The sequence below is a fragment of the Iodobacter fluviatilis genome (assembly GCF_900451195.1).
Lineage (GTDB): Bacteria > Pseudomonadota > Gammaproteobacteria > Burkholderiales > Chitinibacteraceae > Iodobacter > Iodobacter fluviatilis.
This window is the reverse complement of the sequence record NZ_UGHR01000001.1, coordinates 2,647,805-2,703,111: the sequence shown is the minus strand read 5'-3', so window position 1 is coordinate 2,703,111 and position 55,307 is coordinate 2,647,805. Positions and strand designations below refer to the sequence as shown.

Below are 55,307 nucleotides of genomic sequence, written 5' to 3'. Positions count from 1 at the left end.
GAGTTCCCCCCTTTAATAAAGGGGGGGGCTAAGATCAAAACCACTTAAGTGAACGGCATTAGGGATGAGTAGGGGATTTAAGCCGGGCCAGCTCAAACATCCGGCGTAATTCATCTAGCACCACGGGCAGGGTATCAAAACCCTCGCCCAGCAAAAAATGTCCGCCATTTTTTACGATTAAAAACTGCGCATCCAATTGCTGGCTTAGCGATTCGGTGAGGGCGAAAGGAATAGTGGCATCATTATCTGCGGCAATCACAGAGCGCTGCTTAATCAGCTGGCGTAAGTGCGCAGTATTTAAAGGCTGCGCCGTAAACTCATCCAGCTGGGGCAAAAGCGGCACGGCACCGGCAAACCCCGCCACTAGCACCACGCCGCCAATGGTTTGATCCATCCGCTCTAAATGCCGCAGCACCGTAATGCAGCCCAGACTATGCCCCACAAAATAAACATCCTCATCATGCACCGCCACACTTTGCTCAATTTTAGTCAGCCAAGCGTTTAAATTAGGCTGGCTGGAGTTTGGCAGCGCCAAAATATGGCAAGCCACACCAAGCGTTGCCAGCTGATCTTGCAGCCAAGGAAACCAGTGGTTGGAAGGCGCGGCATCATAGCCGTGGATGATGTAGAGGGTGGGCATGGGGGGCAATCCTGTCTGTTTAATTTCATATTTTACGCAGCAAAGATCTTAAACCACTGGTGTCTTGGGGAGAACAGCGCTTGGGTTTATGTTTCATTAAAAAAAACGAAGCAGCCGGATCACAAAAAGGAGTGCAAAAAAAGGGCCAGTATGTTTTTGCAATAAATAAACCGCCAGAGGTCGTGTGAATAGCCGGGCGGTTTATTTGATATGGCCAGCGATATCTATTTTTGGGTAATGCCAGAGAAGTAGAATGAAGTCATGTCGATGATTTGTTGCTGTACTTTGCAGCCCAGTCCTTCACGGGCGGCATTGGTCAGCAGACCATTATCGCCATCGCCGGTCCATACAAAGAGGCCACCCAGACCTTTCTCTTTCACATACTGCGCTTTGGCCCGGACTGACCGTGGCGTATCCAGTGACATAAACACCTGACTGCTGCTGTTAAAGAGGAAATCTGCATCAGCAATTGTGTCGGTATACAGCTGAAAACCATTGCGGCCACTTTGCTGCTCAAAGTCGATATAGTTGCGCACAATGTCCGGCCATTCAGTGGAGCCAGATTCAAAGCTGCCAACCGTACTGTTTTTGCTTTGATTATCGTAATTGCCCTGCAGTGGCGATACCGATGTGATCCCGGCCCCTTTGGCATTGCGGGTATAGGCGGCATAACCTAGGAAAATTTTCTTGGGATTAACGCCTAAGCCCAGCAAGTATTCGACCGCGCGTGCGGCTGAGTTCTGGCTGGGGGTGTCGCTTTGCAGGTTTGCCTGATGACCTAAGCCCTCGGCCCACGGGGAGCCAAAGAAGTCATAGCTCATCATATTTAGCCCTTCTACCCCAGCGGCAATTAGTTCAGGAATATTGGCGTGCTGCATTTTTTCAGGCTCAGCATTCACGGCAATGCTGATATGAATGTCGGGCATCGCCATTTTAAGTTCGCGGACCAATTGGGCAAAATTGGGCGCATCTTCCGGGCCATAGCTATTGCCATTGCCTGTGCAGCCCGGAAATTCCCAATCAAGATCCAGATCGGTAAATATCGGGAAGGTGTCGACGATATGCTTCAGGCTCTGTACCAGGCGCGCGCGCAATTTAGGATCTGCCGCGATAAAGTGAAATGCCTGACTCATAGTCCAGCCACCTAGGCTGAGCGATACGCGCAAATCGGGCTTGCTTTGCTTGAGCTGGACTAAGCCACCCAGTACACCTTGCGCTTTGGCTGGATTAAAGAATGGGACTGGATCATTACTAATCCAGCCATTAAAGCCACAATTAATATAAGACAGTACATCGCCCCAGGCATCGGTAAAGGTGGCCCTGCCTTTTTGATTAGGCAGGTCGGCTTCGCTGCTGGCAATACCGAAATCTTGCGCAGCGGCATTAATTTTTTCCGCTTTTTCGCCAGTGTCACCAATAATGCCGGCAAAACCAATAATGATTTTGTCAAAAGGGCCGACATCTTGTAAGCGCATCAGATCTATGCCACGACCACCTTCTTTAAAATCGCTGCTTGTTTCATAGCGAGAATCATACTGCGACCAATCCGTGTAATAGCAGGCAACTTGAAACTCATTGCTCTGATATTTGTTGAACACATTTTTAACAACGCGGCCCGGTGTGTATGAAAAGTTGCTGTCTTCCTTGCTTGGGTCAAAATGATTGACTGCATAGGTTTTCTCCGCTGCCCCCAGCGCTAAAATCTGCCCGTCGACAAGGGTGCCTGGATCGGAAGAGTAGATTAAAGCGCTACCTGATTCTTGTGACATTTCTGTAGTGTTTTTAGCTGTGGTAGTTTCCATGGTCATTGCTCCGAATGGCTGGGGTGTTAGATGGTTGTTATGCGAATTTTTTTGCCGTTTTAAAAAATACTGAACTTAAGGTTTACGGAGGGATTAGGCGGTATTTTAATTAGAGCTAACAAATGCACAACGGATTGATATTAAATAACAGATATATTCTTCTGCTATTATATTCAGTATTCGTATTTTCTATAAAATACGTATTAATTTTTAAAAATTGCAGCTAAATTCTGACCTTGCTGTATGACTTGCTGAGCTTCAGGTTGATTGGAGCGGCGAGCTCTGTTGTAGCCATATCTAATCGCAGCTACAATTCCATCTATAGCCAAACCAGCAACAACGTTAACTACAAATGCTTCGTAATCAATGCCGAGTTTTTCTGTTTTCTCTAGATTTTCAGTTCTTTTTTATTGGCATTAATTTCCTCCACCATTCTTTTTGTGACGCCTGGATCGCTTCTAATTTCTTTTGCTGTTTTCTCTGCTAGAGATGGGTTGTTTTTGCAGGTAATAAAAACTTTCTTTGCTTCGTTAGGCATGATTATTTACTCTTATAAAAAAATAGGGTTGTTAAATGTATTGGCCTTCTTTTGGTAAGGCCGATTTTGATCCGGCGACAAATGCCGCCGGATTTTCATTCTTTATGTATGGTGTGATTGGTTATCGTAATTAATGATACGAATGGTGATAATTACAATTTATTTGTAGAGTGAATTATTTGTAATCCACGCTCCATTGGTTGTTAATATCCAGGGTCACTACGGCTGAATAAACATTGGCGGGATAATCAATTTCAAATGAATCAGAAATTTCTTCCAGATCCAGCACTTCACCCACTTCATAGCTGCCAAAGGTGATCCAGTATTTAGGATGAGGTGTAAATGCGAGATGGATATTGGGTTGTGCTTCTACAGCCAAAGCAGGCTGACCAGAGATACCTACCCCAACCGATGCCTTGCGTAAAGGTACGCTCGAGCTTTGTTTAACGATAAGTGAGCCGGCCGGAGCTGCGCTTGATTTATTGGTAAAGGTATAGCCGTGCTCGTCGTAAGTCAGTAACACCGCATTTTCGCCGTTCGGATCCACAGCCCATGTTTGGGACGCTTCGAAAGTGGCACCTGGTTTAAGATCACCGTTTTCTGACCAAACAAGACTGTAATCAATATTCCAATCAAAATTTAATCGGGTCGTTGGGTGAGATGGCTTAGTCAGCCATGCCAGGGACATCACATTAGGTACGCCAATATCAGGCGCTGTGGTGTAAACGCAAGCGGTGGCAGAGTTGCTGGAATTGTTTTGAAACGAAAGAGTATAAGCAGTCATGTTATGTTCCTTAGGGTTTAAATAAATTAAAGTTGGGTTATGCTTTTTTTGTGTCTGATTCTTTAATTCTCCTTGGTTTTAAAATTAATACTAAAGGATTTTTAAGTGCTGATATTTGAAATGATTGTTAATAGTTATCCATTGGTATTTCAATATTCTGGCCGTATTCAGGTGTTGGTGTTGTATTGGCGACTCTGAGTTTTCTTTTTATTGCACATTCATTGCATGTCCAGCTTATTGCGGGTATAAATTGAAAAATAGGCTGATTGTTATGCGTGCTGATCAGCAGGTTTGTAAAAAAAGTGCCTGAATAACCTTTGTCGTCAGATGAATATGTTTTCGCCTTTTTCACGCTGATATATGCTGATTCTTTTTTCCCGTTTGTGCTTAGTTCAATGTGATTGTCGTTTGCGGTGCATATAATATTTGTGTGTGTCTCACGCAGTTTTTCTGAAAATTCACGGGTAAATAAAATGGTGTTGTTGTTTATTTCATCTGCGAATTCTTTTACTTTTTTATCAGATTGAATGTTTTTTGATATGAAAGTTACTTTGAACCCGTGCCGTATTTTTTTGTGTGCTGATTTTATTGGGTTCATTTTGTATTGCCCTGTTGTAAATAAGACGATGCATGATGTTTTTTTGTGAATAAATTTATGGGTTATTTTTTATGATGCGTAAAGAAAGTGTGAATCGTGCGCTGTTGTTCAAATACATACCTTGTTTTGGGTGCGTATTTATTGCTGGTCGAAAAATAAAAATCGCTTTCTTGCAATGATCTCTAAGCCATCGTTGCTGAAATATAATGTCCAGCCTCTTGCTTTTAAGTGTTTAAGCTCAATGAGTGCTTCGCTCAGTGACTCATAATTAATTCTCAATTCAATCATGATTAATTCTTTTGTGTTTATTAGCGAGTATGCAAGATTTTTGAATGTGTTTAATACAGTGTAAGTCAATTGAGCGCAGAATGAATTTAATCGGGTAGGTCAAGAAATGCGGAGGTGTGTGCTTCGTGCTCGTATTGTTCTGCGCCGGGATAGACTTTATTGCCGGTATGATCACTTTGAATGGCGATATTTACGTAGGTCCAAAGTGCGGGCTTTAATAAATTGCGAGCCAGCTGAGCGCGTTTGCGTGCTAGTTCCTCACTGATTTTCAATAGCTGAGCTATTTCTCTGAAAGGCATTTCTTCTACAAAACGGTAATAGGCCACGTCATGTAAATTTTCAGGCAAGGTTTGGAATACTTCTTGTATTTGTTTGAGCAATTCGTCCCCAAGTGCCTGATATTCAGGAGAAACAGGTCTGTAATGGTCTGTTTCTTTATGATGCAATTGAAGCCGCAGGTTTTCTGCATTTAGCCAGCGCTGCTGATCAATAAACTTACTTTTGGTGACTTGACGCAGCCAGCCACCAAGGTGGCGGATTTGCGACAATTTAAAGGGAGATTCTGTATAAATATGAAGAAGGACAAGGCTGTATAAATCTTTACTGTTTTCCGTATTGCCTGAGCAAAAACGATTGCACAGATGCTGAAGAAAATGATGATAGCGGGTAATAAACTCTTCAAATGCACCTTCATTGTGACTGGCAAGGGCGATGATCAGCTCTTGTTCGGATGCATTGCTCCAGCGTTGCTGCAGTTGGCTCAGTTTTGTCCCCATATTGCGCCTCTGTGGTATGTGTTAATGGCTTCCTGTCTGACTTATTTGGTTTTGATAAGACTTGAGACAGGTTTGGGTAAGAGGACGATGCAAAATGCTTTAATGTGAAAACAAATGAATTTTGTTACGGGGCAAGAATGCGCAGGAAAGTGGGAGCGTATTTTTTGAAGGCGGGCCAAGTGGGCATGGAGGAGTAGTCTGATGTGTAATAAACATCCTGACAAAAATGCAGCAGATGCCATGACGGCCATGATGTAAATATCAAATGCAGGGGGGTATGTAGTTTGTTCAGGGCTGCGGATCGCCGCTTTATTGGTGTAAAGCAGTAAGCTGCGTGTGATTTATGTGTGGCAGGAGCAATATCAGGCAGTAAAACTTAGCCTGAAATTGGTTCACTGAACATGGATGATCATTTTTACGATGAGGAGGGATATTTCATAAAAGACAATGACAGAGGATTTAAGCTGGAGCACAAGCTATTTAACGGCTTGTGCACAGGTATTGAACAGGCACACGCAATTTGCGTAGAGATGATTTATATCTGCCCGCAGCCACTGTGGTAGCTGGATTTAATCTCTATTTAGCAAGGCAGAGAGTGGCATATTGAACGTGTCGGGTATATGTTTTTAGTTTAGATTACAGCCCCTTCATTCCCTCGCCTTTTAGCCCCACTAGCAAAGCTTTCCCATCTGGCATCACTCTAAATTCCCCATATCGGGCTTGTGCCCAGCGGCGGGCTTCGCTTTCTTTAAAAAACCATGCGTCGGTAACGAGTACCCAGTGGCCGTTTTTGGGGCTGAGTTCGATTTTGAATTCGTCTGCGGCTAGCGGCTCGCCATGGTCGATACGCTGGGCGCTGCCGATGTTTTGGCTGTCTCTTTTCATAATGAGAAAAGGGCGGGATGGATGGCTTATGTCGCTAACTGACGGTGTATCAAAGGGAATTTGAAAATTAAGCTGCATAAAATCACCTTGCATCAGGGAGCGTGGGTCGGCCGGGGCGAGTGGGATATACAGCGGCTGGCCGTGCGCGATGAGGTTTTCTTTTTGCCAGATGCCTATATTAGCGATGAGCAAAACACAGGCGGCAGTGAGTGCGATGCCTATTTTCTGGCGTGGGTTTTGGGCAGGTGCTATTGAGGCGGATGCCGGCGCTAAAGCTCGCCACGCTAGGGCACCCAGTAGGCTGCCTGCCAGCATAAATAACAACGCTTTGTTGGTCAGTGTCCAATCCAGCTGATAGTAAAACGCGCCAATTATCCATGCGCCAGCTAGGCCTGCGCTGCTGGCGGATCGCCAGCGCCCGGCTATCAGACTGATCGACAGAGCCAGCAATACCGCACCCAGCGCGGGCATCAGCCAAGACAGCGCCGCTAAAATTAAGGCCGCGACAGCGTAGCTGCGCAGTAATGGCCAGTTGCGCCCCAGTAACAGCGCAGCTGCTAGAGCAAAGAGGGATGAGCTCAGGGCGAATAAGCTGTGGCTTGTTGCAGAATGTGGTGCTGCTTCATGCATGATTTCAGCAAAAACGCTATTACTCAGGCTGGCGCCAGCAAGGAAGGTCATGCCCGAGCTAAAGGCCAGCCCGGCAAGAATCACCAGTAGCCAGCCGGTAAAAAAGGATTCAAATGCGGCGGCGATGAGCGCTTTTCCCCCGTCGTTGAATATTTTGTATTGCACGGCGCTGGCAAGCAGCCACAGCAAAAGCATGGAGTGTAGCGCCAGCCATAGCCCGGAATAGGCATCGCTATGGCCATTTTTAATCCAGATCAGCATTGCGCAGCCGGTGAGCGCGGCCGAGGCTGCACCCAGTAAAACACGCAGCCAGGGCCTGGGAATGGCCCATGTCAGCCCGCCTGCCAGCAATGCCAGCATGGTGCACGCCAAGGCACTGGGTAAATGGGTGAACAGACCATAAGCAATAAGAGCTGGCCCCACCATCAGGGCGGGGATGGCGAGTTGCTCCACAAATAAAGGAATATCTTGGCCGCGTAGCAGCAGGATGGCGGCCGCCAAAACCAGTATCCCCACAAAATACGGCCCTGCCACGCTATGAATAAGGGTGTCGCCCAGCATCATGCCAATCACAATCAGTAAAGGAATGGCGGCCAGCCATGCCCCCAACGCCGTGAGCAGCACCACGGGCCATGGCCTGCTCTCTGGTGTTTCAATCTGGGCATCGGCGGGTAAAAGACCAGCGGCAATGGCTTTTTGTACAAGTGGCTGGTTCATAGTGTGTTTGCCTGGCGTCTGGACAGGCGCAGTAAAGTGCTGACGGTGAAGGCGAGTAAGACCGCTGCGGCAAGGCCAATCAGTAAAATCTGGCCGATGAAGTTGTCGTTGTTATGTCCGTTAAACAGTAAGCGGGTCAGGCCGGATATCAGCAGAATATTCAAGCACAGGCCAATGATGCTTAAGCCGTAAATATCGAAGGTGGCTGGCTGAGCCATTGCCGCCGTGGCCAGAGCAAAAAGCAGCAGCCCTGAAAAATACAGCAGCAAAACATCATCAGCGAGCAGTGCGGTAAATGCGCTGCTGCAGATCATGACACTGCACAGTGTCATCGAGGTGCGAAACGCCCAGTGGCCTGTGCCTTTTAAGTAAGGCAGTTTGGGGCTAAGCATCAAAGTCATCAGCAGTGCTGCACTCCAGCCCAGTAAGAAAACCTGGGTGTCGGCCTGCTCAAGGCGCCAGCGGTGGCCAGTATGCGCGTGTATCCATAATGAAATTCCTGTGCTGACGATGAGCGCCCATGGCGTCCACAGTGCATCGCTTTGGGTGCTCAAGCATAGCGGCAGGGTGAGGGCGGCCCAGATTGCAAACAGCTGCCACGGGTCTGCGCCGGTTTGATAAGCCTGCCCAAAGTAAGCAAAAAGACCGCCAACAGATAGGAATGCTAACAGGCAAAGGGGAATACGGGCTTTGGCCAGCACAATGGCGGCTGTGCAAAGTAAAACGCACAGCGCTTGCAGCAGCACAAAATGCCCGGCCCGCCCCAGCGTATCCCAGTTGGCGGCAATCCAGAAAACCAGCCCCAGCCCAAACAGCGCCGCAGCAGCTACGGCCAGAATTTTGGGCAGGCGGCTGGCGATGGCTATCGCTTCAGGGGCGGCTAGTTGCTGTAATTGCTGTGTGGTGGCGGCATCTAGCTGGTATTTTGCCGCCAGTGCGTAGAGGCTAAGGCGCTGATCCATAATGCATTCCTTGGGTGTGGTATTAAGCCACGGCGTAGAGGTGCTGAAACAGAGTGTTTAATATACTGCCTGTATTTTTGTGACTAGGAACAATAAACTTTGCCATCTTGCCAAAATAGGCTTCAGGTACAAGTTGCTGTTCAATAGAGTGATATTCGCTGCGCTCCACGTAGTCATCCCACAGGATGATTGCACCGGGTTGGAGCTGCAGCAGCGAGTACAAAAAACAGGGCACTCTGAAACGCCCATCGATTAAAACCAGATCAACATCACGGGCAAAACGCCAAGGCTTGCTGTAGTAATCGGGCCACTGGCTTTGCATTTGCGTGTTTTCAGGAAAGCCCCACTCCATGGTTTTGCCAATGGGCGCATGCAGCAGCTCAATCTGGCTAGGGGATTGCAGCGGGGCGATCTGCGTGCCTACCTTTGCTGCCCATTCTTGGCTTGAATCAATGGCTACAATGCGCTGCACACCCAGCTGTGCAGCCAGAATGGTGCTGCCGCCCATGCCGTATTCCAAATAGCTTTGGGCGCTTGTGAGTGCGGCAGTCAGCGCTTCTTTCTCTGCTTGTGGCATATGGGGCAGCAGTGCGGCATGGGGGGTCACTCTGACCATACTGCAAATTCACTGCCGTTTGGATCACTAAACTGAAAGCGCCTGCCACCAGGGAAGGAAAATATCGGCTTAATGATGCTGCCACCCTCAGCCAGCACTGCCGCTAGGCTGGCTTCCAGATTGCTGCTGTATAAAACAATTAAAGGCGCGCCAGTCTGGCTGGAAATGCTTAAATCTGCCAGATAAAACCCGCCATCAATACCCTCATCAGAAAAAGCGCAATACTCAGGGCCGTAATCTGTAAAAGCCCAGCCAAACACCGTGCTGAAAAATGCTTTGCTCTTGTTTAAATCTTTGGAAGGCATTTCAATATAATTAATTTTATGGTGCTGATGCATGGCGTGGCTCCGCATAAAAGGAATGCTTAATTGGGGATAAGGCCAAATTGAATTTCAATTTGGTTCTGGCTTGATTGCGGCGATTCCCATAAATGATAAACCTCACGGCTTTCGCCGCTGAAAGCGCGCCCGGATTGTTTGATTTCTGCAATTAAAGGCGCATAGCCCTCATTAAATAAATCAGCCAGCGGCCCCTGATAATGGCGGACGGCACAATCAATCGGGGCTAAAGTTTTGCAGGCAAAAGCCCCTGTATTAGCCTGCGGGTGGCAAACCGGAAAACAAATATCCAGTGTAAATAAGCTGTGCGCATCCTGCGGCACCTGGTAATACACAAAAATACATGGGCCATTGAAGCCCAGCTGATTACGCTCAATTTCGGCAATCAATAAAGGCGTTTGTTCAGCGGCAAAAACGCCAACATCAGCAAGGCAAAGTTGTTTGCTGGTGAAAATAACAGGAATACCATGGGTTTGTTTGGTTTCCATAAAGCCTCCTTTCGTGTGATGTATTAAATCGCAATTTGCCGCGTATTTATAATAAAGACTGAATCTGTGTTGCCGGATTGCCACTGGCTTTCCATGCATGCCATTGGCGCTGCAGGCGGTATATTTTTTGCGCAAGAATGGGCTCGCTGACATATTGGCTGATTTTGTTTTTGCTCAGCATTTCCTGCGCCCAAGCACTGACATCCTCAGGGTGTAAGGCCCATGCCTGATGAATGTCCGAAAGCTGCCAAAGCCAGTAGGGTGATAAATGGCCATGTACGTGTAATAGGCCGGGATGAATATCCGCTCCTAATTGTTCTAGCTGTTTTTTCCAGATGCCCTGCACATGGATATTGGCAAATTCGCTACTGATTCCGGCGCTGCGTTGTTTTAAATGCTGACGGTAGCGCACTAAAGGAATGCCCATATTGGCAAGCTGCCCGTGCTGGCTAAGACGAATCACAAAATCCCAATCCTGCGCCATATCCATTTTTTCTGTGTACTGAATATTGCTTTTAAGCCATAGCGCACGGTTAATCATCATGGCGGGCTGAGCCATGGCGCAATAAAACAAATTATCCACGCAGATATCATGGTGATGCAGCGGAAAAAGGCGCAGTGATTCTTCTGAGCACTGCTCATTAAAAACCAGCATATCCCCGCTGACTGCGATCACATCCGGGTGCCCGGCCAGAAAACGAGCAGAGTGGGCAAAGCGTTCCGGCAGGCTGATGTCGTCTGCATCATGCAGGGCGATGTAATCCCCTTGTGCTGCGGCCATGCCCAGATTGCGGGCACAGGATACGCCTCGATTAAGTGCTAATTGAATGGTGAGAAGATGCAGCCATGGGGCTGCCTGAGCAAACAGGCTGATTTCTTCCTGATAATCGTGCTGGCTGCCATCGTTAATTAAAATCACTTCAATATCAGCAAAGCATGAAAAATCAGCCGTCACAATCCCCTTTAGCATGTCAGAAAAATGCTGTTTATTTGGGTTCATAAACGGGATAACAATACTCAGCTTCATGTCGGGGGCCTGAATGCGCGCTGATTGCTGGCAAGGATAGACATGATTTTTCTCCAGCCCGCTTCCGATTCCGGGCTTTGGGCAAAGGCCTGCTGCAGTAATTCGCGCTGGCTGCTGGAAAGCTGCTCTTCTAATGCCTGGCCCGATTCACTCAGGGCAAGACTTTTTACACGCGCATCATGGCGGGCGGTGCTGGCAATGACCAAGCCCTTGGCTTGCAACTCTCTTAATGGCCGGTTCAGAGCCTGCTTGGAAATGCCCAGACGTGCTAGCAGTGTATTCACTGACAGCCCCTGATCCCGCGCCACAAAATATAAAATCCGGTGGTGCACTCTTGCCAGCTGCAAAGGGGTGAGCATTTCGTCCGGCAGGGATGTAAATGTGCGGTAGCCATAAAACAAGCTTTCCAGATCCGCGTTGAGTGTGTGGTGTTGGTTCATTATTCAGTATCGTGTGAAGTACATATGTAAAAATCTCTCCGCTGTGGGCTGTCTTGCCGGGATGCTTTTGCTTATGTACTAGCGCGCATGCGCAAGTTACGTATTGACGGATGGCTGAGCATACGGCATAAATAGGTCATATCTATTGACCTGTCTGGTGAGTCCTATGTTTGCTGAGCGTATTGACCGTCTTACTTCTTCTCTGGTCAGAGACATTTTAGCTGCCGCATCACGGCCAGGTGTGATTTCTTTTGCTGGCGGCTTACCTGCCAGCGAAGTTTTATTCAGGGCTTCACCTCAGGTGTTGGGGCAATTGCCTGACGATATCTGGCAGTACGGGCAAACAGAGGGCGAGCCTGCGCTCCGGGAGCAAGTGGCCATCCGGGCGAGGGCGCTGGGCATAGCCTGCAAGGCCGAGCAGGTTCTGATTGTAAATGGCTCGCAACAGGGTATCGATTTAGTCAGTAAATTAATGGTAGAAGAAGGCACGCGCGTGCTGACTGAATCGCCGACCTATCTGGCTGCGCTGCAGGTGTTCCGGCTGATGGGCGCTCATTTTGTGACGGCAGCACAAGACGAAGAAGGGCTGCTGCCGCAGGCTGTGGCTGGGGCGGATGCACGCCTTGCGTACCTTGTGCCTACTTTTCAGAATCCAACTGGCTTGTGTTATTCGCAGGCAAGGCGCAAGGCGCTGGCTGGGGCATTTGATACACAATCCATGGTGGTGTTTGAAGATGATCCTTACCGTGATCTTTCTTTTGATGGCCCCGCACCTGCACCCATTGTTTCTCATTTAAAACAGGCTCGCTGGATTTATCAGGGGTCTTTTTCTAAAACGCTGGCGCCCGGTTTACGCCTTGGCTATCTGATTGTGCATCCTGATTTGATTCAGGCGATGACACGATTAAAACAAGCGGCAGATTTACACAGTAATCGCTTAAGTCAGGCGATTGTGACGCAGCTGCTTCAGGATGGCTCGTTGGATCAGCATGTGGCGAATATTCTGCCGCTCTATCGTGAAAAAAGAGATGTGATGCAGGCCGCGCTGCTGCAGCATTTGGGCGATAAAGCCAGCTGGGCGCTGCCATCAGGTGGGCTGTTTTTCTGGCTGACGCTCAAAAACGAGCAGGATGTGATGCAGCTGATGCAAGAGGCGCTGACTGCTGGCCTTGCCATTATGCCGGGCTCAGCTTTTGATCCTGTGCCTCACCCGTCGAGCACGATCAGGCTGAATTTCAGCCATTCAAGCTTTGAGCAGATTCAGCAAGGTATTGCATTGCTTGGCTCGTTGATTAAGTAGGTTTCCTGTAAGCAGATCAAGTGCTTTTTAGTGAGGTGGTCGGCAGGTTTGTGCGGCACAGGAAGCAAGAAACGGCATTCAATACTAGTGTGTAATAGGATGAGTGTTTTTTGCGTCAACGTCTGTGGAGTAAATCAGCATGAAACTGGCTTTCTTTCTGGCCCTTAGTCTGTTTTCTGTGACCTGCTTTGCTCTGGATGTGCCGAACGGCAAGGTAGTGCTTGCTGTTTCTGGCGCATTGAGTCAGCAAAATAGTGGTAAAAATGCCGAATTTAGTATGGACATGCTGACAAAGCTTCCGCAGCATAGTTTTGTCAGCAAAACACCATGGTATGAAAAGCCGGTTAAATTTACCGGGCCTCTTTTAAGGGATGTACTGGCGGCGGCCGGCGCCAAAGGCGTGCAGATTTCTGCGTTGGCCCTTGATGATTACCGCGTTGAAATTCCTTTTCAGGACGCCATTAAATATCCCATTATTATTGCCCGGCTTTTAGATGATAAGCCGATGGCGGTGAGGGATAAGGGGCCATTGTTTATTGTTTATCCTTTTGATCAGTATAAAGAATTACATCAGGATATTTATTACACCCGATCGGTTTGGCAGCTCTCTAAAATAATCGTCCAGTAAAGGGGCCGGTATGAAGCGGAGCAAACGGCTGCTTTTTTTTATTGTAAGCAGCTTGATTGCGGTTTATGCGGCCATTGCTGCCGTTCAGTTTTCTCAGTTTCAAAGTTTAAATAATTCAATTGGCCGGGCAAATGACAACGCGATGTGGGCGTTGATTCAATTAAATGTGGATTATCAGCGCCTTTATTCTGCATTTGATATACATCTGATGAATGAAGAGAAAGTCAGTATTGATGATCTGGCTTTTCGTTATGAATTATTTGTAAGCCGTATTATTAGTTGCCAAGTGGGCCAGTCAAAAATATTGATGAATAAACAGCCCGTTTATACCAGTACGATGAAGGCTTTAAATGTATTTACCGCCGAGGCGGATCATTATCTGGGCGTTGCACCTGATCGTGTTTTAGATGCGGCTAGCAAGCAAATTTTGTATAAAAAGTTGTTTGCTCTGGAGTGGCAGATTAGAGAGCTGGGTGTTAAAGCCTCTGTCGCCGCAGCGGAGCTGGCTGATGCCCGTCGCACAGAAGTCACGCGCCAAGTGCTGGTGGCCAGTGGCCTGACGGGGTTTCAGTGCGTGCTGACCTTGCTTTTGGCTTTGGCCATGCTCAGGCAGGAAAAACAACGCGCCGCGGCGCAGGCAGAGGCATTAAGCAGCCAGAAAGAGCTGGTTGAGGTATTAAAGCGAAATGAAGAAGTCTTAGAAGGCCGCGTATCAGAGCGCACCCAGGCGCTGGCGCTGCTGAATCATTCTTTGCAGGTGCAAAAAATAGAGCTGGAAGAAGCACGGATTCAATCGGATCAGGCTTCCCGGATGAAATCAGATTTTTTGGCCAATATGAGCCATGAAATCCGCACGCCAATGAATGCCGTGATTGGTATGTCTTATCTGGTGCTTAAATCAAATCTGACTTTTAAGCAAAGGGATTATATTGAAAAAATTCAAAAATCAGGCCAGCATCTTTTAGGTATTATCAATGATATTTTGGATTTTTCTAAAATTGAATCAGGGCATTTAAAAATTGAAATGCTCGATTTTAATATCGATAAATTGCTTGAAGACCTCGCTGACTTGCTGCTTGAAAAAGTAAATACAAAGGGGCTGGAGCTGGTATTTGATATTGCCAGTGATGTGCCGCGCACACTCTGCGGTGATGCTTTAAGGTTGGAGCAAATTTTAATTAATTATGCTAATAACGCGGTTAAATTTACCGATGAAGGCGTGATTAAATTAGTTTGCAGGGTACAAGGGCAGGATGAGGCCGGGGTGCTGTTGTATTGGGAAGTGAGCGATACAGGGATTGGTATCTCAGCAGAGCAGCTGGAGCGTTTATTTCAATCATTTCAGCAGGCCGATACCTCCACAACCCGGCGTTACGGTGGCACTGGCCTTGGTTTGGCTATTTCTAAACAGCTGGCCCAACTGATGGGGGGCGAAGTAGGGGTGCAGAGCGTTGTGGGCCAAGGCAGTACGTTCTGGTTTACGTCTAGGGTGGCCATCAGCCAGCAGGCACAGAGAGAGCTGCTGCCCAGCTTGGATCTGCGCCATCAGGCGGTGCTGGTGGTGGATGATAATTCCGATTCGGCCCGCGTGCTGGCGGATCTGCTGGTGTCGATGACTTTTCGCCCGGTGGTGACCTTATCAGGCATGGCGGCGATTGCGGCTCTGGCTCAGGCATCGGCAGCGGGCGATCCGTTTAAAGTGGTTTTTCTGGATTGGCGCATGCCGCAGATGGGGGGTAAGGAAACGGCGCTGGCGATTCAGGAAATGGCCTTGCCTGTGATGCCGCGCCTGATTGTGGTGACGGCGTATGGCAGGGAAGAAGTTTTAAGCGAAGTTAACCCTGCCGCTGTAGACGAAATTCTGATCAAGCCCGTAAATGCCTCGCAATTATTTGATACCACCATGCGTGTATTGGATGCGAAAGAGGTGCATGAATTAGTACGCGAATACCATGAGGTGGATTTGTCAGGCATTTTGGGTGCCCGGATTTTATTGGTTGAAGATAATGATTTAAATCAGCAGGTTGGGATGGATTTATTACAAGATGCCGGTTTTATTGTTGATTTAGCTGAAAACGGCCAGCAGGCACTCAATAAGGTGCAACAGGTTTCTTATGATCTGGTACTGATGGATATGCAAATGCCTGTGATGGATGGCATCGCTGCAACGAAAAAAATCAGGGAATGGCCGGATTTTGCATCTCTGCCCATCGTGGCGATGACCGCCAATGCCATGCAGGCCGATCAGGAGCGATGCGCCGCAGCAGGAATGAACGGGCATGTGGCCAAACCCATAGAGCTGCATGATTTATGGATGGCGCTGCTGCGCTGGATTCCACCCCGGCCTGTTAATCTGCAGGGCGGTGTTTTGCCTGTGCCGAGTAAAAGCAGTGATCTGGTATTGAAAAGCAAACTGGAGGCATTGGATGTGCCGGGGCTGGATGTGGCAGCGGGCTTACGGCGGGTGCTGGGTAAAGAAACACTTTATCTGGAAATGCTCAGAAAATTTATTCACGGCCAATCTTCTGTCATTGCAGAAATTAATGTGGCGCTGGAAGAAAAGGATGTACTGACTGCAGAGCGTTTGCTGCACAGCAGTAAATCGGTTGCGGCGAGTATTGGCGCGGCTGATCTGGCTGATTTGGCGGCTGAGCTTGAGTTATTGGTTCGGCTCCATCCGGGTGATGCCATGTTAAAACCGATGCTGGAGGCGTTTTCAAGTAATTTACTGGGATTTTTAGTTGATTTAATTGTGGCGCTTGATGGGGTGAACCATGTGGCGGATGCCAGTGAGCCCGCAGTGCCGGCCAAAACGCCGGATGTCACCATTCTGGCTGTAGACGATACGCCTATGAATTTGTTGCTGATTGAGCGAATGCTGGGTAAGGAGTTCAATATCCGCGTTGCGCAGCATGGTGCAGAAGCGCTGGATATGCTGGTGCAAGATCCTTTGCCCCGTCTGATTTTGCTGGATATTCTGATGCCGGAAATGGATGGCTATGAAGTATGCCGCCAATTAAAAGCCGATGCGCGAACGGCGAATATCCCCGTGATTTTTATGTCGGCCAGATCTGATGCGGATGATGAAATGCGCGGAATGGAGCTGGGGGCTGCCGACTATATGGCCAAGCCGCTTTGCCTGCCTTTATTGCTTAGCAGGGTAAAGGCTCAGCTGGCTTTGCACGCGCCGGGGTGAAATTCATTTTTTTGTGCTTTTTATGCGCAAAATTTGATCTTTTACGCTTGTCTGCCCGGCTGATAATCCGCAAAATGGCCCCCTGACTCGGGGTGCCGCTGATTAAGTAGTGGCTGAGAAATACCCGTGACCTGATCTGGATCATGCCAGCGTAGGGAAGTCGGCGCTCCTTGGCGCAGGCTTTCTGCTCAAGGAACTCAAATGTCTGATTTACACACCATTGCGCTTATTCCTCAGTTTCCTTTGCATCGTGTGGGCGAAGAATTAGCCCGCCTGCGCGCTGCTGCGCCTCTTGTTCATTGTCTCAGTAATGAAGTAGTGCAGTCGGTTACCGCCAATGTATTGCTGGCGCTGGGGGCATCCCCCGCTATGATTGTGGCCGAAGAAGAAGTCGCCGAGTTTGCCGCCATGGCCGATGCACTGCTGATTAATGTGGGTACGCTCTATCCGGCCCGCCTTGCGGCGATGCAAAAAGCCGTTGCCGCGGCCAATGCCGCAGGCACGCCATGGGCGCTTGATCCTGTGGCGGCGGGCGTATTAGCTTACCGCACAGAAGCTTTGCATGATTTACTTAAGCAAGGGCCTGCCGTCATTCGCGGTAATGCTTCAGAAGTCATGTGCCTAGCCGGAGAAGACGCAAGTGGCAAAGGGGTGGACAGCACGGCGCATTCCGCGCTGGCCATCGCCGCAGCTCAGCGCCTTGCCCGACAAACGGGTGCCATTGTGGCAGTGACGGGTGAGGTGGATTATGTCAGCGATGGTGAGGTGACATGGGCTGTGCCATGGGGGCATGCACTGATGACCCGCGTTGTGGGTACGGGCTGCGCTTTATCGGCAGTCACGGCCGCTTTTGTAGCAGGGGCATCAGATCGTCTGGCCGCAGTGGCCGCAGCATGTGCGGTGATGGCGATTGCCGGTGAGCGCGCCGAATCCGCCTGCGATGGCCCAGGTACTTTTCTGCCCGCCTTTTTAGATGCGCTCTATATCATGCAGCCTGCCATGCTAAAGGCGGTGGATGAATGAAGCCGATTTTTAATCTGTCTCTTTATTTGGTCCTAGATCCTGATCTCTGTGGTGGTGAACAGGGTATGGTGGCTACTGCGCTGGCTGCGCTGGCTGCGGTGGCAGGGGGCGTGACGATTGTGCAATTACGCGCCCCAAAATGGAAAAAACGCCAGTGGGTTTCTGCCGCTTTTGCCCTGAAAGCTGCGCTTGATCCGCTTAATATTCCCCTAATCATTAATGACCATATCGATGTGGCGCTCCTCGTGGATGCGGCAGGCGTGCATGTGGGCCAGCAGGATATCGCGCCAGAAATGGCTCGCCAGCTGATTGGCCCAAATAAAATATTAGGTTTATCGACATCTAACGCCGGGCAAATGGCCGCTGTGCCACTGGATATTGTCGATTACATCGGCGTGGGGCCGGTTTTTGCAACCGGCACCAAGCTGGATGCGTCGCCAGTGATTGGTCTGGAAGAATTTGCCCTCCTGATGCAGATTAAATCGCTGCCCGCTGTGGCAATCGGTGGAATTGGTCTTGGCCGCGTGGCCGCTTTGCGCGCAGCAGGAGCCGACGGCGTGGCCGTGGTCTCTGCTATTTGCGGGCAGGCTAATCCGCAGCAAGCGGCGCAGGCATTGAGGTTAGAAGGGGAAATTAGTGATGTTTAATCGTATGAGGGGTGAAATCTCATGTGAGCCAGGCAAGGCCAAAAAGATCTTTTTAGTGCCTTCGGTACGTTGATTTTGGAGCGGTAGCCACCGCGGGGCCTTCCTTTCTTGCTTCGCCAAGAAAGTAAGCAAAGAAGGCGACCCCACAAACGCGAAACCCCTTCGCTGCGGACAATCTGGTCGGCGGCGGGCGGGATTGGCTCGTTCCTCGCTCCCTTGCCGAAACCCCGCCCCGCTTGTTCCTCGCTCCGGCGTGTTTCAAGGGGACTTTTAAGCTGAAGCGCGGCGCGAAAAATTGGGGGTGTTGCGCGCGATAAATGGGTTGGCTGCATTTTCCACTATTTGCAAAAGAATTTCACTTTTATCACCAAAGGGGCCAAGAGGCTCCTTTGCTTTTGGTGGCTCAGTCTGCTTTTACATCAACCTACTGCACCACCCCACTTAAAATTTCCAGCCGTCGTGCTGCGGTAATCAAGCTTTGCTCTTCCAAATACATCAGCGCAAATCGGGTTGATTGCAGATTCAAATCCACATGAGTTAAACGCGGGTCTTCGATGATCTCGTAAAAGTCAGCGATTAGTGGATGGTCTGCGCGGGCTGCTTTGATCGCCACGCGCTCTGCGGCGGTAAATAACAGCTTAAATTCGATCGGCGTCACAAGTGGGGATGCGCTGAGCACAGGCGCTGGTGCCACAAACTGGCCCGCTGCATACGTGTAGCCAGTGACGTCATGATCGGTATCGACAATCAACACTTCTTTATTATCAAAACCGGCGTAATTCATCTCTGCGGTATGCACGATGCCGTTGGCCAGCGTGGCGCTTGCGCTGCAGCCGATGACTAAGATATCTAATACGATGGCTTTCATTGCGGCGTCCTCAGTATTTATCACGGAAAATAAAGCTATTGCCGTCGCCTAATAGAATCGACGCCGGGCCAGGCAGAGAAAAAATCGTATTGATTGTGGTAGTGCTGCTCCCACCCACCAGCGGGTAGTCGTAATAAACATTGCCCAGCAGCTTTTTCTCAGCAAAATCTGAGAGGCTGTGGCCTGATAGTTTGGGTGTAGGGGTCGGAAACAGCACGGGGCCAAGGGCGATCACGCCACCTGTTGCTGTAAACGTCTTTACGCCGGGCGTTGAGCTGTTATCAGAGAGAAGCAGCGTGCCATCGGGCAGCTTAGTGATATTGCTTGCTGATGCCGTGGGGTTTACCGCATCACTCACCGTGACGGTAGTACCCGATACGCTAACGTGTCGCAGCTTGGCTTGAGCCAGTGCAAAGCTGCTGCTGGTCAGACGAATCAAACGTGTTGCAGAGTGATAATTCTCTGGGTATGGGACGTAAGGCGGCGGTACCGGCAGGCTGCTGGTGTTTTCTGCAACGGAAACAACAAAACCCAAAGCCACAGCTACATCGGTTACGGTTGCCACTGCTACTTTATAAGACGTAGGCGCGGTCGTGTCGTAGCCCCACACCAGCGCCGTATTCGCGGTAACTCCACCGCAAAGCACCTGACTAGTGCATCCCGCCAGCGCGGTGATTGTCGCGCTCATACGGACCGTTGCACCATTTATTGCCAGCGCCCATACCCCCTGATCACTCCCTAAGATTGCCGATGTTGCGCTTAAGATGACCAGCCTTTGCTGATCAGAGCCTGAGACATACGACGCCTGCACTGCGGCATTCACCGTGATCGTACTGCCAGAAACAGAGATTGTGCGGGCCTTCACCGCATTACTCACCGAGCCTGTAATCAAGAATGTAGAGCCAGACAATAGGCCAGCGGCGCGATAATATTCTGCGCCAACCACGCCCACCGTAGCGATCGTGCCTATGGTGATCGTCAGCCCGGTGAGCGTTACCACTACCGAATGAATAGAGCCAATAAATAAAAACCGTGTGGCATCCAGCGGAAACAAACCCACGATCAGCTGTGGCCTGGCGTTGGCTTCATCCTGTATTTGCGACACTTTTAGCGCAGTGCCCAGCATTTTGGTATCTGTCGCATAGGCCTGCATCAGCATCCCATCCGAAACCATGGTCAGCAGCACCGAAACATTGCCCATTACGATTGCCCCGCAAGCGGCCCCTTTGCCGCTGTCCGCTGCCACATAGCCCAAATACGAACGGCGGCCATAGCTGGCCCCTGTCCAAATACCCTGTGGAATCGAACTATTTACAATGCGGCAGTAATTCAGCGGTGCCTGGTTGAGCGTTAGCGGGAAATTAACCTGTACGCCGTCAACAGACTCAACAGTCGGCGTGCCGCCTATTTGTGCAATCGCCAGTACTAGCTTATTGGGTGTAGCCGTGCGTGAATCCAGCGTGATTTTATTGAGGCCCAGCATGCTATAAATCCGCAGCCCGCCCTCAGCAGGCAGATGCGGGGTGGCATCGCCAGTGAGCCACATGTCCGTTGCCTCAATCACTTCAGACTTTTGGCGATAGCGCTGATCGCCCTCTGGCTGCGTTAAATACTGCGAGTGAGGATCTGGCTTTAGCTCATGCGCATTGATCGCATTGATGAGCGATTGCGCCGTGACCAGGGCCACGCTAGGGTCGATCGTCAGCTGCACCACTGATGCATTGCCAAGCTGAATAATCATCCGCAGCAGCATATCCCGCGCTGAGCCTTGCGCAAGCAGCGGCTTATACGTGTCTGGAAAATTGCCTATGGCCAAAAGCTTATTACCTGCGCCATTGCCACCAATCAACCCCACTTCACGGATTGTCCAGCCGCCCACAGTCGTCGGCACCACCGCTTCAATCACTAACCAATTTGGGTTTTCAGCGTCGGGCGTGACAGAGGTAATCGCTACGCGATGCACTTCATGCGTTAGCGCCGTCATAGATTCAACCGGCGTGATCGCTGCGCCATTGCCATCGCCTAGAGCCAGATGTGTAAATGGCACCAGAGTGCCCGTTGCTTGCGCTGAAATCATTTCCGCTGCGCCCAGCGCGGTCAGTAGCGTGTTGTAGCTCATGACATCCTCGGATAAATAGTTAAAACATCAGAAACATGCATGCCAATGCCAATACAGCGCATCGCGGTGGCGGTTGGGAATTCGGTATTTTTATAGGGCTGCACGGTCACGATATCGCCAGAAAAAAGCAGGCAGGCCGCGTGAATCATTTCGACCGAGCCAACCGACACCTGCAGCCGCCGCAGATGGGAGCGCTGCGGTTTGTACATCTCAATCATCTGCGTGATTTGCTGATCGACCGCCTCGGTGAGCGGGCGATCAATAACGCTGATTTCCAGGTCAAACTCAGCCCAGTGGGCATCGGCTGGGTGCTCAATCAGCGTGAAATGTTCCAGCCCCACCGTCGTCAGTGCCTGTTTGACTGCCCAAGGTGTGCCTTTGTAGCGATGTAATTCGATAGCAGATTTAATCAGTGCTCTGCGTGCGTCATCATCGGCCGCCGCGCCCCAGCCGTGGTGCCCCATAACGTGGAATTGATCGGCCAAAAACGGCAGCACTGATGGCTCGGCCAGATCAACCAAATTAACCAATACACGGGAAATATCGAGGCCAGTCAGCCGCTCAGAGAGCTGGGCCAGCGGGCCAAAACGGGGATCGAGTGCCAGTACTGGCGGAGTTGCATTAGCCATCGCTCACCCCCGCCAGCACTACGCTGATGCTGGTGCAATGCGCCCACTCGGCCTCACCCACCGACAACAGCGCAGCAGGTGCAAGCAGCGTCACCTGATAAACGCCTGGAACAGATAAAACGCCCACAATTTGGGTGGGCACGATATCCCGCCCCAATGCTGCAGACTGCGTGGCCACAAACAGTGCGGCTTGTTTTTGCGCAGCCGCCAATGTGGCCACTGCATCTGCATAGCTATATAGAGTTAGCTGAGCAGAGAGCGTGTACGGGCGCTCAACGGGAGACAGTGTTTGCACCGAGTCCGATAGCGGGCGCACTTTTTCATTCGAGCATTTGCCCGTCACCGCCGCCAGAATGGCCGCAGTGGGCAGGCCTGATTTGAGTAATGGATACAAGCGGATTTCACCCGGAGCGGGTGAAGTGACGGCCACCTCAACAATATCCTGGTGCGCCCGCATCGCATGCTGCCGATACGCCAACTTGCTGCCCGCAACACTAAATACTTCCGGGGCCAACTTGATGCTTTCGCGCAGACGATCATCGCTCTCGATTTCTGCGCCGCCCGATGTCACCGCCAGATTAGCCACACTGCTGACCGCTACGCCTATAGGGTCAAGCAGCACATTAACTTGCCCTGCTAAGTACCCATTTCCTCCTGTGCCCAATTCAACAGCGGCCACAGCAAGATCGGCGTAGGGGCTGGCCAGCGGCAGCATCATCTCACTGAGTGAATAAAACTGCAGCCCTGCAGCGGTTTGCACCCTCGTTTCAGCGGGGATCAGCAACACAGCGGTCAAAGGCGCAGCGAAGGTCACACGCACAATAGTTTGGGCAGGCTGAGCAGGCAACCGGCTTACCCCCACCAGCTCCCCCAAATAATCCAGCATCGGGCCTCGGGCAAACGCCACCAGATTTTGCCGGGCAGCATCATTGATCGCACTGCGTAACAAGGTTTCACGGTATGCAATCAAATCAATAAACAACCGCTCCACCTGCCCAGGGAAAAGCGTTTTACCCGTCATGGATTCAAATGCCGTGATCAGCTCGGCAGTGATAGCCTGGCTATCATCATCGATGACTTTGGGCAGGGTTGTCATAGAGATACCGCCGTTTGATCTGTAAACCCATCGGGCAAACGCCAGAACACTTTGATCATTGCCTGCCCTGGCTCACCCAGCTCAAACGACACACGCTCAACAGAAACGCGAGGCTCCCAGCGGGCGATCGCTTCCACGCTTTCGCGTACCACATGCGGGCGGGCGCGATTAATGGGGTAATCGATATATTCACGCAGCTTGCTGCCGAACTCTGGCCGCAATGGGTCTGCCCCCTGCGGGGTGCGCAAAATAATGGCAATGGCTTGATGGATGTCGTCGATATTTTCGACAATGCCATCACCGCCTAAAGCGGTTTGCCAATGCAGGGAGGAGATATCTTTGAGCTGAGTCATAGCGCCATGATGGCGCTATGCAGGGGGAAGGGATATTAAAGCGGTTTAAGGTTTACGTATGGGAATGGTGATTTGAATTACCCGCCACATCAATAATAGAGCCAGTGGCATGAACATCCCCATCCACGTCAACGCGGCCAGTAAATTTAGAACCGCCACCGCCGCTGCCTTCAAGACCACCGAGATAAGTAAGCAGCCCATCGACTTGCAGCTTGCCGGTGAACTCTGCTTCTGGGGAGTCGATTGTCACTTTGCTGCCCGCTTTTAATACGATGGTCGTGCTGGCTTCTACGATCACTTTCGATACGCCGGTAACGCTTAGCGTGTGGGTTTGCCGGTCGTATTCCAGCATGGCACCGTCTTTAAACCTGATGCCGAATTTATTCGGGTCGGTCACTGGCGGGGTATCCGCATCAGAAAAAATCGCCCCGATAATCACCCCATCTTCGCCCTGAGCATCAAGCAACAGTGCCACATGCTCGCCGGTGTCATAAGTCCAGTAACACTCATCATCTTGGGTCTTCGGGTACGCAATCGGCAGCCACATCGTGCGCAGATTGTCGGTGTCCGGCAGGCTAACCCGCGCAAAGCCTGGCTGGCTGGCGAGTACAACGCCAAACTTAAGGGTGACGCCGCTTTCCTCAAAGGTCTCATCCATGTTTTTTAGCCTTGGCCGCCGAGTGATCGACCACCTCAACCTTGCCGTCTTTCATGCCGTACACCGCCAAGCCTTTGGTTTTTGCCCCTTTGGTTCCCTTAGAGGATGCGGCACCGCGTTTGATTTCCAATGTAGTGGTGTAGCCTTCGCCCCGGTTGATGCTGTGAACGGCTTTGCTGATGGTGTAAATGCCTGATAACTGGCCAAACCCCGCCAATTCAATCGTCACTCCAGCCGCCAAGGCCGGATCGCCAATCAGGTTGATATTGCCGGTGGTGCGTTCGATTAAACGCTGGTCTAGCGCCGCCTTGGCCTGCGCCTCTGCAGATGCCGCTGTGGGAGCGCGGCGGGTGATTTTAACCGTGTCGGCGCTGCTGCTTTTGCCCGATGTGGATGCACCAACCACGGCGGTTTCGCCATCTTTTACGCCATAAACCACCAGCTTTTTGCTTTTGGCATTGTGGTGGGATACCTCAACGCCTGCAGGCACATCAGACACTTTATCGGTGAAGCTCCAGCCCGATAAATCCTTGGGAGAGAAGGTGCGCACCGGCTTTTGCTGGTGCAGGTCGGCGCTTTTCCAGAACACTAGGCGGGTGGAGTTTTCAGTCACTTTAAATGCGTAGCCATACTGCCTAGCAATGCGGTGTAAAAACGCCAGATCACCTTCTTTATATTGCGTGGCCCTATCAATCTGCAGCGGTTCGATTTTGCCCACCAGCGTCATATTGTTTGATTTAGCAATTTGCCCCGCGATATCGGCTAGCGTGGTGGCCTCATAATCTTTACCCTTGCGGGTACGTAACGCCTTTTGTGCCCCAGCAGCAAGGGCGCGAATCCGCACTACAGACGGCGGGCCGGACAGCTCAAGCTCATCAATATCAAACCGGCCCGCGCTGATCAGTGCCTGCTGCAGATAGCCAAATCGATAAGACAACTCCGCGCCTTTTTCCGGGTACCAGCTGTTTAGCCAGCGGCCATCCGTGTCTTCCAGCTCAATATCCAGCCCATCAGCCTCACCACTCAAATTGTCTGTATACGTTAAGGAAAGTGCATAAGGCGCGATATCTCGCGTGATATTGCGGCCGTTGTAGTTCAGCTCAAATGCGGGGGTATTTATCGCTTCCATGGCGGCAGATCCTCGGTTGAAACCTCTTCTTCAATAATCGGGATCAGTACGGTTTGCCCGCTGGGCAGTACTTCGCTAATGGCCATGTGCGGATTGGCGTCAATTAACAGCGGAATACGCGATATATCGCGGTAGTAGCGCCACGCCAGCAAATCCCAGCGATCGCCATCCGTGGTGATATGAGTCAGGTTCATCCGGCCACCTGTCTGGTCACAGCCGCCGCAGTCATGCGGGCAAGTGGCAGGGTTGCGCCCCGGATCTCGCTATCTACCCGCTGAATTGCCCCGTTTGCCGAGGTTAAAACAGAGAGCAAATTACCCGCATTGGCGCTGGCCATGTTTTGCGTGATGCTGCTCATTTCACCACGCACCCGCATCACCCGCTGCACGGTTTGCGCTGCATCGCTGGCCACAACAGTAATATTTTTTAGCCCGCCCATTTGCTCCGCTACCGCCCCCAGCCCCGGCAAAGCACCGCCCACCGTGGCACTGACGCCGGGCAGACGGGCCAGCGCAGAGACAGGATCAGATTTAGCCAACTGGCGCACGGCAGCTACTGCAGTCAGAGCCTGGCTGGCTGTATTCAAAGCGCCTTTTGCCATTGAGATGGCTTGTGATAATGGGCTAATTGCAGGAATAGTCGCCACTACACCGGGCACGGCTAATTTATTCAGCTGGGCCTGCAGCGGTAGCGGGCTGCTGCCGCTCACGATGGCCAGCGGGCGGGGCTTAGCATCCTCGCCGGTATATTCACGCAGGGATAATTGGGCCTCCAGCGCGATCATGCTGCCGGATTTATCCGTCTGGCGGCCTGTGGCCGTGGCATCAGTAATCACAAAGCGGCCTTTGTAATCACCATTGCCCAGCACAAACGACATGGCCTCATGCGCGGCGATCGCCTTACGCAGGCGCAACAACTCGGCCTCTGGCTTGCAATAGCTGGCATGAAAAACCAAATCAATTTTGATCTCGTCCAGCTTATCGCCCACATGCTGCAGCCGAGGCTTGCGGCCAATGAGGGCATGCTCGGCATAGTCTGCGCCATAGCTGATTTCCAGCCCGTCAAAATAGGTGATGAGATCAAACTCAACGGTGCCGAGAATGGCGAACATCAGGCATTCCCCCCGTAGCTGCCGCGTTTTCTATTGGCCTCGTAGCGCTTCATCATCCTTTCAAACTCTGGATAAGAGGATTGCAACGCTTGGTTTACCTGGTTTTGCACCAGGGCAGGATCACCGCCTTGCACTGTGATTTGTGGTGAGAAGTGAACGGTCATCCCCCCAGATGCATTTGGCCCTTGTTCATTGCCGGATGCGCGAGGCACCACGCTGGCTACACGGTTTGCCACATCCACAAAAGGCGATGCCAGCTCTGGCTTACCCCATGCCGTGGCGCTGGCCTGCGCCATTGTGGCAACGGCGCGAGTGGCCAGTGCAGCAGAACGGCCAATACCCAGCGCCGCACCCTGGGCGATATTGTCGCCAAACCCCAGAAAAATCCGAGATGGGGACTGGATGCCCAGGGTGTCGGCAAACCAGCCTTTTAAATTCTGGCCAAACTCTACGATCGTATCTTTGGCCGCACTAAATTTAGATTTAATGCCATTCACCAAGCCATCAATAATATGAGCACCAAAACCGGCAAAGCTGTCAGTAATGCCCTTCATCCAATCTGCAGCCCCGGTAAAAATGGCTTTTACACTGGCCCACAAATTAGCAAACCACGGCTTGATTTTGTCCCAGTAGCGGTAAATCAGATAAGCACTCACCGCGATCGCCGTAATCGCCAGCCCGATCGGATTCATCATTAATGCTCGGCCCAGCCAAAGCACGGCTCGGCCTGCCATCATGATGCCGCTCACTAATCGCCCCGCTAAAACACCGGCAAGCGATCTGGCCAAGCCCACGAAGCGTAAGAAGAAAGGGCCAATTCGGGTAAATGCAGAGGCGATCCAGCTGCCCATCCGGCCAATGGAGGCCACAAACGCATTGGCCCGTGCTGCACCCATGCCGAATAATTGAAAAAAACTGGAAAGACGCGAGCCGCCGCTGAGCAACAAGGCGCGAAGGAGTGTCCACTTAGAAGCAACGGTATTCCAAACTGTACTCAACGTGTTCAAGGGTGATCTGATAAAAAAGTTTATTCCCCAGCCCAGCGATAGAAAGGCAATTTTTAACCCCACAATACCAAGCACCGTCCCGGCTACCGCTCGAATGACGCCTGGATGGGCCTCGGCAAACTTCCCAAAGGCACCGATCATGGGTGTTAGTGTCGTCATCAAAGAAGTAAGTGCAGGTAACAGGGCACTTCCCACTGAAATTCCTAAATCGGCAAGCCCTGTTTTAAACTTTTCCCAGGCTTTTGTGGCTGCATTTATTCGTTTTTGATAGTCTTCATCTATCGTTCCCATCGCCTGCTTACTACCCATTTGCTTTTTATTTTGCTGATATTTATCCCAGCCTTGGCGCATTGCCAGCAAATGGTTAATGGTTTGAATATCCTGGAATACCTCATTTAAACCAAAGCTTTCCATTAGCCTGCGCTGTGCATCTTCATTACCCTTTGCTCCTGCATCCTTCCATGCCTTCATAAAGGCATCCCCTTTACCAGCAATAAATTTATTTGCAATTTTGAGGGACGCCTCGTATGACGAGTCACCGCTTGAGACAAGATTTGACATAGATTTTTGATAATCAACACCAGCCTTGTTGTAATTGCTTATCGTGTGTTGAGCATTCATATGCGCCATCCAATTGCGCAAATTAGTTACCGCTTCATCGCCTGAGCCAGCAGCTTCTCGGCCGACCTCCAAGCTTGCAATAATTTCCGTCAACGCCTGTTGACCCATAATCCCCTTGCCAGCAAAGGCGGCCGTCATTTCAGGCAGAGATTTAGCCATATCCTTTAATTCAAACCTCCCCAATTTTCCGCCGAATGCAGCTCGGTTAAATGCTTCTTTAAGAGGGGCTTCACCCTTGATGCCCAGTGTTTCTGACAGGGAATAAACCATTGCAGCAATCTCTTTCATATCCGCATTGGTTGCAGTAGAAACCTTGCCCAGCAGGCCAGAGTATTCACCTGCTTTCTTAGCATCCATCCCGGATGAAACGAGCGTACCAACCCCTTGTAAAATAGCGGCATGTCCTTGATTGGTCGTTAATGCCGCTTTTCGTATTGCGTGGCCAAGCTGAAACTCCTCTTGTGCTTTTAAATTGCCATTAATTGCAATATCACGCAGGCCAGACTCAAAATTAGCGGCCTGTTTAACGGCACCAATCATAGGAACAGCTGCAGCGACGCCTCCCGCATAAGTACCAATTAATTCAGCCCCCATCGCACTGCGTTGTTGGCGTAATGCGGCACCTCGCGCCATGCTGGCAGCTAATCTTTCCTGACGAATGCGTAACTGTTCTAGTGTCTGCCCCAGCCGTTCATATTGGCGGCGCAACGCATCCACATTGCGGGCAGGATGTGATGCAGCGCGGGCCATTGCTTCGCCAAGACGGGTGTGGCGGGCGCGGAGCTGGTCAGCCACCTGCCCCAACTGGCCGAGCGTGCCCCGCGCACCAGTAAACGCCGACGAGAACGATCCCGCCAGCGCTGCTCCAATCCTAATTCCAATGGATAAATCTGCCATGCTGCACACCTTTTGCGCTGTACCACTGTATTTCAGCGGTCAATATTTGGATGATTCAGGGTGCTCCTGCTTAATCTGCACACACGCTTCATTTACCCACCGACAAAAATCATGAATTGAAAGCCGGTCTATCTCACTAGGCTGGAAGCGGAACCATCTTGCCAGCAGGCTTTGTCCCTGCCAAATCCGATCCAGTGATACCCACGACTTCAAGAAATCGACCTTTCACCGCTTGGTAATCTGCAGCATCCATTTCTTCTAAATCCTCAGGAACCAAATTGCACATGAGAGCGACACCATTGAGTTCCAATTGGGTCTCACTGCCCCCAGAACGCTCACCGATTGACTTTAGATCCTTTACTTTCAGCCGCCGTGTTGTAACGGATTCAACTTTGACGCCAGCCGCAGTTGTAAAGGGAAATTGCATAGTAATAACCATGATCAGGTGTCCTTTAGGTCAGTTAATAAGCCAAAAATGTGGCCGAACAAACACAAAGGATTTTGCGGGAGCGAAGGAGAGGAGTCAGTTAATGAGGTTTAGAAAAGCCCATCGAGCTGGTTTTCATAGGAGGGGCGTACAAAGGGCTGTGTAATGGGCTAATACTTATAGGCGTCTACGTCGTTGCCGGACCGGCGTTGGCCATTTTTATCCGGCTTATCTTGAAGGTGACTCAAATGAGCAAAGGCAGTGGTGGAGGCAAAGGCGGCAGCAGTGGAAATACAGGGAGTGCCGGAGGGAATACTGGCGGCTCCAAAGGTGGGTCCAGTAGTGGTGGTAAAGGAAGTGGTCAACCCGGTGGCTGGCCAAGTACCACAGGGAATCCATCAGGCGGCGGGCGAGGCAATGCGCCTCCTTCCAGCAAGTGATATATAACCCTAAAACGTATTAAGTACGGTGCCTTGGACTAGTAACTTATCAGCCCAGCGTTTTTAAATGCTGGGCTGATACAGCTTTAGCCCAACCTACCGTGCTGCCATTTTAGGGTGTCTACATATTGTTAGATAACACGGCCAATATCAATGACGCTCATAGAAAAATTGCTCGAAAAACTAGCGGAATACCCACACTCGGATACGGTTGCGAATCCATACCTTGAGACATATGCCGTCAATAATCTTCGTCATTACTTTGAGTACATGATGAATCAAGGGGGCAAGAGAATCTTGCTGGTGGGTGAAGCACCGGGCCATAGAGGTTGTCGTATTACCGGCATTCCATTTACCAGCGGTAGAGCATTTCAGGAAATACCACATCCATTGTTAGTAGCCCTAAAAGATAAAATTCAGTTGCCGCGTATCGAGACTGAAAGCACCGCCACAATCGTATGGAATTATTTGTCTGAAAAAGAAACGACGCCATTGTTCTGGAATTCATTTCCATTTCATCCGCATGACAAAGGCAAAATCGATGGGAATAGAGCGCCCACTGATGAGGAAGTAACATTTGGCGCTGAAATACTCAGCGAGCTTCATCATATTTACAAACCTGAATTTGTCGCAGGTATCGGGCATAAAGGTGTAGCAGCACTTAAGCAAGTATTTCCAGAGCAATCGTTCAGCTACATTAGACATCCGTCAAACGGTGGAAAATCACAATTTATTGAGGGCATGAATAGTGTCATCTAACCCTGTGCTCAACCTACCGAGCGGGCACGAGGCAATCCTATCGGCCCCCAATAAGTACCTAACTATTCGTTTTACCGGATGGCCTTCGGCCGCCGGTGAGTTCAAACGTTAGGCCGCTTTTGAAACTAAGGAGTTGCAATGAAGAGAATTCTATTCTTTGTCCTGTTATTTGGGTTTTTTCCATTTCCTGCAAATGCGGGGGTTAAATGTAATGATGTTAAGCATGGGAACGAAAACTATCATGAGAAAATGGAAGAGTTGGCTAAATTGGCCGGATTACCTGATGGTTACTACAACAGGTATCACGAGGATATTGTAAGTAATTTGTGTAAAGGCAATGCAAATAGAATTAGAAGTTCAATTGACAGCGGTTTTGTAAAGAAATCTGAAGTCGATGCAATCAAAGAAGCTCTCGGTATAGACAACCGGTCTGATGCTGGGAAAAGCTACGGGTATTCAAAGCAGAAATTCAATGACATGGGGTTATGCAGTGCTTGCTCCGACAATGTAGCGCAACACTATACGAAAAAACCAAATTCGAAATGTGGGAAGCTTGCAAAACAAGCATTAGAAGGAAATCCCAATGCAATTGAAGAGCTGCAATCTTTTCCAGGTTATTGCACATGGAAGTATTAACCATCTATTGCAACCGCCTAACTTGGTGCTCAACCTTGCTCCTTTGGTTGGGCTGATAGAGCTTTAGCTCAACCTACCGAGCTAACCCTAGGGTTTATGGATTTGGAGGAGTTAAAAGTGAAATTTTTTTTTGTGCTTACATTTATCTATATTATTTCTTCACATGCCGTCGCATCTGAAGTCATGCTAGATTTGAACGTAATTGGTAATAGTCAGAAACTAACGCTTAGATTAAAAAGTAACTTACCAAGAAAAACAAGATTGGTTGCTGCTTTAGTTAGCCCTGTTAATCAGGGAGGGAATGGCTATTTCGGGCAAAATGAATCAGTAGTATCTACGAATCAGACCGCTGAATTTGGCCCTTTTTTGAAAAATAAAACTCCACTACCCCCTGGTAATTATTTGGCCACGGTTACAACGCTTCTGGCCGCGCTCCAACCAGAAGAAGCACAGTCTTTTTTTGGAAAAAATGGAGAAAACCTTTCAGGGAGCCAAGTTTCAACTTTGGCGGGAACATCAGAAAAAGGTGTGACTCAAACTCTTAGATTTCAAATCAACTCTGATGGTTCAATAAGTACTTCTCCATCGGATGAGCATGTTATTGGCTCATCCGATGATGTTTGGCAAAAGGTTCAAAGTAGCGGTAAAGAAATATATGTCAAAACTAACGGTTTTTTTTATGACAAAGAACATTATTCGGGGGTCGGATTTCACTCATACATTGTGGCTAATTTACCTGAAAGTAATATTATTGGCGCTCCACAATCAGTGATGAATGATGTAGAGGGAAACTGTGAAACGAGGACGTTTCATGTGCTTGGTACATTGTTTTTTGCTGGGAAAAACCGCTCTGGGGTGGCTTTAAATAGTATGCCTCCTGAAAATATAGAAAGAAATTTGGTTGTAAACTCACCTTTCGAGAAAGCATTTAATTTACTTTGCAAAATGGCACGACTAAAAAAATAATAAAAGCCCAGCCATCTCTGGCTGGGCTTTATATCTGACGCCTTGCAGGACTAGCCCCCAATATTCTGCCGGTACTCGTCCAGCATATCCTCCCCATTCACACGGAAGATGTTAGCCATGTAATCCAGCTCCAGGATCTCCTCGCCATCCATCACCTGCTTGATATACGTCGCTGAAAAACTGGCGGGGAATTCTGCGTTGTCGTGCTGCTTAAACGTGCCCAGCGGATTTTTTTTAAAATTGACCGTGAGGAACGTGACCAGAGCAACTTGCTGCACTCGGCCTTGGCTGTTGTAGGTTTCGACGTTAGAGCGGCACTGCAGCTGCACGGTTTTAAAAGGGTTGGCCATGATCTTGGCCACATCTTTGTAGAGCGAGTTCCATTTAATCTCACCCTCTAATTTTTCAAACCCAGCGGGCAGCTCGATTTTGCCCACCATTCCCAGCGCCTTATGCTCTTGCATGATTGCTGTCACATCCGGCAACTTAATTTCCTCCGCTTTACCTAGCAGTGAATTGCCATTCACATAGATATTAGCGTTGGTAATGCGGTTGATTTCGATCCTAGCCATTATTTAGCCCCCTTTAATGTGAGCAGGTATTCCGATGTGATCTCGGTTTCAAAGGTTAATCGCTCCATCGGTGGCGGTGGGGTGTATTTGTAGCTGATGAGTAAATGCCCAGCAGCCAGTTCCGTCTGCGGGTTACGTGCTGGATCAAACCAGGCATTAAAACCCAGTAGTGCCCCATCGCCGATCAGCTTGCGGCCATAGCCATTTGCTGATTCAACCAGGCTATCGATGAGTGCTTGATTCAGCGGCATATCCGTATATTGCAAGCTGAAGTAGCGCATGCTTTCGTTCAGCATATCGCCAGTACGCCGCACGTTTTCAAAATTACGCATATGCGTCACGGTAGGAAATGCAGCCGTGCGATTGCCCCACAAACGCATTCCAGTGCCGTAGCTATTAAATACCGTGGTAATGCCCACTTCATTGAGCATATTCACTTCAGAGCTGGGGTCGTCAATCATGGCGGAAAGCTGACGCTCTACGCCGGTAATGCCCAGCAGCTCCTGATTAGAGCTGGACCACCAAAACCCCTTGTCGAGATCGACTTTGGCCCGCAGGCCAGCAGCGCGTACCGACAATGGCTCCAGCCGTTCGGCCTGCAGTACCGGGTCGTAGACCTTCACATGCGGATAGCAAAGCCGCACGCGATCGCTGGAAGTATTAAAGTTAATCGTACCGGCTGGGCCACGGCCCGCGAGAGCCTGAGCAAACGTGGTGCCAATCGGCGCGTCAATATAGGTAAGCGCATCCAGCTGATCCGCCATCGCGCTCAGCTCAGCTGACACTGAGTTTTGCGTGCAGAAAGCCGGAGCGATCAGGATTTTGGCAAAGAAGCCAAACAGGTTATAGGTATCTTTAAGCGCTTTCATTCCAATACGCTGGCCTGCGGCGTTTACTGCGCCAATGATGTCTGCAGACGTGACCTTGGTCGGGTCGGCGTAGTCATACGTCACTTTGAGCGGTGGCGGTGATGCAGGGATTGCGCCGGTTTTAATCCGGGTAATCACCCCGCAGACCAGATCAATTGAGTAATCAGTGCCCGCCACATAAGTGGTGACGTTATCCCCGCTTTTAACCGTGGCATTTAATAAAGCAGGCTTGCTGGTTTTACCGCTGCCGGTGCTGACATCCAGTGCAACCGATTCGGCCGCAATATTGGTTTTATGTACTGCAGGGTCGAGCACGTTAATGATCAGCACTGTGCCAGCGCCAAAATCGTAAATGCCATCCAGCGCCTGTGGGATAGTAAACCCTGGTAGTTGAGGCCCAAATACCGCGCCGTCTGTTTCTGACCGGCTTAAGGTAGTGGCATTGACCGGCCCAATGGGCGCGGTGCCGATCAGCCCAATCACTGCGCTTTTGACGGTTTTTACTGGGCGCGGACCTCGCTCTAATTCAAGGGTTTCTACACCGTGTAAATAGTTTGCAGGCATGATTAAACTCCTTCTGCAGCAGCGGCGGTCTTGCTGGCCTTGGCCGGTTTTTCAATCACGACAGTGAGGTGGCCCAGCGCCAGCAGGGTTTGGGTATATTCATGCTTTGCGGGCAGATCCACTTCTGCGCCGTCATGAAACATGATTTCAGTTTCAGCCTCGCCATCACGCAAGGTGACACCAGAGCTTGGGCCTTTATATAAATACTTCATGGTGCCTCCTCGTAATTCACAACAGTGAGCGGGTGCTCGTTTGCTACTTCTGTGTCTTCCACCAGCATGCCGCTAGTAGATATATCTAATGCGTACTGCCATAAACCGCTGGCTTGGCCTAAAAATTTTTCACTGACCGCACGTATCTTTTTGCAGTCGGGAGGTCTAAAACCCACGATTGCACGGCGGGCCAGGTCCAGCACTTCAATTGCGCCGCCCCGGCCGTTGAGCTGTCGCACCACCACCGTGATGGAGATTTTGATAGCGCGAGGCTGTGCAATAAACCCCGTGTCTGTCGTGTCATCAAACTGGCTACCTAAATAACTCACCAGCAATGCGCCCAGTGAATGGTTCAAGGTGTAGTTTTTAGCGTTTTCTGGGAAATACTCTACGGCCAGCTGCGGCAATTTCAAATGCAGGCGCTGCACCACGGCATCCAGAATCTCTACGGTGCTGGCCATTAGTAGCTATCCAGTAGTTTTTTATTAAACCGGCGCTCTGATGTACGCACTTTCATTTCACCAGATTCAGGTGCGGCTTCACCCGTTGGAATGCCTATGGTGAGCTTGCCGTCCCGGATCTGCTCCAGCATGTGCATTGACGCTTTATAAGTACGCACTACGGCATCGGGTAAATCGCCGCCCTCAGGCCGCCGGGCATACAACTCATGGCGGGCCAGCTTGATGGTGAGGTCTTTAATCACGGTAGGCACGGGCAGCAGCGGCAGCGTGTAACGGCCACGCAGGTGCGAGTCCACTACCTCTTCAGCTTGCCGCACCTTATCCTCAATCACTTCCATCATCAGCTGCGGCGGCGTAACCGTGCCACCGTAGCTGAGATCTGGCTGCGCATCATTGCTTAGCGCAATCAGCGTTTGCAGAGGAATGGCCAGCTGCAGGTCAGCCAGGGTGCAATAGCGCATCAGATTCCCCGAACAATCCTGATGAGATCACCCGCTGCCGTAGCCGCATCCAATGCAAAACCATTGCCTGCGCCGGTGGTTTTGACAATGGCACGGCCCGCCGCATCGGATTGAATTTCGCTGCCTGCAGTAATCGCTGCACCTGCCTCTACCAAAATCACCCCCAATACATTGGCAGGGGCCATACTGTCTGCTGCAGTTTCTGCATCGATCACGCCCAGCGCTTTGGCTCCGCTGGCGCAGACATTGCCGTCAAAGCCAACAAAGCGACGGGCTGCTAAATCAGTAGCCGCCATGACAGAGGCGGTGAGAATGACTATTTGCGTTTTCATCGTTTAGTTCCTTTCGTTGGCGCTTCAGACTCAAGGGTTTCCGGCGGCTTGAGCGGCTGTTCGATCGGCTCTTGCGGCTCCAACGGCTTGAATGATTCAAGCGGCTGTTCCAGCGGGTTCAGCCATTTAATGAGCCGGGCGGCTTCAGCATCGTCCAGCTCGATGGTGTCGCCTTCAAAATAGCGCTGGCCGTCGTGCTCAAGATCGGTGCTGTGAATAAGGTATTTTTTCATGGCGGCTTATCCGTTGGTGTCAGAAATCAAGTAGCCCGCATCCGCGCCAACCACCACCACTTTATAAACATCGGTGTGGCGCACGTAGGCAACCTTGTGGCCTTCTGCATCGTACTTATCGGTCTCTGGCATGCCCTTCTTTCGCAGGGTATAGCCAAAAGAAGGCACATCATGATCATTGGATTGACCCTCGCCTGGCTGGGCCACATAAGCAAGAGACACGCTGTCGCCCCAGATATCACCTAGCCCGCCAAAGGGAGTGGCTGCCAGCGCTTCGCCAATATAGATATTCTCAATGCCCCATAAGGCTTTGAGGTGCTCAAGCGTAATCAGCTTGTCCTGGTTTGACCCCAGTGCCGCCGCCAGCTTGGTATGAAATTTCAAAGCGGCATACACAGCCGCGCCAATTGTGGCCGTATTCGGGCGCATACCCGTGCGCTGGCGAATAACCTCTTTGCCGTCTTCCACGGCCTTAATCGGGTCACCGCCGTTATTGCTCCACTGGCTGGAGCCAGACAACACAATCTTGGCCCCGCTCAGATAGGTGTTGGGGTTTTGTGCCAGGTTGGCCGCTCGAACTTCACGCCCCAAATCAATGGCATCTTTCACGCGGCGGGCAGCTTTGGCTTCTTCGTTAAACATGGCCTCAGCCTGCTCGCGATAATCCACGGGGTAGGACAGATCATGCTCGCGCAGAACTACATCCAGCTCATCAACATCATCCGTCGTCATCACATTGGATTTGGCACGGATCGCCCGCTCGGTATCCCAAAGGCGAAATGCCTCTTTACCGAACAAGGGAATAATCCCCGCTTCTTTGTCCATTTCAGCGACGGGGAACAGCCCTTCGCCAATAAATTGCGCATTGCGATAACCGCGTGCCAAGCTAGTGAGCACGGGGTCTACAACGCGAAGCCTTTTTAAACGATCTGCCATGATGATGATTCCTTATTAATAACGGGGTTACAGAAGCGCGCGCACGGCCTGCTCGTAAGGGATGCTTTTTTCTACGGAAAGCGCAGCAGCCCTTACGTGCAGATTCAAGCGGTCTGGATCGGTTGTGGTTTCAGCAAACTCAACAGTCTTGCTGTGCGCTGTGCCTGCCTTGTCTTTGGTGGCGTGCTCACCAAAATCGATCACCTTGGGCAGCTCGGAGAGAAAACCTTTCAGCGCCGTTGGCAGGGCTTGTTTTGCAGCACCCTCGCCAAATTCCAGCACTTGTTCGCCGTTTGCAAAATCCAACAGCGCAATCACGGTGTCTTTGTGTTTAGGGGCCAGCGTGCCGTCGGCAATTAGCGTTTCCGTATAACTTAGGTGCTCGTCGTGGCGCTGTTCTGCCAGCAGCTTTTTCTTTTCTGCATCGGCAAAGGCCACTAGCCCTTTGAGCTTGATGTTTTCTGCTTCGAGAGCAGCGGCTTGTTCTGGGGTCACAGTAGACTCCTTGATAACGAGGGTAGGTTCGGAAAAAGCGGGGGAAATTTCGGGTTCGGGCTGGGCGGCTTGCTCTTGCACCCAGTCCACATCCCATGAGGAAAGGGCTTTATTGGCCTCATCCAGCCCAAACTTGCCAATCATCCATTCACGCAGGCCACGAAAGATGCGGGAGACGGCACCGGCAGGCAATTCGCCAAACTCGATCACGCCGTCTTCGTCTTCGGCAAATTCAATCTGCTTCAGCCCTTTAACACCCGGAGGCATTGCGCCGAGGAAACCCACATGGCGCAGGTAGTACACGCCAGGTACGGGGTTATTCGCAGCATCAGGGGCGTAAAACGAGGCGGAGATTTTTTTGTAGCGCCCTTTCGTAACCATCTCGGCAAATGCCACATCAATCTGCTTTGGCTCAGCCAATAGCCCTTCAGCATCACTACCGAGCGATTTCACCCAGCCATAGGCAGGGGCGTCATGTTTGGGGTGGCCAATCACCATCGGCGCTTCATGTAGCGCCGGATCGTATGCAGCGGCACACGCTGCTAAATCTGCGTCAGTAAAATCCAGCGTCACCCCACTCATTGCGGTGTGACGGCCGGGCTTAAAAATATGGAGGGGGGCTGGAGTAGTCATGACGCTATTTTCAGCGCCACGGGGGGACGGGTCTTTTAATCGACTTTACAATTAGCAGGGGAGGCACAACCCAACATCCCAGAATAAAGATCAAAAAATGCCATGATCATTCGGGTGAGTGCTGTGTTGAAACGGCTGGGTTAAACTATGTGACAGGCTCAATTTTTTCAGGAATTTTCAAATTAGGAATTATATGTTTATCACTGCAGTAACTGCCGTTGTAGGAAAAAACACACAGCCATTTCAGACCGTCTTATGCCCCGATCAATATGTAGGGCGGATCTTAAAACTTACAAAAGAACAAATTGATTTCGAAAAAAGGGTGAGCGTAAATAATCGACCAGCAAATCAACCCTGTGTGATTTTGATACTCGAATCGCCTCATATAATGGAATTTAACGGCCAGCCAGGGCCGGCCAAAGGTCCCACAGGGAAACGGATACGAGAACATCTGCAAAATTTGCTACCGAATAATGCTCCCATTCCGAAGGGGCTCATACTATTGAACGCCATCCAAAATCAATGCTCACTAGGAGTTACGACAAAAACATACAGAGATAAAGTTTTTTTATCGGCTTGGGATAGCTATGCACGTGAGGATTTTATTCAGAGGCTTAAAAACGTATTGCAAGTTGGTGATCTTGTCGTGAATGCCTGCACAAAGGGAAATGACCCTAAAAATCATCCAGAACTTCGACAATTAGTTGAGTGTGCGATCAGATCTGTTAGAGCCAATGGGAGCGACTATCGATTCTGTCACCCTGTATCGTGGTATAGCGAACAGAATCGAAAATCAAGTTGGAAAGTTTCGAAGTGAGGTAGTTTGGGCTGATACAACTTCAGCCAAGCTACCCCGTTGCAACAGGAGGAAAGGAATACCGATGAAACTCACCGCCGCAATACTCATTTTTGCCGCTTCATTAGCCAATGCTGAAGAGGTTTATGACGGATACGATTCCTACTATGCCTCTTTACCCGGAGCGATTTTTCACGCTGAAGCGGGCTATGAGATGCAGCCATTAAGCACTGGCCAAGGGATTAAATATGCTTGGGAAGGTGTGGCTAACGGGCGCAAGCAGCGTGTTGTTCTGGATACAGGCCGTATTCAGATCAATGGCCGATATTTAACGATGCAATCTGCGGTGATTTTTCCAAATGAGCACAGCAACAGGGATGATTTTGGCAGGGCTACTTCGGTTTACTTTTCCAAAGACTTTACCTGCTTAGAAAGCGTTTCCCCATCGGCCAGTGGTAGTGCAGTGAGGCACACCGCCGTTCACCTTATTGGAAACAAGCCCAAATCACGGGTCTTTATGAAACTGCCCAGCTTGTTTGCTTCCTGCAAAGGGGTTCGTTTGAATCAACAGGGTGTAATCACCTTTGATAAAGTGGAATACCGCTATGAAAAAAACGCGGACTTCCCTTCAGGCATTACCTTTACTGAATATACAAGTGATGGCAAAAAATTCTACAAATCTGACAAGCAAGTCACTGCAAAATTTATTGAGCCAGAGAATGTATATCAATTTGTGATTGAAAAAGCCGCTAAGGACTAGCCCCGCTGCTCAACTCCCTAAGTAAATCATTAAATGCACACCCTCAAGTGTTGCGCTTCCAATTCATTAAGGTATTTTTATGTTGAAAACGACATGCTGTGTTTTGGCACTATTACTTTCTGCTGCTGCCTATTCCGCTCCTGCAAAGAAAGTTTGTAAACCTGCACATGGCGAGGTTTCGTTTGAAGATGCAGATGGCAATACAGAATTATTTGCGAACCTGAAATTTTCAATTCGCCGAGTTTCAGATGGCAAAATATTATACAAAGGCGTAACAGATAACGATGCAAAAGCAAAATGGCAAGGCGGCTGCGAGGGCGATAAATACCTAGTCCGACAGGATGGCTTTCTGGATGCTGAATAAACGCAGCGCAATCGCTTGGGCTAGTGACTGCACTGATCATATTGATAAAACATCATTACAGACTGGGATGCCACATGTTTTTCAAGAAAAAAACACCCCCTCACCCCTACGATCATACCGATTTTGGAAGGGTGTTCGGCTGGTGGCTTTGTTTGGATGGTGAGCGAATTGCTGATGTGAATTACTGGGCTTATGGCGTAAGCAGCCAGTTTTGGCATGAATACAAAGTTTTCCCATTTAATGCAAAATTTAACGATATTGGATTTGACCCTGACAACTGGTCCTTAGATGGGATCGCCTTAGAAAGCAGGTTTGCGGAAGGGTATTACATTAAGGACTTCATTATTCATTCTGTCAGAGACAATCTGATTATGATCAGGAACGCCCATGTTCCTAAAGAGCAATTTATTTCTGCGATGAACAGCTCAAATCATAGCTAGTGCGGGCATGGTATGCGTGGCTGAAAAACAGCGAAGGATTAAGGTAGTTTAAACAGAGCGTAAAGCCTTTATAAAGCTTTAGAAGCCTTTGCTGTGCTTGCTCTGCTACGCTTGCTTATCAAGCGAGAGCAAAGAGCGTAAACAGGCTCATTATCGGAGAGCTGCGCGGGTGAGATGATCCAAGCAAGGTAGCTTGGGCTGGTACCGCTTCAGGCCAAGCTACCTCCATGGCTTCAAAATTATTGCCCCCTGCAAAACCACAGACTTTCCCTAGCGCAGTTTGCGGTAACGGTAAGAGGCGTTTTTGATGCGTGCATCAAAGTAAGAGCCTTTGGAGCTTGCCGCCATCAGTGCGGCGTGGATGGCTGGGGGCACGTTGTAATACTCGTAGCGCCCACCGTTTCGAAAAGCGATTTGCAAGGTTTGGCTTGCTGGGTCATAGCCAACGGCTTTCAGGTTTGAAGATGAAACGGAGATGAGATCCATGATTAATCCTTTGCTGGGTGGGGTTAAACGGAAAAGGACGGTCGGGTGTTTTGCAAGATGCCTTACTCCTCCTGCAAATCTCCCGCCCGCAGGTGGTAGGCCCGCATAAAATAGGCGGGGGTGAATTTTGCTCCTGCTTGCATCAGTTTTTCATCTCTGGCCGATAGCGCTTCATCCACCTCTTTTTGCTCCCACATACTAAAAGTAGGCCGTGCCACACCCTCGCCAAAATTCAGCTCGCAAATCCATGCGATCAGCTGATTGAAGGTTTCCTCAATAATGGACTTATCGCCATCGCGTAAATCGCGGGTCACCTCCAGCCCAGCCGTCGCGCTGGCTTTATTGCTAGTAGATTCGGTCGTTTGGTTCTGGCCAAGCAGGGCAATGGAGACCTCAGAGCGGCAAAAGTGTAATAAGCGCTCATACACATCGGCACTACCGGCCTTGCCTGCGGCTTCTTTGATCTCCACGCTGGAATCATCAGGGATCACGGCCACGGCGTCTTGCACCATATTTTCAAGGCTATCGAGCAGGCGATCGGATTCTGATTCGGGTGTGCCGCGTGGGTGTTTTCCCACAATCCACGGCATGCCGAATTTCTCAGTAAAGGTCACCCAGAATTTCAGCCCGCCTTTTTTGAATGTGGTGGGCCAGAACACCATGCTCAGATCGGGGAAGCCGTAGGGATTGTCATAACTCGGATCTTGGCGAGGCAGCAAAAACTTGCGGTCTGGCAGTGCTTCACCTTCGATGCGGTTTTCTTTAGTCCGCAGGCGCAGCTCGTTTTCCTGGCTGAATACGAACCACTCGGCGGGCTTGCCAATAATATCGATCGGTACGATATAGCTGCCCACTTTGCCCCAGACGATCTCCATTGGCTGATAGCCAAACAGCACCGCATCCAGCATTTCATTAATGATGCGTTCCAGTTTTAACTGGCTAAAAACCGATTCAATCAATTTGCTGGCGCTGCTTTTGGCTGACTCGCGGTTAATACCCCATTCCAGCGCTTTAATGGCGGATTTACGGCGGCGGATAAATGCCCCTACGCTGGAATCCGAGCGCAACTCTCTATAGACCTTGATATCCTGGCCCAGTTTTTTCAGCACCGTATCCGGGTTCGGCAAATACATGCCGAGGCCGTAGAAATCGATACTACGGCTGCGCGTGGCCAGCTGCTCTGATAGTGGTTTGCGCTGCTCGCCAAACTGTACGAATTCTGTGGGGCTAACCCATAATCCCTTGGTTTTCATTGGTATCCCCGTGTAATTTTTTCACCGCCACGGCGGCGGCGTGATTTCGCCGTGACCGGGCCTTTATTGAGTTCACGGCTGGCAAAGTGAGCCAGCGTGAGGGCAATGGCCGCATCGCCGTGCCGTTTGCCTTTGTCTTCCCCAGTGCTACGTTTGTCTGCAATACGCGGCACACCTCTTATTACTTCAATGGCACGCAGATCGGCCAAAATGTCGGCGTCCTTGGGCAGGTCAGTAATAGTGCCGTCTTCCAGTGCGGCTTTAACCGGCGGCATGTGCTCGCGGTACCAGCCTTCGCTCAGCATCACCTGCTGGATGCGGCTGATGCCATAACGCTGCATGGCATACTCGGCCAGAAACTGCCCGTTGCCGCGAGCATCAAATGCGCCACCCATAAAACCGGGCAATCTATCTAATAAATAAAAACAGATTTGTTCCTGCTGACGGAACGGCACATTGCGCAGCTCTAAAACAAACGGTACACGGCATGTCAGGTTTTGCAGCTGGATCAGCGGCACATGCACACTTAAATCGCCGCTACGGCCAAAATCCGCACCATTGAATGAGATGGCATTCGTTGGCAGCTTGGCCAGCGGCGGTGCCAGCTTTTCTTCCAGCCAATCCCCACATTCCGCTTTGCGAATATGATCGGGCAATAGCTCAAAGCCTGCTTTGCATTCATAGCGCAGCACAGGCGTGTCTTTATTCATGCGGGATTCAATCAGCGCCCGTGATAGCCATGCGCCGCCGCTATTCTTAGGCACGCAATCCAGCTCTTCATCGGCATCATCGCCGTAGAAATCACGGATTTCTTTAGCCCATTGGGCCTCACCCTCTGCAGTCCATTCCTGGCCAAGGCGCAGGCAGATACGCTGATACAGCCCTTCGGCCAGTGCATCATCAAAGGTTACGCGATGCACGCTGTAGGGCTTTTTGCCGGAGCGGGTATCGGTAATCAGCTCGTTAAACGGGTTATCCACGCCATCATGGGTGGAGATCACATGCACCTGGCCGCCCCACATCAGCAGCGCCATCGCGGCTTTAAGCAGCTCACCCAGTTGCTCATGAAAAGCTGCTTCATCAATGATCACGCGACCCGCTTTACCGCGCAGATTGGATGGGCGGGAAGACAGCGCTGTAATACGGTGGCCAGAGGCAAAGCGAATCACAAAGGCGAGAATGGCTTTTTCATCATCGCCATTGATAAACACTTCTTCGGTCTCTTCAATCTCGCCAGCGGCTAAGCTGTAGTGCTTGGCCCAGTCGGCACAATCGCGGATAAATTCCTGCGCCATATCCTTGTTGTAACCGATATACCAGGTATCCATGCCACTTTGGCTTGCGGATAGCAGCGCCGAATCGGCGGCTTCACCCCAGGACAAACCAATCCGGCGTGATTTTTCCATCACCTTGACCGGCGAGGTATCGGCGCACCAGCGCTGCTGGTAAGGCAGTAAAACCGTGGGTGCGCGGGCGGCGCGGACATCGGCTGTCATGCTGCAATGCCCAGAATCTGGCGGCGGATGGCATCAGCGGCGGCATCAGATAAACCGCCATTTTTAACCACTTTTTCTACCGCTGCAGCGGCTGCATCTACCCGCGATTGCAGCTCTAAACGGAATTTTTTCTGGTTCACCGAGGCACGGGCCAGTGTGGCGATGTTTTTAGCCGCGTCTGACAGCATGGCAATGCGGTCTGCCGGGTTGACATCCTCTGCCGTAGCCTCTTGCAGATTCATGATCGAATCAAACAGCTCGGTTTGCACCAGCGCCACCAGTGCTTCAGAGCGTGCGTCTTTATCATCTGCCGCGCCTTCGGTGAGCATTCTTGCGGCTTCGGTGCTGGCCTTAATTGCAGCAAAACGCCGCTCTATTTTTTGGCCGTAGCGGTGAATGGCGCTTTTGCTGATCACATAGCCTTGCTCGCGCAGCATCTCCTCCAGCGCCTGATAGCCGCTGAAATTGCTCTCAGTGAGCGCACGCTCCAGCCAGCGCCTTGCATCTTCCGGCAGGCCATCGATACTGCTGCGGCGGGCCATATTAGATTGCCTCCCGCAGGGCCGCCCCAAGGGAGGCAATCCCCCTTGGGGGGAGTATGGGGGGCCGGATCATGAGGTGCTCCAGTATTTAACAGGCCGCGCAATGCCGGGTTCGCACTCGATGGTGTACTCGGCAATATCTACCCCACAGCGGGTCAGATCTGCAAACCAAGTGCCTGATGGCTCTTTGCGCAGCTCCACAAGCTGGCGATCGCTCAGATAATCCAGCTCGCGCCGAACCTCTAGCGCGGTGGCATCGGGGTAAATGGCCCGCATCACTTCCAGCAAAAACTGCTCGTTACTGGTGTGCGGGCGGGCTTTATCCAGGGTGTTGATCAGGTTCCAGCGCATGGATTCGCGGCGGATTTTGACGAAATCAGTCATTGCGGGTGCTCCTTAATTGAGTGACTTCCAGCTTGGAATACAGCGCATCCAGCTTGGCCTCCAGCACGCTCTGCCCCCGGATGTAGTCCTCGCGCCGCACATATTGAATGGGCAGCTCGGCTAAGTGCTTGAGCCAGTCCCGCTCTAAGCGCGTGAAATCGTCATCGCGCTTGATCAGCGATGTTTCGATTTGCGTGAACCGTGCGGACTGGCGATCTTCAAACTGCTTGAACAGCACTTTAAGCAGGCTAATCAGCAGGCCAAAAAAGAACACAAACACCGCTGCCGCACAGCTCAGTGCCTGCCAGAAATCGATATTGATGCTCATGATGGCTGCCGTTGTTTTGAGATTTGTTGGCAAAGACAGTGCTGTTTAGTGCCTTCGGCGCGTTGATTTTGGAGCGGTAGCCACCGCGGGGGCGTTCCGTAAACAGAATGTTGGGTTACGCGATAAAGCCTGCTAACCCAAGCTACGAACTCCCCTTAAGTTGATAGGATTGGGTTTCAATGATGCAATGCTTGCAAATGAGAGGTCACGGGATGACAAAAGCCTAACTTGATGGCTATGAGCTGCTTTATCGCGTAACCCAACACCGACTCCTCTTGATTGATTTCACTGCTCTTTATGCTTTTGTAAATCAGCTGCATCGAAGCCTCCCTTGCGGGTGGCCAGCCAGTGCCGGGCTACGGCGTAGCCACCCACCACCCCCAGATAAACCAACCAGCCCTCGCTGCTCAGCGTGCCTGCCCAGCCTTGCTTGATAAACACCGCCGTGGAGGCCGCGCAAGCCACATTGGCCCACAGCTTGCTATGGCTTAAACGCTTGGTTTGCGGATTGGTGATCAAATCAGAGAGCGGCATTGACGCCCCCAATCAGATGGCGTGGCAGCGGCTGCATGCCACCCGCCAGCCAAGCGGCCACGCTAAAGCCGGGGCAGGTTTTGCGGTATTCATTGGGGGAGATGTTGCCGTCGCCGTTTAGATCCGGCGATAAATCGCGGTGGCCGACAATGTGCGCCGTGGGGAAGCGGCGCTGTAAATAGCGGATCTGGCTTGCTAATGCCGCCCATTGGCTGGCGGTAAACGCATCAGTGCCCACCAAGCAAATGCCGATAGAGTGGGCATTGTGCCCGGCCACATGCGCGCCCGGCTCATCAATACTGCGGCCGCTTTCCAGTACGCCGCCGCAATCGATCACCCAGTGGTAGCCCAGGGCGGGCAGGCGCGGATTAAAGGCCCGGCACGCCGCCGCACGGCGCATAAAGCCGCGCCTGCTGTGCCAGGCATCCATCACCTCTGCCGCACTTTGACCCCCGCCACCCAGACTGCGGCCATTTAAACTGGCCGAGCAATGAATCACAATCTGCTCAATGCTGCGTAACATAGCCACCCCCTAAATAAAACATGCCGCTAGTTTCAGCGGCATGGTTGGGGGGCGTCTTTTAATGGGGTTTAAAGACTGAGCTCAGCGCCATGCATTTTTAGCCAGTCTTTTCTTTCCCGATAATCAGGAATGATTTTATCGACTTCATTCCAAAACGCATCAGAATGATCCCGATGGTGAAAATGGCATAACTCATGCACAACAATGTAATCAATGATTTTAAGTGGTGCCATCAAGCACTTCCAGTGAAAATGCAGATCCCCATTTTTTAAGCATGAAGCCCAGCGAAACCCCAGATCCTTGACTTGAATACGCCCTGGTTTAACCCCTACCTTGGCTGAAAATAGTGCGACTCGCTCGGGTAATCTGCTTAAGCCTTTTTCCTGATAAAACGTCTCAAAAGCTTGATGTGCCGCCGCAACGCCACCGTCCTGAACCACTTTACGCAAAAGGCAAAGCCGCCCCTCTTTGAGTTTCAACGGTGCATCCTGATGATCTACAAACTGCAAACGATAATTTCGTCCCAAATAGGGAAAGGACTCACCCCCCACCCATTCACGGCGTATTTTTGTTGCATTGAGCTCGCGCCATTCAGCCAGATTGCGGTAAATCCACATGCGTTTACTTAATACAGTTTGATCTATCTGCTCAGGCGTCATCCGGGCGGGTGGGCGTACAGAAATAACACCATCACGTTCAAGGACAATATCGGTGGTCATTCGATCCGTGCCAGGCAGCAAACGATATTCAATATCGCGGACTTGTCGAAGTTGCATCAATACACTCCTTGCTTTGCCAACTGAACCAAACTGTCATGCCGATTTTTTGCTAGCCGCATTACTTCCACGGCCACGCGCTCACGATTTTCTTTAAGCTCAGCAATACCCGTTTTAGTAATTTCAGTTTTAATCAAGCCGCGAACCCGCTTCTGTTTATCTGGGTTTTGCCAGAAATCGATACTACCAATCGTCTCTTGCAAAACATCAACGATTGCTTCCATTAACAACTTGAATTTGAATTTATCAGCTTCATCGACTGTGGCCGAAGCAAAGCCAACTTGAATAATATGCTCATAAAAAGTAGTCGCTTCACGGCTCATGCCTGCCTCGCCCTGCTGACGGCCCGCAATCGCTTCATTTCGCAACTCGGCCAATTTTTCTGCTAACAGTTCCCACTCATCATGATGCTTTCCAATCAGCGCATCGACTTTTTCGGATAATTGTTTGTAGAACGCAGGGTCCTCGTCATGATGCACCGTACAGTGCTTACGAATAGCATGCTCCATTTCACTGGCTTTAGCTTCAATATTCTGGCCTGAGTGCGCCGCCAGTTTTTCTAAAAAGTCTTCAGACAGCAATTCAATGGGGGGGACTTTTGGATTGATGCCAAGACTAATCAGATGCTCATTAATCAGTGCTTTGACTTTTTCTCCGGCACTGCCCAAATCCAAGCTACTGTCCTTGTAGCGCTCCTTAGTCACTTGCAAGATGTAGCCAAAACGCTTCGCTGGCACTCGGTAAACATGCGCCGCTTCATTTGGCAGAATAATATCCAGGCTCATCAGAAACTTCTTCAGATACACCTCAAAATCTGCCCGCTGCTTTTCATCTTTTAAAGCATTCACAGCAGCATGAACAACTGCAGCATCCGCATCCAGATCGGGTAAAGCGCCGGTTACAAAAGCTTTAATTTGCTTAATGCCTAATCCCTGAAAGTGCTGCAGCAAGCGCTGATATCGCTCTTCCAGAATGGGCAGCTCTGAGGTGATATTCTGTAGACCATCGTGAAGCTCCTGCAACTCATCAGAGGCGGCATACAAGGTCAAAGCATCAGTTAAATGATTGGCCAAACCGATGTAATCAACAATATAGCCACGCAACTTGCCTTTTTTAACTCGGTTGGTCCGTGCAATGGCTTGAAGCAAGGTGTGTTCGCGTAACTTTTTGTCGATATACATCACCTGCTCAATCGGCGCATCAAACCCAGTCAGCAGCATGTCGCAAACAATCAAAAATGCAATGCCGGTATTTTCTCGTTCAGGATCATCAAAATCGAAACTTCGACAAAAATTATCCACTGCATTCATTTGTGAAGCCTGTTTGCGCGCTTGAGTGATAAACGCAGCTTCGTTCGTGCCATCGGATGAAATGATTACCGCTGTTTTTAAAAACTTCAGGCGCTTAATGAGCGCTTGATCTGGCTCTGCTCGCCCAAGCTCCTGCTCGATTCGCTCGGCCAAGGCGGCTTGAATACCTGTTTGGTAACGAATGCATGCTAACTTTGAATGACAAACAACCTGTGCCTTAAAGCCATTAGGTAAAATATGATCGACATAGTGCTGCACCACATCTTTTGCAATCGCATTGATCCGATTTTCTGCTTCTAAAATATCACCTGTGGCACCATATTTTTTCTTGATGGCCAGTAATTCTTCTTCGGAGCGATCACAAAACAAATCTTCAAATGCCTGATCGAAGGCATGCTTTTCATTCAGAGCACTATCCGCCGTTCTACCCTCATAGAGAATTTGCAGTGTGGCACCATCCTCCACGGCATCCATCAAGCGATAGGTATCAATGTATTCCCCAAAGCGCTTGTGGGTTTTTCTCTCGCCATGCCGTTCAGTAATCAGCGGCGTGCCGGTAAAGGCCAGCCGGGCGGCATTTGGAAAGGCTTCAAACAGATTGTCACCCAGATCAGAGCTTTGGGTGCGGTGCGCCTCATCAATCATCAGCACAATGCGCTCAGACGGATTAACCAGGCCGAAGGTTTTAGCTGCCGGAATTGCCGTATAAGTACCCAGCGCCTCAGCAACGGCATTACTCAAAACCTGCTTATGCTCCTGAAACTTGTGAATCATCACCATGCTGATATCAGAGCTATCGGTCGCAAGATGATGGCGAAGGCTTAGTCTCGTCTCGATCACATTCACCCGGCCGCCAATCAGCGTGGCTGTTTCGCCTAATTGCGCCTCTAAATCCTGCCGGTCATTTACCAGTATAATTTTGTAATCACTTAAATCACGGCTGGCGCGCAGCATTCGGGCAAGAAATACCATCGTCAGTGATTTGCCAGAGCCTTGGGTGTGCCATACCACGCCGCTGCGCTCCAGCACGTTCGCGCCAGTGCGTAGGCGCTCCATAATTTTATTGGCAGCGCGAAACTGCTGGTAGCGGCACACCACTTTGACGCGCGGGCCACCATCGGTATCCATAAAAACGGCGCAAGTACGCAAAATCTGGAGCAGATTGCGTTTGCTCAGCATGCCGGCAATCAACTGCGCTTGCGCGTTTTGCCCTGCGCTTAATGCTTCCGGCTCAGGGTAGCTGGTTTTCCATGCGTAATAATGCTCATCGCCCGAGGTGATTGTGCCGTAATCTGCTTCAGTACCGCAGCTGCGGATCAATAACAGATTGCTTTGAAATAAACGTGGCTCACCTTCTTTAAGACCTGCCGCTTCCGTTTCTTTACGCCGCCGCATATAGCGCTGCAATTGCACAAATGCTTCTTGCATGGGATTGGCACAGGTTTCAGAGCCTTTTTTGCACTCCACCACACAGAGCGCAATACCGTTCACAAACAGCACAATATCGGGAATGATAAAGGCCTTTACACAGCCCGGCGTATCAATCCTAAATTGATTGATGGCATGAAATTGATTGTTTTCTGGGTTTTGAAAATCAATCAGCCTGACCACGGGGTCATTTTCACCCGTCAGTTCATTGATACCCACCTGAGTCTTGAACAGCAAAGCCTGCACGGCCTCGTTCGCCTCCAACAGGGTGCGATTAGGCTGACGCGACAACTGCCCACGCAATTCATCCAGCTGTATATCGGTCAGCCAAGGCTCACCATCGGGCGTGCGATTGATATGGCGTACTGCGGCATCAAATACATCCGGCAACAGCCATTGGCGAAAGGAGGCGCGCAAACTTACGCTTGGGTCTGAAGGGATTGCACAACCCTGATCGATCACGGTCCATGCCAGCCCGGCCAATTGCGCCAAAAAAGGCTGCTCTACTTCGGTATATTCCGACATCGTGATCTCAGTGCAAATTGCTAGAAGGTGACGGGCTATAAAGTGGCTGCTGCCCTAGGCGAGCCAGCGCAAATTCAAGCGATGGCTTATCAAACAGTCTGCGTTTACGTTCTGCCGCGCCAGCCGGCCAGTGCGCTAAGGCCTCGCTTAGCGCTGCCACCTGCGGTGCCACGTTTTCTTGGCTCAGCAACCAATCCACCGTTGCCAATAGCTCCAGGCCAAATGGTGACTCAAAGCCATCAATCAGGGCTGCAGTCTGCTCCAAGGCGGGCAAATAAGGCGCGGCTTCGGTTTTAAGATAGGTTTGCAAATAATCCCTGCGCTCATCATCAAACCAGATCACATCCAGCGGGCTGGCATCCTGAATGCGTTTTTCACAATGCAAGAAACTGCCATCCAGATTATTCAGTAAATGCTGCAGGCGGTTGGCGTAGGGGCCGTATTTATGCGCGGTAAATTGCAAATCCAAGGCTTTATCGTTGGGCAGGCTGCGCTCGATATGCCGCTCCAGAAACCAGGCCAGTTTCTGAATTTCCAGCAGGCTGCATTCCATGCCCTGCACCCAATAGCGCCGCACCAGCTCTGCGATCAAGGCGCGGGCAATGGTTAATTTTTCTGTGCCGCTGCGTTTGGCGACATTCTGGTATTGCTGGGTAGGCTCAAAGATTTGAATATCAATGGCCAAATCACCCAGCGCCGCCTCGATCTGCGGACGAACATCGGCCCATTTCAGGCCACCATTACCCGCGCCCAAGGGGGGGATGGCAATCGACTTGACGTTATTCTCCAGCAAAAATCGGCGCAAATCCTGCAAGCCTTCCAACACCCAAGCCATTTGGGAAGGCGAGCGCCAGTGCTGCTTGGTCGGGAAATTAACAATCCAGCGCGGGCCGTCTAGCTCGTTCACTTCGGTGACAAACATACGGCCGGTTTGCACTTCACCCGCCTTGCAGGCCAGGGCATAGCGCCGGAAATTATCCGCAAAACGCTCTTTAAACATCAGCGCAATGCCTTTGCCCATCACGCCCACGGTATTCACCGTGTTGACCAGCGCTTCAGTACGGGCTTCCAGCAGATTGCCTTGAGTAAATATAATCATTAGAAATACCACCTGGGGCGGGTATGCACCGGTAAGGCCAAGCCCCGCTCCTGAATTTGTTGCTCAATACTGTGTTTTAGCGCGTCGGTATAACAAACTATACCCAGCAGGGCATGGATAGGCAGGCTTTGATAAATAAGAGCTTCAGCCTGATATCGCTCCATCTTGCGCAAATCATCGTCATCGCGCTTAAAATCGCGCCGCTGCAAAATACCCCAATCAATCTGCCCTAGCTGGTTTAGATCATCATAATACTCAGTCCAATCCGGATAAGCGTGCGCATTGGTAAATACAAAGGGCAGACCCAATTCCCGCACCCGATACAGGCTGGACACCAGAATCACAATCTCTTCATTGCGCCGTTGTGGCACGCCCCGCCCAGAGTGGATATTTTTCATCATCACCGAAAACGGCGTAAAGTAAAATGGCACATAGTCCGACAACGTGCCATGCGGCGCAATCGGCACATGCCGCTGGCGACGCCGATCAATCAGCTCAGCATGGCCGATATGCACATAGTTCGGGGCCAGCTCCGCTGAATTAGCACAGGGCACGCCATGATCCAGAATCCACGGCAGGTTATCCCTATGCACAATCCGCCAAATCAAGGCTTTTTCCGGATTCAGATTGGGGTACAGGACTTCAGCCATGTGCGGCCTCAACGACACCATCATCAACTTTAACCGCAACCTTACCGGTTAGCAGGTCTTGCATTAGGCCGAGTTTCTGATTGCAAAGTGAGTCCACATGAGCATTCTCCTTATCGATCATTGTCTGTACCACTTCGAGACGCTGACTAACAAGCTCCTGCTCCCACAATTCAGGCTTTGCCACTTTGATTCCTCTAAAATCAGCCAAAGTTACTTTAAGTCGTGTAACACCAGCAGTAATACCCGCTACTTGCCGTTTAACTCGATCATGATTTATTGCTGCGGTCAGCCAGTTTGCTGCAACTTTATTTCCATCCGGAGAAAGCCTGATAATATCCGCAGTCATTACTGCATTTGGCATTGTTTTAGGATAAAGACAACTAATACAAGGTGGCAAGCCCATTTTAGTTGCTAGTACATCCCCAGCTTTAATACGGTGAGCATTAAGCTGGATGGCTTTTTTTTCTGAAACATAAGTTTCACTATTCCATTCGAACCCTGATTCCTTAATATCGCGCACAAAAACAATGGGCACACCTTCAACTTGATAGTCACTTGCCAATAAGTCACTACCAAATGGCCCAATAGTAGTTGATCCTTTTTTATCTTCTGCCAATTCAATCATGCGTACAATTTTCCACTCCCTTGGAATCCACCCAATCGCCGTTTCCTGATATAGCTCTGGGGCTTGCTCGTGTGGGGGGCGGAGCTGGCCGTTGGGGAGAACGCCACGCGTAAACAAATCATGCATCAACCCCGCCTTGATCTGCTGGTATTTGGCAATCAATGCTTCGGTTTTTTCGATAGTGGTGTCGATGCAAGAAAGAATGGTGGCGATTTTTTGTTGGCGCTCGCGGGGTGGCAACGAGATACGACACTTGGCGAGTTCCCCTAGGTAGAGACCGGCTTGCGCCGTGACATTGCAGCGACTTTCCAATTGACGTATGAAGTCGGCAGATGCAATTGCCTGATACAGAAATTCAGGCAGTGCATCATTGGTGCCGCGGACAAACGCGACACTTCGCTGAAACGCAACGCGCGAACCATCAAAGAGTGCCGCACGCCCAATGCTACCGACGACCGTTAGCAGTACATCGCCCCGCCTTGGAGTGAACGTCGCAGTGATGGCTGCATAGTCCGATTCACTGACAAGATCGTCGCTCTTGTCCCAGTTCAACCGACCACCGCTGCCAATGTTCTTTGCACTCAAAAAAGGGACACCAACTTCAACTCGCTGATGTGTACCATGCGTGCCGTCTTTGATGTGGGTAGCGATTTCTCGCAACGAAACGTGGCGCCACTCACTCATACCCCAGCTCCGCCAAAAACGCCTGCAATTGAGCGGCAGCCGCATCGCGCTCGGTTTCGATTTGTTTGGCGGTCACCGCATATTTCGCCCACAGGTTTTCAATCGCGGCGATGCAGGCGCGCTGGTCGGCGCGCAGATACTGGCGGTAGCTATCAAACAATACCTTACCCATACGCTCGATAATCACTTGGCGTGCTGCGTCGCTACTGATGTTTTCGCGCGCTTTGGCCACTAATTCATCACGGCTTTGCTCGGTGGACTTGATCAATGCTTTTAGATGTTTAGCTTCATCTTCCAGCGCCTTGTGGGTGGCTAGCCTAGCCTCGATACGCGCAGCAGCGGCTTTGGCTGCTTGGCCTTGCTGCATACTTTGCTGCACCAGCGCAATGCGCGGCGAGCGATGCAGCACTTCTGCCGCCAGCGCCAGGATGCGTTCACCATTAGTGAACTCCGCCTCGGCCACGCTCAGCCCTTCGCTGCAATAAAAGCTCTTGCTGGCCCCTTTGGGTAAGAGGCCAGCGACTTTGATTTCGGTAAACAGATCGGTGGCGGCGGCTTTAAGGGTTTTGAGTTCTGCCTTCCAGCTGGCGGTGTTTTCTTTGAGCTCGTCTTTCAGCGCCTTGACTTCTTCGGCAGGCAATACGCCGGTGTCCTCAGTATCTTCGAAGTCTTCTTCACTGGCTGCGGCAAATAGCGCCTGCAATTCGGCCAGCCGTGCGTGTTGGCTTTCTAGCTCGGCCAAGACGTGCGGGAACTGGCTTTGCAGAATGTCTTGGTCCGGAATCAGCTCTGGGCCCCAACCACTGGCGGCGATGGATTTAAAATCGGAGGCCAGTTGCTGGTAGTAATTGGCAAATGCACCGCGCACCTGATAACGGCTTAGCAAATGCTGGCTGGCAAAAGTGCGCTCTATGCTATTGAGCAGCGTGGCGCGCATTTGGTAGACATTGTTTGGCTTGGCTAGCTGGTTGCTGGTATCTGGCGCCAGCGCTTCAACAAGGGGTAAATGCACGTCCCACCACGCCTTCAGCTCGGCCATAAAGCCAGACTGCCGCTCTATCACACCGGGGTGAGTATTAATATGCCCGGCAATGGCGCGTTTATCTTGCAAGTCAGCCACAAAATCCGCATAGGGAACGCCGCTGGCCGCTGCTGCGCGTGGCACGAAGCAACTTTCACGCAGGCCCGCGTAGTTGTGCCAGAAATGCGCCAGCGCATCGACTTCACTCACGGGTACGCCACCGTGCAAGTGCGCACGTACGTCGTGAGGTTCGGGTGGTGGTGCATTATCCACGTAGCGGCGGATATTGCAGTTGTAGTCTTCGGCTTTAATTTCGCTGATTGGCACGCGGCGAGCGTAGCTAGGGATATTTTTACCATCCCGATAGGCGTGGACGATTTTGTCGATATCTTCGGGGCGCAAATGATTTTGCGCCTTGCCTTCGCGGTATTCGCGATCGGCATTGATAAACAGCACATGGTCGCGCTCGGCCGCACCGGCTTTATTCAGCACTAAAATGCAGGCCGGAATGCCAGTACCATAAAAGAGATTACTCGGCAGGCCGATAACGGCTTCCAAATAGCCGCGCTCAATAAAATATTGCCGCGCCTCGCGCTCTTCGCCACCACGGAATAACACACCATGCGGCATCACGGTGGCCATACGACCATTCGACTTCAATACTGCCAGCATATGCTGCACAAACATCAGATCGGCTTTTTTGCCTTTTTCTGGCATCCACACCTGAAAGCGCCCCGGATAAGCGATAGCGACTTTTTTCTTGGTGCCACTGCCATCGTCTTTGGACTGACTACGCGTATAGTTTTGGCTAAAGGGAGGATTGGCCAGCACGCGGTCAAACCGCTTGAGTTCATTGCCTTCGGTTTTATGCTGCGGATCGGTCAGGGTATCGGCATTGCGGATATCGGCATGTGAAATACCATGCAAGAGCATATTCATTTTGCAAATAGACCAAGTGGTGCCCATTTTCTCCTGGCCGTTGAGCGAGAGTTCAGAGGCATCAGAGCCGCATTCACGCAGATAGTCGCGCGCCTGAATCAACATACCGCCCGACCCAACGGTTGGGTCATATACGCTCATTCCCTCCTGCGGGTCGCAAATTTCTACGCAAATTCGCACCACTTCAGCGGGGGTATAGAACTCACCCGCTTTTTTACCCGCCGAATCCGCAAAGTGTTTGATCAGCCATTCATAGGCCGCACCGAGCAAATCCGGAAATTCAAAATCATCATCATGCAGCGGGATTTTTTCAAAATTCTGAATAAAATCAACCAAGGTATCGTCGTCGAGGGTGTTTTGACCAATTTTGCGGTTAAAGTTAATGGTGTCTTTCAGGACGTCCTGCAAGGCATCGACATTGGTTTCTTCCAATGCTTCGAGTGCTTTATTCAGCGTAGAGCCGACGTTTTCTTTCACGTGTTTGAGCGCAGGGTGCTGCAACAATCCATTTGTGCCATCACTGTTTTTGATGACTTC

The 55,307-nt window shown here is 50.7% G+C and carries 61 protein-coding genes and 1 riboswitch (1 of these 62 cut by a window edge); of the genes, 13 read left to right on the top strand and 48 right to left on the bottom strand.

The features are described from left to right. Positions 1-58 precede the first annotated feature (58 nt). From DYD62_RS12510 to DYD62_RS12455, 14 genes are all read right to left on the bottom strand, one after another. The gene (locus DYD62_RS12510; RefSeq protein WP_115227642.1) at positions 59-640 is read right to left on the bottom strand and encodes an RBBP9/YdeN family alpha/beta hydrolase; all 582 of its coding nucleotides are present in this window, start codon (positions 638-640) and stop codon (positions 59-61) included. 224 nt (positions 641-864) lie between these two features. Continuing rightward, a complete protein-coding gene (locus DYD62_RS12505) occupies positions 865-2,442 on the bottom strand; it encodes a glycosyl hydrolase family 18 protein (RefSeq protein WP_207916420.1) in 1,578 nt (525 codons plus the stop codon). Between the two features lie 388 nt (positions 2,443-2,830). Continuing rightward, on the bottom strand, positions 2,831-2,980 hold the full coding sequence (locus DYD62_RS23635) for a hypothetical protein (protein ID WP_165928635.1): 150 nt from the start codon (positions 2,978-2,980) through the stop codon (positions 2,831-2,833). Positions 2,981-3,155: 175 nt separating this feature from the next. Continuing rightward, positions 3,156-3,764 carry a RhiA family protein gene (locus DYD62_RS12500; protein WP_115227641.1) on the bottom strand — a complete coding sequence of 203 codons (609 nt, stop codon included), beginning with the start codon at positions 3,762-3,764 and terminating at the stop codon, positions 3,156-3,158. A 127-nt stretch (positions 3,765-3,891) separates the two neighbouring features. Continuing rightward, positions 3,892-4,362, bottom strand: coding sequence for a hypothetical protein (locus DYD62_RS12495; RefSeq protein WP_115227640.1), 471 nt, complete (start codon positions 4,360-4,362; stop codon positions 3,892-3,894). A gap of 138 nt (positions 4,363-4,500) precedes the next feature. Next, entirely contained in the window at positions 4,501-4,650 is a 150-nt protein-coding gene (locus DYD62_RS23630) for a hypothetical protein (protein WP_165928636.1), read from the bottom strand. An 86-nt stretch (positions 4,651-4,736) separates the two neighbouring features. Further along, positions 4,737-5,426 carry an RNA polymerase sigma factor gene (locus DYD62_RS12490; protein WP_115227639.1) on the bottom strand — a complete coding sequence of 230 codons (690 nt, stop codon included), beginning with the start codon at positions 5,424-5,426 and terminating at the stop codon, positions 4,737-4,739. Positions 5,427-6,062: 636 nt separating this feature from the next. After that, a complete protein-coding gene (locus DYD62_RS12485; protein ID WP_115227638.1) occupies positions 6,063-7,658 on the bottom strand; it encodes a GDYXXLXY domain-containing protein in 1,596 nt (531 codons plus the stop codon). After that, positions 7,655-8,620 carry a DUF2157 domain-containing protein gene (locus DYD62_RS12480; RefSeq protein WP_115227637.1) on the bottom strand — a complete coding sequence of 322 codons (966 nt, stop codon included), beginning with the start codon at positions 8,618-8,620 and terminating at the stop codon, positions 7,655-7,657. The genes DYD62_RS12485 and DYD62_RS12480 overlap by 4 nt, the downstream gene beginning before the upstream one ends. Before the next feature lie 22 nt (positions 8,621-8,642). Beyond that, positions 8,643-9,236: a class I SAM-dependent methyltransferase gene (locus DYD62_RS12475; RefSeq protein WP_115227636.1), complete on the bottom strand. Its 594-nt coding sequence runs from the start codon at positions 9,234-9,236 to the stop codon at positions 8,643-8,645. Then, entirely contained in the window at positions 9,224-9,574 is a 351-nt protein-coding gene (locus DYD62_RS12470; RefSeq protein ID WP_115228295.1) for a VOC family protein, read from the bottom strand. The genes DYD62_RS12475 and DYD62_RS12470 overlap by 13 nt, the downstream gene beginning before the upstream one ends. Positions 9,575-9,600: 26 nt before the next feature. Further along, positions 9,601-10,062, bottom strand: coding sequence for a GyrI-like domain-containing protein (locus tag DYD62_RS12465; protein WP_115227635.1), 462 nt, complete (start codon positions 10,060-10,062; stop codon positions 9,601-9,603). Positions 10,063-10,108: 46 nt separating this feature from the next. Continuing rightward, entirely contained in the window at positions 10,109-11,089 is a 981-nt protein-coding gene (locus DYD62_RS12460; protein WP_115227634.1) for a glycosyltransferase family 2 protein, read from the bottom strand. Beyond that, on the bottom strand, positions 11,086-11,529 hold the full coding sequence (locus DYD62_RS12455; protein ID WP_115227633.1) for a MarR family winged helix-turn-helix transcriptional regulator: 444 nt from the start codon (positions 11,527-11,529) through the stop codon (positions 11,086-11,088). The genes DYD62_RS12460 and DYD62_RS12455 overlap by 4 nt, the downstream gene beginning before the upstream one ends. 166 nt (positions 11,530-11,695) lie before the next feature. Here DYD62_RS12455 and DYD62_RS12450 point away from each other — a divergent pair, with 166 nt between their 5' ends. The 5 genes from DYD62_RS12450 (at position 11,696) to thiE (ending at position 18,323) form a co-directional block, all read left to right on the top strand. Next, on the top strand, positions 11,696-12,829 hold the full coding sequence (locus DYD62_RS12450) for an aminotransferase-like domain-containing protein (RefSeq protein WP_115227632.1): 1,134 nt from the start codon (positions 11,696-11,698) through the stop codon (positions 12,827-12,829). A gap of 139 nt (positions 12,830-12,968) precedes the next feature. Beyond that, positions 12,969-13,457: a putative pterin-binding protein gene (locus DYD62_RS12445; RefSeq protein WP_115227631.1), complete on the top strand. Its 489-nt coding sequence runs from the start codon at positions 12,969-12,971 to the stop codon at positions 13,455-13,457. A 10-nt stretch (positions 13,458-13,467) separates the two neighbouring features. Beyond that, positions 13,468-16,653 (top strand): response regulator, encoded by a 3,186-nt coding sequence (locus tag DYD62_RS12440; RefSeq protein ID WP_115227630.1) that lies wholly within the window; start codon positions 13,468-13,470, stop codon positions 16,651-16,653. A gap of 78 nt (positions 16,654-16,731) precedes the next feature. Then, a riboswitch (TPP riboswitch) is annotated at positions 16,732-16,828 on the top strand. 26 nt (positions 16,829-16,854) lie between these two features. Next, positions 16,855-17,676, top strand: a complete 822-nt coding sequence (gene thiM, locus DYD62_RS12435) for a hydroxyethylthiazole kinase (RefSeq protein ID WP_115227629.1) — start codon at positions 16,855-16,857, stop codon at positions 17,674-17,676. Further along, positions 17,673-18,323 (top strand): thiamine phosphate synthase, encoded by a 651-nt coding sequence (gene thiE / locus DYD62_RS12430; protein ID WP_115227628.1) that lies wholly within the window; start codon positions 17,673-17,675, stop codon positions 18,321-18,323. The genes thiM and thiE overlap by 4 nt, the downstream gene beginning before the upstream one ends. A gap of 424 nt (positions 18,324-18,747) precedes the next feature. On the opposite strand, the gene DYD62_RS12425 is transcribed toward thiE, so the two are convergent. The 11 genes from DYD62_RS12425 to DYD62_RS12370 all read right to left on the bottom strand — a co-directional run bounded on the left by DYD62_RS12425 (position 18,748) and on the right by DYD62_RS12370 (position 29,250). Then, a complete protein-coding gene (locus DYD62_RS12425) occupies positions 18,748-19,191 on the bottom strand; it encodes a hypothetical protein (protein ID WP_115227627.1) in 444 nt (147 codons plus the stop codon). 10 nt (positions 19,192-19,201) lie between these two features. After that, positions 19,202-21,310 (bottom strand): phage tail protein, encoded by a 2,109-nt coding sequence (locus DYD62_RS12420; RefSeq protein ID WP_115227626.1) that lies wholly within the window; start codon positions 21,308-21,310, stop codon positions 19,202-19,204. Then, positions 21,307-21,939: a phage tail protein gene (locus DYD62_RS12415; RefSeq protein WP_115227625.1), complete on the bottom strand. Its 633-nt coding sequence runs from the start codon at positions 21,937-21,939 to the stop codon at positions 21,307-21,309. Before DYD62_RS12415 ends, DYD62_RS12420 begins: the two co-directional genes overlap by 4 nt. After that, complete coding sequence (locus tag DYD62_RS12410) at positions 21,932-23,035, bottom strand: baseplate assembly protein (protein WP_115227624.1); 1,104 nt, start codon at positions 23,033-23,035, stop codon at positions 21,932-21,934. The genes DYD62_RS12415 and DYD62_RS12410 overlap by 8 nt, the downstream gene beginning before the upstream one ends. Beyond that, a complete protein-coding gene (locus tag DYD62_RS12405; protein WP_115227623.1) occupies positions 23,032-23,388 on the bottom strand; it encodes a GPW/gp25 family protein in 357 nt (118 codons plus the stop codon). Before DYD62_RS12405 ends, DYD62_RS12410 begins: the two co-directional genes overlap by 4 nt. 52 nt (positions 23,389-23,440) lie before the next feature. Beyond that, positions 23,441-24,046: a phage baseplate assembly protein V gene (locus tag DYD62_RS12400; protein ID WP_115227622.1), complete on the bottom strand. Its 606-nt coding sequence runs from the start codon at positions 24,044-24,046 to the stop codon at positions 23,441-23,443. Further along, positions 24,039-25,175: a phage late control D family protein gene (locus tag DYD62_RS12395; RefSeq protein ID WP_115227621.1), complete on the bottom strand. Its 1,137-nt coding sequence runs from the start codon at positions 25,173-25,175 to the stop codon at positions 24,039-24,041. Before DYD62_RS12395 ends, DYD62_RS12400 begins: the two co-directional genes overlap by 8 nt. Next, positions 25,163-25,369, bottom strand: a complete 207-nt coding sequence (locus DYD62_RS12390; RefSeq protein ID WP_099397015.1) for a tail protein X — start codon at positions 25,367-25,369, stop codon at positions 25,163-25,165. Before DYD62_RS12390 ends, DYD62_RS12395 begins: the two co-directional genes overlap by 13 nt. Beyond that, the gene (locus DYD62_RS12385; RefSeq protein ID WP_115227620.1) at positions 25,366-26,286 is read right to left on the bottom strand and encodes a phage tail protein; all 921 of its coding nucleotides are present in this window, start codon (positions 26,284-26,286) and stop codon (positions 25,366-25,368) included. The genes DYD62_RS12390 and DYD62_RS12385 overlap by 4 nt, the downstream gene beginning before the upstream one ends. Next, positions 26,286-28,811 carry a phage tail tape measure protein gene (locus DYD62_RS12380; RefSeq protein ID WP_115227619.1) on the bottom strand — a complete coding sequence of 842 codons (2,526 nt, stop codon included), beginning with the start codon at positions 28,809-28,811 and terminating at the stop codon, positions 26,286-26,288. Before DYD62_RS12380 ends, DYD62_RS12385 begins: the two co-directional genes overlap by 1 nt. Before the next feature lie 136 nt (positions 28,812-28,947). After that, positions 28,948-29,250 carry a phage tail assembly protein gene (locus tag DYD62_RS12370; RefSeq protein WP_115227618.1) on the bottom strand — a complete coding sequence of 101 codons (303 nt, stop codon included), beginning with the start codon at positions 29,248-29,250 and terminating at the stop codon, positions 28,948-28,950. Between the two features lie 236 nt (positions 29,251-29,486). Between DYD62_RS12370 and DYD62_RS12365 the strand changes: the two genes are divergently transcribed. The 4 genes from DYD62_RS12365 (at position 29,487) to DYD62_RS12350 (ending at position 32,039) form a co-directional block, all read left to right on the top strand. After that, positions 29,487-29,678, top strand: a complete 192-nt coding sequence (locus tag DYD62_RS12365) for a hypothetical protein (protein WP_132038633.1) — start codon at positions 29,487-29,489, stop codon at positions 29,676-29,678. Between the two features lie 153 nt (positions 29,679-29,831). Continuing rightward, positions 29,832-30,437 (top strand): uracil-DNA glycosylase family protein, encoded by a 606-nt coding sequence (locus tag DYD62_RS12360; RefSeq protein ID WP_115227616.1) that lies wholly within the window; start codon positions 29,832-29,834, stop codon positions 30,435-30,437. Positions 30,438-30,575: 138 nt separating this feature from the next. Beyond that, a complete protein-coding gene (locus DYD62_RS12355; RefSeq protein WP_115227615.1) occupies positions 30,576-31,073 on the top strand; it encodes a hypothetical protein in 498 nt (165 codons plus the stop codon). Between the two features lie 117 nt (positions 31,074-31,190). Next, positions 31,191-32,039, top strand: coding sequence for a surface-adhesin E family protein (locus tag DYD62_RS12350; protein ID WP_132038634.1), 849 nt, complete (start codon positions 31,191-31,193; stop codon positions 32,037-32,039). A 50-nt stretch (positions 32,040-32,089) separates the two neighbouring features. On the opposite strand, the gene DYD62_RS12345 is transcribed toward DYD62_RS12350, so the two are convergent. The 9 genes from DYD62_RS12345 to DYD62_RS12305 are packed head-to-tail and all read right to left on the bottom strand — an operon-like array spanning position 32,090 to position 37,807. After that, positions 32,090-32,611 carry a phage major tail tube protein gene (locus tag DYD62_RS12345; RefSeq protein WP_233702911.1) on the bottom strand — a complete coding sequence of 174 codons (522 nt, stop codon included), beginning with the start codon at positions 32,609-32,611 and terminating at the stop codon, positions 32,090-32,092. Beyond that, positions 32,611-34,044, bottom strand: a complete 1,434-nt coding sequence (locus DYD62_RS12340; RefSeq protein ID WP_115227612.1) for a phage tail sheath subtilisin-like domain-containing protein — start codon at positions 34,042-34,044, stop codon at positions 32,611-32,613. Before DYD62_RS12340 ends, DYD62_RS12345 begins: the two co-directional genes overlap by 1 nt. 2 nt (positions 34,045-34,046) lie before the next feature. Next, complete coding sequence (locus DYD62_RS12335; protein WP_115227611.1) at positions 34,047-34,256, bottom strand: hypothetical protein; 210 nt, start codon at positions 34,254-34,256, stop codon at positions 34,047-34,049. Next, positions 34,253-34,717 (bottom strand): Gp37 family protein, encoded by a 465-nt coding sequence (locus DYD62_RS12330; protein WP_115227610.1) that lies wholly within the window; start codon positions 34,715-34,717, stop codon positions 34,253-34,255. Before DYD62_RS12330 ends, DYD62_RS12335 begins: the two co-directional genes overlap by 4 nt. Next, complete coding sequence (locus DYD62_RS12325) at positions 34,717-35,178, bottom strand: gp436 family protein (RefSeq protein ID WP_115227609.1); 462 nt, start codon at positions 35,176-35,178, stop codon at positions 34,717-34,719. Before DYD62_RS12325 ends, DYD62_RS12330 begins: the two co-directional genes overlap by 1 nt. Next, positions 35,178-35,510, bottom strand: coding sequence for a DUF2190 family protein (locus DYD62_RS12320; protein ID WP_115227608.1), 333 nt, complete (start codon positions 35,508-35,510; stop codon positions 35,178-35,180). Before DYD62_RS12320 ends, DYD62_RS12325 begins: the two co-directional genes overlap by 1 nt. Continuing rightward, a complete protein-coding gene (locus DYD62_RS12315; protein ID WP_115227607.1) occupies positions 35,507-35,743 on the bottom strand; it encodes a DUF7210 family protein in 237 nt (78 codons plus the stop codon). The genes DYD62_RS12320 and DYD62_RS12315 overlap by 4 nt, the downstream gene beginning before the upstream one ends. Positions 35,744-35,749: 6 nt before the next feature. After that, positions 35,750-36,679 carry a major capsid protein gene (locus DYD62_RS12310; RefSeq protein WP_115227606.1) on the bottom strand — a complete coding sequence of 310 codons (930 nt, stop codon included), beginning with the start codon at positions 36,677-36,679 and terminating at the stop codon, positions 35,750-35,752. 27 nt (positions 36,680-36,706) lie between these two features. Further along, positions 36,707-37,807, bottom strand: a complete 1,101-nt coding sequence (locus tag DYD62_RS12305; protein ID WP_115227605.1) for a peptidase — start codon at positions 37,805-37,807, stop codon at positions 36,707-36,709. Between the two features lie 193 nt (positions 37,808-38,000). On the opposite strand from DYD62_RS12305, the gene DYD62_RS23625 reads away from it, so the two are divergent. The 4 genes from DYD62_RS23625 to DYD62_RS12285 all read left to right on the top strand — a co-directional run bounded on the left by DYD62_RS23625 (position 38,001) and on the right by DYD62_RS12285 (position 40,167). After that, a complete protein-coding gene (locus DYD62_RS23625; RefSeq protein WP_115227604.1) occupies positions 38,001-38,624 on the top strand; it encodes a hypothetical protein in 624 nt (207 codons plus the stop codon). Beyond that, positions 38,542-39,363, top strand: a complete 822-nt coding sequence (locus tag DYD62_RS12295) for a hypothetical protein (protein ID WP_132038635.1) — start codon at positions 38,542-38,544, stop codon at positions 39,361-39,363. The genes DYD62_RS23625 and DYD62_RS12295 overlap by 83 nt, the downstream gene beginning before the upstream one ends. A gap of 79 nt (positions 39,364-39,442) precedes the next feature. After that, complete coding sequence (locus tag DYD62_RS12290; protein ID WP_099398298.1) at positions 39,443-39,727, top strand: hypothetical protein; 285 nt, start codon at positions 39,443-39,445, stop codon at positions 39,725-39,727. Positions 39,728-39,801: 74 nt separating this feature from the next. Continuing rightward, positions 39,802-40,167 (top strand): hypothetical protein, encoded by a 366-nt coding sequence (locus DYD62_RS12285; protein ID WP_115227602.1) that lies wholly within the window; start codon positions 39,802-39,804, stop codon positions 40,165-40,167. Between the two features lie 270 nt (positions 40,168-40,437). Here DYD62_RS12285 and DYD62_RS12280 read toward each other — a convergent pair whose 3' ends face one another. From DYD62_RS12280 to DYD62_RS12215, 14 genes are all read right to left on the bottom strand, one after another. Further along, positions 40,438-40,653: a KTSC domain-containing protein gene (locus DYD62_RS12280; protein ID WP_115227601.1), complete on the bottom strand. Its 216-nt coding sequence runs from the start codon at positions 40,651-40,653 to the stop codon at positions 40,438-40,440. Positions 40,654-40,715: 62 nt separating this feature from the next. Continuing rightward, on the bottom strand, positions 40,716-41,906 hold the full coding sequence (locus DYD62_RS12275) for a DUF935 domain-containing protein (RefSeq protein ID WP_115227600.1): 1,191 nt from the start codon (positions 41,904-41,906) through the stop codon (positions 40,716-40,718). After that, positions 41,903-43,402: a terminase large subunit domain-containing protein gene (locus tag DYD62_RS12270; protein WP_115227599.1), complete on the bottom strand. Its 1,500-nt coding sequence runs from the start codon at positions 43,400-43,402 to the stop codon at positions 41,903-41,905. Before DYD62_RS12270 ends, DYD62_RS12275 begins: the two co-directional genes overlap by 4 nt. After that, positions 43,399-43,944 (bottom strand): DUF3486 family protein, encoded by a 546-nt coding sequence (locus tag DYD62_RS12265; protein WP_115227598.1) that lies wholly within the window; start codon positions 43,942-43,944, stop codon positions 43,399-43,401. Before DYD62_RS12265 ends, DYD62_RS12270 begins: the two co-directional genes overlap by 4 nt. 69 nt (positions 43,945-44,013) lie before the next feature. Continuing rightward, on the bottom strand, positions 44,014-44,328 hold the full coding sequence (locus DYD62_RS12260; RefSeq protein WP_115227597.1) for a hypothetical protein: 315 nt from the start codon (positions 44,326-44,328) through the stop codon (positions 44,014-44,016). Beyond that, a complete protein-coding gene (locus tag DYD62_RS12255) occupies positions 44,321-44,656 on the bottom strand; it encodes a hypothetical protein (RefSeq protein ID WP_115227596.1) in 336 nt (111 codons plus the stop codon). Before DYD62_RS12255 ends, DYD62_RS12260 begins: the two co-directional genes overlap by 8 nt. A gap of 285 nt (positions 44,657-44,941) precedes the next feature. Further along, positions 44,942-45,190 (bottom strand): DUF2644 domain-containing protein, encoded by a 249-nt coding sequence (locus DYD62_RS12250; RefSeq protein ID WP_115227595.1) that lies wholly within the window; start codon positions 45,188-45,190, stop codon positions 44,942-44,944. Beyond that, positions 45,177-45,713 (bottom strand): N-acetylmuramoyl-L-alanine amidase, encoded by a 537-nt coding sequence (locus DYD62_RS12245; RefSeq protein WP_115227594.1) that lies wholly within the window; start codon positions 45,711-45,713, stop codon positions 45,177-45,179. The genes DYD62_RS12250 and DYD62_RS12245 overlap by 14 nt, the downstream gene beginning before the upstream one ends. Before the next feature lie 68 nt (positions 45,714-45,781). After that, complete coding sequence (locus tag DYD62_RS12240) at positions 45,782-46,489, bottom strand: M48 family metallopeptidase (RefSeq protein WP_115227593.1); 708 nt, start codon at positions 46,487-46,489, stop codon at positions 45,782-45,784. After that, positions 46,489-49,752: a type I restriction endonuclease subunit R gene (locus DYD62_RS12235; protein ID WP_115227592.1), complete on the bottom strand. Its 3,264-nt coding sequence runs from the start codon at positions 49,750-49,752 to the stop codon at positions 46,489-46,491. The genes DYD62_RS12240 and DYD62_RS12235 overlap by 1 nt, the downstream gene beginning before the upstream one ends. A 7-nt stretch (positions 49,753-49,759) precedes the next feature. After that, entirely contained in the window at positions 49,760-50,851 is a 1,092-nt protein-coding gene (gene darG / locus DYD62_RS12230; protein ID WP_115227591.1) for a type II toxin-antitoxin system antitoxin DNA ADP-ribosyl glycohydrolase DarG, read from the bottom strand. Then, the gene (darT, locus tag DYD62_RS12225; RefSeq protein WP_115227590.1) at positions 50,851-51,501 is read right to left on the bottom strand and encodes a type II toxin-antitoxin system toxin DNA ADP-ribosyl transferase DarT; all 651 of its coding nucleotides are present in this window, start codon (positions 51,499-51,501) and stop codon (positions 50,851-50,853) included. Before darT ends, darG begins: the two co-directional genes overlap by 1 nt. Next, positions 51,494-52,810 (bottom strand): restriction endonuclease subunit S, encoded by a 1,317-nt coding sequence (locus tag DYD62_RS12220; protein WP_165928637.1) that lies wholly within the window; start codon positions 52,808-52,810, stop codon positions 51,494-51,496. The genes darT and DYD62_RS12220 overlap by 8 nt, the downstream gene beginning before the upstream one ends. Next, positions 52,803-55,307 carry the 3' portion of a type I restriction-modification system subunit M gene (locus DYD62_RS12215; RefSeq protein WP_115227589.1) on the bottom strand. Its footprint extends 291 nt past the window's final position, so only the last 2,505 of its 2,796 coding nucleotides appear in the window; the start codon falls outside the window, past its right edge; the stop codon is at positions 52,803-52,805. The genes DYD62_RS12220 and DYD62_RS12215 overlap by 8 nt, the downstream gene beginning before the upstream one ends.

What these genes read in the sequence shown, in the direction of transcription:
- DYD62_RS12510 (WP_115227642.1), bottom strand. Translation starts at nt 640, where the DNA reads ATGCCCACCCTCTACATCATCCACGGCTATGATGCCGCGCCTTCCAAC.
- DYD62_RS12505 (WP_207916420.1), bottom strand. Translation starts at nt 2,442, where the DNA reads ATGGAAACTACCACAGCTAAAAACACTACAGAAATGTCACAAGAATCA.
- DYD62_RS23635 (WP_165928635.1), bottom strand. Translation starts at nt 2,980, where the DNA reads ATGCCTAACGAAGCAAAGAAAGTTTTTATTACCTGCAAAAACAACCCA.
- DYD62_RS12500 (WP_115227641.1), bottom strand. Translation starts at nt 3,764, where the DNA reads ATGACTGCTTATACTCTTTCGTTTCAAAACAATTCCAGCAACTCTGCC.
- DYD62_RS12495 (WP_115227640.1), bottom strand. Translation starts at nt 4,362, where the DNA reads ATGAACCCAATAAAATCAGCACACAAAAAAATACGGCACGGGTTCAAA.
- DYD62_RS23630 (WP_165928636.1), bottom strand. Translation starts at nt 4,650, where the DNA reads ATGATTGAATTGAGAATTAATTATGAGTCACTGAGCGAAGCACTCATT.
- DYD62_RS12490 (WP_115227639.1), bottom strand. Translation starts at nt 5,426, where the DNA reads ATGGGGACAAAACTGAGCCAACTGCAGCAACGCTGGAGCAATGCATCC.
- DYD62_RS12485 (WP_115227638.1), bottom strand. Translation starts at nt 7,658, where the DNA reads ATGAACCAGCCACTTGTACAAAAAGCCATTGCCGCTGGTCTTTTACCC.
- DYD62_RS12480 (WP_115227637.1), bottom strand. Translation starts at nt 8,620, where the DNA reads ATGGATCAGCGCCTTAGCCTCTACGCACTGGCGGCAAAATACCAGCTA.
- DYD62_RS12475 (WP_115227636.1), bottom strand. Translation starts at nt 9,236, where the DNA reads ATGGTCAGAGTGACCCCCCATGCCGCACTGCTGCCCCATATGCCACAA.
- DYD62_RS12470 (WP_115228295.1), bottom strand. Translation starts at nt 9,574, where the DNA reads ATGCATCAGCACCATAAAATTAATTATATTGAAATGCCTTCCAAAGAT.
- DYD62_RS12465 (WP_115227635.1), bottom strand. Translation starts at nt 10,062, where the DNA reads ATGGAAACCAAACAAACCCATGGTATTCCTGTTATTTTCACCAGCAAA.
- DYD62_RS12460 (WP_115227634.1), bottom strand. Translation starts at nt 11,089, where the DNA reads ATGAAGCTGAGTATTGTTATCCCGTTTATGAACCCAAATAAACAGCAT.
- DYD62_RS12455 (WP_115227633.1), bottom strand. Translation starts at nt 11,529, where the DNA reads ATGAACCAACACCACACACTCAACGCGGATCTGGAAAGCTTGTTTTAT.
- DYD62_RS12450 (WP_115227632.1), top strand. Translation starts at nt 11,696, where the DNA reads ATGTTTGCTGAGCGTATTGACCGTCTTACTTCTTCTCTGGTCAGAGAC.
- DYD62_RS12445 (WP_115227631.1), top strand. Translation starts at nt 12,969, where the DNA reads ATGAAACTGGCTTTCTTTCTGGCCCTTAGTCTGTTTTCTGTGACCTGC.
- DYD62_RS12440 (WP_115227630.1), top strand. Translation starts at nt 13,468, where the DNA reads ATGAAGCGGAGCAAACGGCTGCTTTTTTTTATTGTAAGCAGCTTGATT.
- thiM (WP_115227629.1), top strand. Translation starts at nt 16,855, where the DNA reads ATGTCTGATTTACACACCATTGCGCTTATTCCTCAGTTTCCTTTGCAT.
- thiE (WP_115227628.1), top strand. Translation starts at nt 17,673, where the DNA reads ATGAAGCCGATTTTTAATCTGTCTCTTTATTTGGTCCTAGATCCTGAT.
- DYD62_RS12425 (WP_115227627.1), bottom strand. Translation starts at nt 19,191, where the DNA reads ATGAAAGCCATCGTATTAGATATCTTAGTCATCGGCTGCAGCGCAAGC.
- DYD62_RS12420 (WP_115227626.1), bottom strand. Translation starts at nt 21,310, where the DNA reads ATGAGCTACAACACGCTACTGACCGCGCTGGGCGCAGCGGAAATGATT.
- DYD62_RS12415 (WP_115227625.1), bottom strand. Translation starts at nt 21,939, where the DNA reads ATGGCTAATGCAACTCCGCCAGTACTGGCACTCGATCCCCGTTTTGGC.
- DYD62_RS12410 (WP_115227624.1), bottom strand. Translation starts at nt 23,035, where the DNA reads ATGACAACCCTGCCCAAAGTCATCGATGATGATAGCCAGGCTATCACT.
- DYD62_RS12405 (WP_115227623.1), bottom strand. Translation starts at nt 23,388, where the DNA reads ATGACTCAGCTCAAAGATATCTCCTCCCTGCATTGGCAAACCGCTTTA.
- DYD62_RS12400 (WP_115227622.1), bottom strand. Translation starts at nt 24,046, where the DNA reads ATGGATGAGACCTTTGAGGAAAGCGGCGTCACCCTTAAGTTTGGCGTT.
- DYD62_RS12395 (WP_115227621.1), bottom strand. Translation starts at nt 25,175, where the DNA reads ATGGAAGCGATAAATACCCCCGCATTTGAGCTGAACTACAACGGCCGC.
- DYD62_RS12390 (WP_099397015.1), bottom strand. Translation starts at nt 25,369, where the DNA reads ATGAACCTGACTCATATCACCACGGATGGCGATCGCTGGGATTTGCTG.
- DYD62_RS12385 (WP_115227620.1), bottom strand. Translation starts at nt 26,286, where the DNA reads ATGTTCGCCATTCTCGGCACCGTTGAGTTTGATCTCATCACCTATTTT.
- DYD62_RS12380 (WP_115227619.1), bottom strand. Translation starts at nt 28,811, where the DNA reads ATGGCAGATTTATCCATTGGAATTAGGATTGGAGCAGCGCTGGCGGGA.
- DYD62_RS12370 (WP_115227618.1), bottom strand. Translation starts at nt 29,250, where the DNA reads ATGGTTATTACTATGCAATTTCCCTTTACAACTGCGGCTGGCGTCAAA.
- DYD62_RS12365 (WP_132038633.1), top strand. Translation starts at nt 29,487, where the DNA reads ATGAGCAAAGGCAGTGGTGGAGGCAAAGGCGGCAGCAGTGGAAATACA.
- DYD62_RS12360 (WP_115227616.1), top strand. Translation starts at nt 29,832, where the DNA reads ATGACGCTCATAGAAAAATTGCTCGAAAAACTAGCGGAATACCCACAC.
- DYD62_RS12355 (WP_115227615.1), top strand. Translation starts at nt 30,576, where the DNA reads ATGAAGAGAATTCTATTCTTTGTCCTGTTATTTGGGTTTTTTCCATTT.
- DYD62_RS12345 (WP_233702911.1), bottom strand. Translation starts at nt 32,611, where the DNA reads ATGGCTAGGATCGAAATCAACCGCATTACCAACGCTAATATCTATGTG.
- DYD62_RS12340 (WP_115227612.1), bottom strand. Translation starts at nt 34,044, where the DNA reads ATGCCTGCAAACTATTTACACGGTGTAGAAACCCTTGAATTAGAGCGA.
- DYD62_RS12335 (WP_115227611.1), bottom strand. Translation starts at nt 34,256, where the DNA reads ATGAAGTATTTATATAAAGGCCCAAGCTCTGGTGTCACCTTGCGTGAT.
- DYD62_RS12330 (WP_115227610.1), bottom strand. Translation starts at nt 34,717, where the DNA reads ATGGCCAGCACCGTAGAGATTCTGGATGCCGTGGTGCAGCGCCTGCAT.
- DYD62_RS12325 (WP_115227609.1), bottom strand. Translation starts at nt 35,178, where the DNA reads ATGCGCTATTGCACCCTGGCTGACCTGCAGCTGGCCATTCCTCTGCAA.
- DYD62_RS12320 (WP_115227608.1), bottom strand. Translation starts at nt 35,510, where the DNA reads ATGAAAACGCAAATAGTCATTCTCACCGCCTCTGTCATGGCGGCTACT.
- DYD62_RS12315 (WP_115227607.1), bottom strand. Translation starts at nt 35,743, where the DNA reads ATGAAAAAATACCTTATTCACAGCACCGATCTTGAGCACGACGGCCAG.
- DYD62_RS12310 (WP_115227606.1), bottom strand. Translation starts at nt 36,679, where the DNA reads ATGGCAGATCGTTTAAAAAGGCTTCGCGTTGTAGACCCCGTGCTCACT.
- DYD62_RS12305 (WP_115227605.1), bottom strand. Translation starts at nt 37,807, where the DNA reads ATGACTACTCCAGCCCCCCTCCATATTTTTAAGCCCGGCCGTCACACC.
- DYD62_RS23625 (WP_115227604.1), top strand. Translation starts at nt 38,001, where the DNA reads ATGTTTATCACTGCAGTAACTGCCGTTGTAGGAAAAAACACACAGCCA.
- DYD62_RS12295 (WP_132038635.1), top strand. Translation starts at nt 38,542, where the DNA reads ATGGGAGCGACTATCGATTCTGTCACCCTGTATCGTGGTATAGCGAAC.
- DYD62_RS12290 (WP_099398298.1), top strand. Translation starts at nt 39,443, where the DNA reads ATGTTGAAAACGACATGCTGTGTTTTGGCACTATTACTTTCTGCTGCT.
- DYD62_RS12285 (WP_115227602.1), top strand. Translation starts at nt 39,802, where the DNA reads ATGTTTTTCAAGAAAAAAACACCCCCTCACCCCTACGATCATACCGAT.
- DYD62_RS12280 (WP_115227601.1), bottom strand. Translation starts at nt 40,653, where the DNA reads ATGGATCTCATCTCCGTTTCATCTTCAAACCTGAAAGCCGTTGGCTAT.
- DYD62_RS12275 (WP_115227600.1), bottom strand. Translation starts at nt 41,906, where the DNA reads ATGAAAACCAAGGGATTATGGGTTAGCCCCACAGAATTCGTACAGTTT.
- DYD62_RS12270 (WP_115227599.1), bottom strand. Translation starts at nt 43,402, where the DNA reads ATGACAGCCGATGTCCGCGCCGCCCGCGCACCCACGGTTTTACTGCCT.
- DYD62_RS12265 (WP_115227598.1), bottom strand. Translation starts at nt 43,944, where the DNA reads ATGGCCCGCCGCAGCAGTATCGATGGCCTGCCGGAAGATGCAAGGCGC.
- DYD62_RS12260 (WP_115227597.1), bottom strand. Translation starts at nt 44,328, where the DNA reads ATGACTGATTTCGTCAAAATCCGCCGCGAATCCATGCGCTGGAACCTG.
- DYD62_RS12255 (WP_115227596.1), bottom strand. Translation starts at nt 44,656, where the DNA reads ATGAGCATCAATATCGATTTCTGGCAGGCACTGAGCTGTGCGGCAGCG.
- DYD62_RS12250 (WP_115227595.1), bottom strand. Translation starts at nt 45,190, where the DNA reads ATGCCGCTCTCTGATTTGATCACCAATCCGCAAACCAAGCGTTTAAGC.
- DYD62_RS12245 (WP_115227594.1), bottom strand. Translation starts at nt 45,713, where the DNA reads ATGTTACGCAGCATTGAGCAGATTGTGATTCATTGCTCGGCCAGTTTA.
- DYD62_RS12240 (WP_115227593.1), bottom strand. Translation starts at nt 46,489, where the DNA reads ATGCAACTTCGACAAGTCCGCGATATTGAATATCGTTTGCTGCCTGGC.
- DYD62_RS12235 (WP_115227592.1), bottom strand. Translation starts at nt 49,752, where the DNA reads ATGTCGGAATATACCGAAGTAGAGCAGCCTTTTTTGGCGCAATTGGCC.
- darG (WP_115227591.1), bottom strand. Translation starts at nt 50,851, where the DNA reads ATGATTATATTTACTCAAGGCAATCTGCTGGAAGCCCGTACTGAAGCG.
- darT (WP_115227590.1), bottom strand. Translation starts at nt 51,501, where the DNA reads ATGGCTGAAGTCCTGTACCCCAATCTGAATCCGGAAAAAGCCTTGATT.
- DYD62_RS12220 (WP_165928637.1), bottom strand. Translation starts at nt 52,810, where the DNA reads ATGAGTGAGTGGCGCCACGTTTCGTTGCGAGAAATCGCTACCCACATC.